The 55,966-nt window shown below is 63.9% G+C and carries 56 protein-coding genes and 1 tRNA gene (2 of these 57 cut by a window edge); 15 read left to right on the forward strand and 42 right to left on the reverse strand.

The genetic code is table 11. From position 1 onward, the window contains the following. From I3J27_RS20730 to I3J27_RS20750, 5 genes are all read right to left on the reverse strand, one after another. Positions 1–54: the start of a copper chaperone PCu(A)C gene (locus I3J27_RS20730; protein ID WP_270160299.1), read on the reverse strand. 468 nt of this gene lie to the left of the window's left edge; only the first 54 of its 522 coding nucleotides appear in the window; it begins with the start codon at positions 52–54; the stop codon falls past the left edge of the window. A gap of 29 nt (positions 55–83) precedes the next feature. Then, positions 84–581 carry a TlpA family protein disulfide reductase gene (locus tag I3J27_RS20735; protein WP_270172850.1) on the reverse strand — a complete coding sequence of 166 codons (498 nt, stop codon included), beginning with the start codon at positions 579–581 and terminating at the stop codon, positions 84–86. Continuing rightward, positions 578–1,789, reverse strand: a complete 1,212-nt coding sequence (locus tag I3J27_RS20740) for a sialidase family protein (protein WP_270160300.1) — start codon at positions 1,787–1,789, stop codon at positions 578–580. Before I3J27_RS20740 ends, I3J27_RS20735 begins: the two co-directional genes overlap by 4 nt. Positions 1,790–1,815: 26 nt before the next feature. Then, positions 1,816–4,224: a TonB-dependent receptor family protein gene (locus I3J27_RS20745; RefSeq protein WP_270160301.1), complete on the reverse strand. Its 2,409-nt coding sequence runs from the start codon at positions 4,222–4,224 to the stop codon at positions 1,816–1,818. Positions 4,225–4,308: 84 nt separating this feature from the next. Continuing rightward, positions 4,309–4,674, reverse strand: coding sequence for a DUF2946 domain-containing protein (locus I3J27_RS20750; RefSeq protein ID WP_270160302.1), 366 nt, complete (start codon positions 4,672–4,674; stop codon positions 4,309–4,311). A gap of 481 nt (positions 4,675–5,155) precedes the next feature. Here I3J27_RS20750 and I3J27_RS20755 point away from each other — a divergent pair, with 481 nt between their 5' ends. The 4 genes from I3J27_RS20755 to I3J27_RS20770 all read left to right on the forward strand — a co-directional run bounded on the left by I3J27_RS20755 (position 5,156) and on the right by I3J27_RS20770 (position 9,271). Next, positions 5,156–5,560 carry a globin gene (locus I3J27_RS20755; protein ID WP_270160303.1) on the forward strand — a complete coding sequence of 135 codons (405 nt, stop codon included), beginning with the start codon at positions 5,156–5,158 and terminating at the stop codon, positions 5,558–5,560. A gap of 138 nt (positions 5,561–5,698) precedes the next feature. After that, positions 5,699–6,721, forward strand: a complete 1,023-nt coding sequence (locus tag I3J27_RS20760) for a sugar ABC transporter substrate-binding protein (protein ID WP_092180990.1) — start codon at positions 5,699–5,701, stop codon at positions 6,719–6,721. Between the two features lie 6 nt (positions 6,722–6,727). After that, a complete protein-coding gene (locus I3J27_RS20765; RefSeq protein ID WP_270160304.1) occupies positions 6,728–8,230 on the forward strand; it encodes a sugar ABC transporter ATP-binding protein in 1,503 nt (500 codons plus the stop codon). A gap of 12 nt (positions 8,231–8,242) precedes the next feature. Then, entirely contained in the window at positions 8,243–9,271 is a 1,029-nt protein-coding gene (locus I3J27_RS20770) for an ABC transporter permease (protein ID WP_270160305.1), read from the forward strand. 378 nt (positions 9,272–9,649) lie between these two features. Here the strand turns inward: I3J27_RS20770 and I3J27_RS20775 are convergent, their stop codons facing one another. Genes I3J27_RS20775 through I3J27_RS20785 form a run of 3 tightly spaced genes read right to left on the reverse strand, consistent with a single transcriptional unit; the run spans position 9,650 to position 11,651 of the window. After that, a complete protein-coding gene (locus I3J27_RS20775; protein ID WP_270160306.1) occupies positions 9,650–10,354 on the reverse strand; it encodes an L-2-amino-thiazoline-4-carboxylic acid hydrolase in 705 nt (234 codons plus the stop codon). 39 nt (positions 10,355–10,393) lie between these two features. Beyond that, the gene (locus I3J27_RS20780) at positions 10,394–10,780 is read right to left on the reverse strand and encodes a RidA family protein (protein ID WP_270160307.1); all 387 of its coding nucleotides are present in this window, start codon (positions 10,778–10,780) and stop codon (positions 10,394–10,396) included. A 1-nt stretch (position 10,781) separates the two neighbouring features. Next, positions 10,782–11,651: a VOC family protein gene (locus I3J27_RS20785; RefSeq protein WP_270160308.1), complete on the reverse strand. Its 870-nt coding sequence runs from the start codon at positions 11,649–11,651 to the stop codon at positions 10,782–10,784. A 129-nt stretch (positions 11,652–11,780) separates the two neighbouring features. Between I3J27_RS20785 and I3J27_RS20790 the strand changes: the two genes are divergently transcribed. Continuing rightward, a complete protein-coding gene (locus I3J27_RS20790) occupies positions 11,781–12,395 on the forward strand; it encodes a LysR family transcriptional regulator (protein WP_270172851.1) in 615 nt (204 codons plus the stop codon). Positions 12,396–12,510: 115 nt separating this feature from the next. Here the strand turns inward: I3J27_RS20790 and I3J27_RS20795 are convergent, their stop codons facing one another. Then, the gene (locus I3J27_RS20795) at positions 12,511–13,536 is read right to left on the reverse strand and encodes an amidohydrolase family protein (RefSeq protein ID WP_270160309.1); all 1,026 of its coding nucleotides are present in this window, start codon (positions 13,534–13,536) and stop codon (positions 12,511–12,513) included. A gap of 60 nt (positions 13,537–13,596) precedes the next feature. After that, on the reverse strand, positions 13,597–15,297 hold the full coding sequence (locus tag I3J27_RS20800; protein ID WP_270160310.1) for an aspartate:alanine exchanger family transporter: 1,701 nt from the start codon (positions 15,295–15,297) through the stop codon (positions 13,597–13,599). 278 nt (positions 15,298–15,575) lie between these two features. Between I3J27_RS20800 and I3J27_RS20805 the strand changes: the two genes are divergently transcribed. Together I3J27_RS20805 and bfr are read left to right on the forward strand one after the other, a co-directional pair. Continuing rightward, positions 15,576–17,279 (forward strand): aspartate:alanine exchanger family transporter, encoded by a 1,704-nt coding sequence (locus I3J27_RS20805; protein WP_270160311.1) that lies wholly within the window; start codon positions 15,576–15,578, stop codon positions 17,277–17,279. Positions 17,280–17,351: 72 nt separating this feature from the next. Continuing rightward, complete coding sequence (gene bfr / locus I3J27_RS20810) at positions 17,352–17,834, forward strand: bacterioferritin (protein WP_270160312.1); 483 nt, start codon at positions 17,352–17,354, stop codon at positions 17,832–17,834. 111 nt (positions 17,835–17,945) lie between these two features. On the opposite strand, the gene I3J27_RS20815 is transcribed toward bfr, so the two are convergent. The 31 genes from I3J27_RS20815 to I3J27_RS20965 all read right to left on the reverse strand — a co-directional run bounded on the left by I3J27_RS20815 (position 17,946) and on the right by I3J27_RS20965 (position 48,680). Then, entirely contained in the window at positions 17,946–18,998 is a 1,053-nt protein-coding gene (locus tag I3J27_RS20815) for an ABC transporter ATP-binding protein (protein ID WP_270160313.1), read from the reverse strand. Further along, on the reverse strand, positions 18,991–19,971 hold the full coding sequence (locus I3J27_RS20820; RefSeq protein WP_270160314.1) for an ABC transporter ATP-binding protein: 981 nt from the start codon (positions 19,969–19,971) through the stop codon (positions 18,991–18,993). The genes I3J27_RS20815 and I3J27_RS20820 overlap by 8 nt, the downstream gene beginning before the upstream one ends. Continuing rightward, entirely contained in the window at positions 19,968–20,789 is an 822-nt protein-coding gene (locus I3J27_RS20825) for an ABC transporter permease (RefSeq protein WP_270160315.1), read from the reverse strand. The genes I3J27_RS20820 and I3J27_RS20825 overlap by 4 nt, the downstream gene beginning before the upstream one ends. Next, positions 20,786–21,709: an ABC transporter permease gene (locus tag I3J27_RS20830; protein WP_270172852.1), complete on the reverse strand. Its 924-nt coding sequence runs from the start codon at positions 21,707–21,709 to the stop codon at positions 20,786–20,788. The genes I3J27_RS20825 and I3J27_RS20830 overlap by 4 nt, the downstream gene beginning before the upstream one ends. 60 nt (positions 21,710–21,769) lie before the next feature. Next, on the reverse strand, positions 21,770–23,359 hold the full coding sequence (locus tag I3J27_RS20835) for an ABC transporter substrate-binding protein (protein WP_270160316.1): 1,590 nt from the start codon (positions 23,357–23,359) through the stop codon (positions 21,770–21,772). Between the two features lie 188 nt (positions 23,360–23,547). Then, positions 23,548–24,840: an S-methyl-5-thioribose kinase gene (gene mtnK, locus I3J27_RS20840; RefSeq protein ID WP_270160317.1), complete on the reverse strand. Its 1,293-nt coding sequence runs from the start codon at positions 24,838–24,840 to the stop codon at positions 23,548–23,550. Between the two features lie 29 nt (positions 24,841–24,869). Beyond that, the gene (locus tag I3J27_RS20845) at positions 24,870–25,217 is read right to left on the reverse strand and encodes a hypothetical protein (protein WP_270160318.1); all 348 of its coding nucleotides are present in this window, start codon (positions 25,215–25,217) and stop codon (positions 24,870–24,872) included. Positions 25,218–25,254: 37 nt separating this feature from the next. Beyond that, a complete protein-coding gene (locus tag I3J27_RS20850) occupies positions 25,255–25,530 on the reverse strand; it encodes a DUF1467 family protein (RefSeq protein ID WP_270160319.1) in 276 nt (91 codons plus the stop codon). Positions 25,531–25,539: 9 nt separating this feature from the next. Then, positions 25,540–25,944, reverse strand: coding sequence for a methylmalonyl-CoA epimerase (gene mce / locus I3J27_RS20855; protein ID WP_270160320.1), 405 nt, complete (start codon positions 25,942–25,944; stop codon positions 25,540–25,542). A gap of 66 nt (positions 25,945–26,010) precedes the next feature. Then, positions 26,011–27,681 carry a ribonuclease J gene (locus tag I3J27_RS20860; RefSeq protein WP_270160321.1) on the reverse strand — a complete coding sequence of 557 codons (1,671 nt, stop codon included), beginning with the start codon at positions 27,679–27,681 and terminating at the stop codon, positions 26,011–26,013. Then, on the reverse strand, positions 27,681–28,487 hold the full coding sequence (locus I3J27_RS20865; protein WP_270160322.1) for a biotin--[acetyl-CoA-carboxylase] ligase: 807 nt from the start codon (positions 28,485–28,487) through the stop codon (positions 27,681–27,683). The genes I3J27_RS20860 and I3J27_RS20865 overlap by 1 nt, the downstream gene beginning before the upstream one ends. A gap of 1 nt (position 28,488) precedes the next feature. After that, positions 28,489–29,925, reverse strand: a complete 1,437-nt coding sequence (gene nuoN, locus I3J27_RS20870) for an NADH-quinone oxidoreductase subunit NuoN (RefSeq protein WP_270160323.1) — start codon at positions 29,923–29,925, stop codon at positions 28,489–28,491. 22 nt (positions 29,926–29,947) lie between these two features. Beyond that, positions 29,948–31,456 carry an NADH-quinone oxidoreductase subunit M gene (locus I3J27_RS20875; protein WP_270160324.1) on the reverse strand — a complete coding sequence of 503 codons (1,509 nt, stop codon included), beginning with the start codon at positions 31,454–31,456 and terminating at the stop codon, positions 29,948–29,950. After that, positions 31,457–33,562 carry an NADH-quinone oxidoreductase subunit L gene (gene nuoL, locus I3J27_RS20880; RefSeq protein WP_270160325.1) on the reverse strand — a complete coding sequence of 702 codons (2,106 nt, stop codon included), beginning with the start codon at positions 33,560–33,562 and terminating at the stop codon, positions 31,457–31,459. Between the two features lie 8 nt (positions 33,563–33,570). Continuing rightward, positions 33,571–33,879 (reverse strand): NADH-quinone oxidoreductase subunit NuoK, encoded by a 309-nt coding sequence (gene nuoK, locus I3J27_RS20885; RefSeq protein WP_008547737.1) that lies wholly within the window; start codon positions 33,877–33,879, stop codon positions 33,571–33,573. Continuing rightward, positions 33,876–34,514 carry an NADH-quinone oxidoreductase subunit J gene (locus I3J27_RS20890; RefSeq protein WP_270160326.1) on the reverse strand — a complete coding sequence of 213 codons (639 nt, stop codon included), beginning with the start codon at positions 34,512–34,514 and terminating at the stop codon, positions 33,876–33,878. Before I3J27_RS20890 ends, nuoK begins: the two co-directional genes overlap by 4 nt. Positions 34,515–34,523: 9 nt before the next feature. Beyond that, positions 34,524–35,012 carry an NADH-quinone oxidoreductase subunit NuoI gene (gene nuoI, locus I3J27_RS20895; protein ID WP_027529879.1) on the reverse strand — a complete coding sequence of 163 codons (489 nt, stop codon included), beginning with the start codon at positions 35,010–35,012 and terminating at the stop codon, positions 34,524–34,526. A gap of 14 nt (positions 35,013–35,026) precedes the next feature. After that, positions 35,027–36,094, reverse strand: coding sequence for an NADH-quinone oxidoreductase subunit NuoH (nuoH, locus tag I3J27_RS20900; RefSeq protein WP_270160327.1), 1,068 nt, complete (start codon positions 36,092–36,094; stop codon positions 35,027–35,029). Between the two features lie 10 nt (positions 36,095–36,104). Then, the gene (nuoG, locus tag I3J27_RS20905) at positions 36,105–38,180 is read right to left on the reverse strand and encodes an NADH-quinone oxidoreductase subunit NuoG (RefSeq protein ID WP_270160328.1); all 2,076 of its coding nucleotides are present in this window, start codon (positions 38,178–38,180) and stop codon (positions 36,105–36,107) included. 5 nt (positions 38,181–38,185) lie between these two features. Further along, complete coding sequence (gene nuoF / locus I3J27_RS20910; protein ID WP_270160329.1) at positions 38,186–39,511, reverse strand: NADH-quinone oxidoreductase subunit NuoF; 1,326 nt, start codon at positions 39,509–39,511, stop codon at positions 38,186–38,188. A gap of 15 nt (positions 39,512–39,526) precedes the next feature. Then, on the reverse strand, positions 39,527–39,733 hold the full coding sequence (locus I3J27_RS20915; RefSeq protein WP_270160330.1) for a hypothetical protein: 207 nt from the start codon (positions 39,731–39,733) through the stop codon (positions 39,527–39,529). Next, the gene (gene nuoE, locus I3J27_RS20920; protein ID WP_270160331.1) at positions 39,733–40,344 is read right to left on the reverse strand and encodes an NADH-quinone oxidoreductase subunit NuoE; all 612 of its coding nucleotides are present in this window, start codon (positions 40,342–40,344) and stop codon (positions 39,733–39,735) included. Before nuoE ends, I3J27_RS20915 begins: the two co-directional genes overlap by 1 nt. 12 nt (positions 40,345–40,356) lie before the next feature. After that, positions 40,357–41,334: an FkbM family methyltransferase gene (locus I3J27_RS20925; protein ID WP_270160332.1), complete on the reverse strand. Its 978-nt coding sequence runs from the start codon at positions 41,332–41,334 to the stop codon at positions 40,357–40,359. After that, on the reverse strand, positions 41,334–42,530 hold the full coding sequence (locus I3J27_RS20930; RefSeq protein WP_270160333.1) for an NADH-quinone oxidoreductase subunit D: 1,197 nt from the start codon (positions 42,528–42,530) through the stop codon (positions 41,334–41,336). The genes I3J27_RS20925 and I3J27_RS20930 overlap by 1 nt, the downstream gene beginning before the upstream one ends. Before the next feature lie 2 nt (positions 42,531–42,532). Then, a complete protein-coding gene (locus I3J27_RS20935; RefSeq protein WP_270160334.1) occupies positions 42,533–43,144 on the reverse strand; it encodes an NADH-quinone oxidoreductase subunit C in 612 nt (203 codons plus the stop codon). Positions 43,145–43,155: 11 nt separating this feature from the next. Then, on the reverse strand, positions 43,156–43,743 hold the full coding sequence (locus tag I3J27_RS20940; RefSeq protein WP_270160335.1) for a NuoB/complex I 20 kDa subunit family protein: 588 nt from the start codon (positions 43,741–43,743) through the stop codon (positions 43,156–43,158). Then, positions 43,734–44,099 carry an NADH-quinone oxidoreductase subunit A gene (locus tag I3J27_RS20945; protein WP_008136158.1) on the reverse strand — a complete coding sequence of 122 codons (366 nt, stop codon included), beginning with the start codon at positions 44,097–44,099 and terminating at the stop codon, positions 43,734–43,736. Before I3J27_RS20945 ends, I3J27_RS20940 begins: the two co-directional genes overlap by 10 nt. Before the next feature lie 247 nt (positions 44,100–44,346). After that, the gene (locus tag I3J27_RS20950; protein WP_270160336.1) at positions 44,347–44,580 is read right to left on the reverse strand and encodes a hypothetical protein; all 234 of its coding nucleotides are present in this window, start codon (positions 44,578–44,580) and stop codon (positions 44,347–44,349) included. Then, a complete protein-coding gene (locus tag I3J27_RS20955) occupies positions 44,577–45,713 on the reverse strand; it encodes a PepSY-associated TM helix domain-containing protein (RefSeq protein WP_270160337.1) in 1,137 nt (378 codons plus the stop codon). The genes I3J27_RS20950 and I3J27_RS20955 overlap by 4 nt, the downstream gene beginning before the upstream one ends. A 22-nt stretch (positions 45,714–45,735) precedes the next feature. Continuing rightward, a complete protein-coding gene (locus I3J27_RS20960; RefSeq protein ID WP_270172853.1) occupies positions 45,736–47,988 on the reverse strand; it encodes a TonB-dependent siderophore receptor in 2,253 nt (750 codons plus the stop codon). A gap of 176 nt (positions 47,989–48,164) precedes the next feature. After that, positions 48,165–48,680 carry a MarR family winged helix-turn-helix transcriptional regulator gene (locus I3J27_RS20965; RefSeq protein ID WP_270160338.1) on the reverse strand — a complete coding sequence of 172 codons (516 nt, stop codon included), beginning with the start codon at positions 48,678–48,680 and terminating at the stop codon, positions 48,165–48,167. A gap of 182 nt (positions 48,681–48,862) precedes the next feature. Between I3J27_RS20965 and I3J27_RS20970 the strand changes: the two genes are divergently transcribed. The 7 genes from I3J27_RS20970 to I3J27_RS21000 all read left to right on the forward strand — a co-directional run bounded on the left by I3J27_RS20970 (position 48,863) and on the right by I3J27_RS21000 (position 54,669). Further along, complete coding sequence (locus I3J27_RS20970; RefSeq protein ID WP_270160339.1) at positions 48,863–50,053, forward strand: aromatic ring-hydroxylating dioxygenase subunit alpha; 1,191 nt, start codon at positions 48,863–48,865, stop codon at positions 50,051–50,053. A gap of 61 nt (positions 50,054–50,114) precedes the next feature. Then, positions 50,115–51,407, forward strand: a complete 1,293-nt coding sequence (locus I3J27_RS20975; RefSeq protein ID WP_306416986.1) for a spinster family MFS transporter — start codon at positions 50,115–50,117, stop codon at positions 51,405–51,407. Between the two features lie 143 nt (positions 51,408–51,550). Beyond that, positions 51,551–51,754 carry a hypothetical protein gene (locus I3J27_RS20980; protein WP_270160341.1) on the forward strand — a complete coding sequence of 68 codons (204 nt, stop codon included), beginning with the start codon at positions 51,551–51,553 and terminating at the stop codon, positions 51,752–51,754. Positions 51,755–51,915: 161 nt separating this feature from the next. Further along, positions 51,916–51,992, forward strand: a tRNA-Asp gene (locus tag I3J27_RS20985). A gap of 205 nt (positions 51,993–52,197) precedes the next feature. Beyond that, entirely contained in the window at positions 52,198–52,512 is a 315-nt protein-coding gene (locus tag I3J27_RS20990) for an HU family DNA-binding protein (protein ID WP_270160342.1), read from the forward strand. A gap of 86 nt (positions 52,513–52,598) precedes the next feature. Next, entirely contained in the window at positions 52,599–53,849 is a 1,251-nt protein-coding gene (pepT, locus tag I3J27_RS20995; RefSeq protein ID WP_270160343.1) for a peptidase T, read from the forward strand. A gap of 7 nt (positions 53,850–53,856) precedes the next feature. Continuing rightward, complete coding sequence (locus I3J27_RS21000) at positions 53,857–54,669, forward strand: alpha/beta fold hydrolase (protein WP_270160344.1); 813 nt, start codon at positions 53,857–53,859, stop codon at positions 54,667–54,669. A gap of 21 nt (positions 54,670–54,690) precedes the next feature. On the opposite strand, the gene I3J27_RS21005 is transcribed toward I3J27_RS21000, so the two are convergent. After that, positions 54,691–55,581, reverse strand: coding sequence for a hypothetical protein (locus I3J27_RS21005; RefSeq protein WP_270160345.1), 891 nt, complete (start codon positions 55,579–55,581; stop codon positions 54,691–54,693). Between the two features lie 355 nt (positions 55,582–55,936). Between I3J27_RS21005 and I3J27_RS21010 the strand changes: the two genes are divergently transcribed. Then, positions 55,937–55,966, forward strand: the 5' end (the start) of a protein-coding gene (locus I3J27_RS21010; RefSeq protein WP_306416987.1) for a hypothetical protein. The gene runs 336 nt beyond the window's last position; only the first 30 of its 366 coding nucleotides appear in the window; its start codon is at positions 55,937–55,939; its stop codon lies beyond the right edge, outside the window.

A 55,966-nucleotide genomic window follows, 5' to 3' on the forward strand; every position in this document is an offset into this window, starting at 1 on the left:
GCAGAGTGCGAGAGCGAACGCTGCAAGCAGCACATCTTTCAACATGGTCTTCATATCGGTCTTCCCGTTTTGCAGATTGAACTTCAATGTGTGGAGAGTTGTTGCGCCGTCCATTTTTCGAGATCGACCATCTCGGCCGAACCTTCGATCGTCGTGATGGTCCCGTCCCGGGAGATCAGCATTGTCCGGGGAATGTCGCCCTGCCAGGTGGGATCGATCTCGAATCTCAAACGCTCGACAAAACCGTCGTTGAAGATGAAATTCTCGGTCGACGACAGCCCCGCTTTGTCGAGCATCGCTTGCGTCGCGGCCGGCAGGTTCGGCACGAGGTCCGCGCTGATCGTGACGACGTCGATGCCCGGGTGGTCTTTGGCAAACTGGCCAAGCTGCGGCAACTCGACCTTGCAGGGCCCGCAGGTCACGCCCCAGAAATGCACCAGCGTCGGGCGACCCACATGCCCCCTAAGCACGCTTTGCCACGTGCCACGCTCGAACGGCTTCGGAGCCGGCTGCGCTCCGAGCCCGGCCGCCGATGCGATCAGGATACCCAGACCCAGTAAACCGGCAATTCGACGTCTCATGGCTGGTCCTCGATTGCTGTGAACCGATAGCCATCCGCTTTCGTCATCCATGACAGGTAGGTCTGGCGACCGTTGGAAACGAGCAAGGGGTGATCGGAGGTGTCGGTCGTGCTCGATATCGTCTTCGGCGGCGACCAGGTCTCGCCGTCGTCGCGAGAGATCGTCATCTGGACCGAGGTCTTCTCGCCATCGAACTCCTTCCAGACCATGACCGTTCCCGCTTGGCCCGCGAGCACGAAGGGGCGCGCCGGATTGCGGCCCGGCCGCCCCAGCGGCATGGGTTCGGAGAACGTACGGCCTTCGTCTCGCGAATGCGCGTAGAACAATCCTTTCCGCGCCTTCCCGTTCGTGTACCAGGCGACGTGATAGGTCCCGCTCGGCGCAACCGTGAGGCTCGGCCCGTGGTGTGGGCAGGCGTTGATCTGCCAGTCGTCGTTGCTGACGCGGTGGATTTCACCTGGCGTCGAGATGTCGGTGAAGGTCATGACCGCGTGATCGCGCACGCCGCCGTCAAAAATGTTCCTGAAGATCACGGCCGGCCGCCCCGGCGCCGCGAATGCCAATCCCAACCGGCAGCATTCGCAGGTGCCCTCGCGCGCCAGCCGGGCCTCGGCGTAGGTGGCGCCGCCATCGCGCGACGAGGCAAAGAACAGCCCTGCTCCCTCGTACTTCCGCCCCGTCTCCTTTGCGGGGACGCGATTGCGCTTGTCGAGCCACGCCGTAAAGACCGTTCCGTCCTGATCGAGCGCCAGCGCCTCGAACCGCTGGCTCTCGTTGTTCGCGGTGATGGGCTTGAGCTCCGCGAAGCTCTTCCCGCCGTCGGCCGAGCGCGTGTAGAGCACCTGTCCGTTGAAGGCCTCATCCCTGAAAATCGAGAAGGCGAGCGCAATGCCGCCCTTGCGATCGACCACGATCTTCGGCCGGGCATCCGGTCCCCAATCAAGGTTCAGCCGCATCGTCGGGACCTGGACGGGGACCGAGAAACTGCGCCCCGCATCCTGCGAACTCGCAACCGAGACCTGCCCTCCCGCCATCCAGGCGAGCCACAGCGTTCCGTCCGGCCCGAATGCGGGCGTCGCCGTGGTTGCGCAGCGCAGCGTCGGCTCATCGCACGCCGCTTCCGACGCATGCTGACCGTGCATCTGTCCGAGCGCCGCGCCCTGCAAGAGCGCGAGAGCGACTATCCCGAGCAAGCCGGTTCGGACCATGGCCCTACTCCCTTCGAGAGCCCGGATCATTTGAATGCCACCTTCATACCCGCAACGAACAAGCGCGGCGAGCCCGCGTAGATCGATCCCGTCGTGTTTGCGAGGACGCTCGCAGGATTTTGAATGCCGGCCGCCGTCACCGTGTTGGCGATGTTGTTGGCCGACGCAACGTAGGTGCGGTCGAATACGTTCCTGACTTCGAGGAACAGGTTCAGGGACCTGAAGGTGTCAGACACCAGATCGGTCTTGTAGTGAACGTTCACATTGACCAGCTCATAGCCCGGCGCTTTCAGCAGATTTGCATTGTCCATGTAGAACGAATCCTTCCACTGGACCTCGACGAAGCCTCCGAGACCCGCCAGCGGCCCGGCAAACTCGTCGTAGCCGATCCTGGCCGTCAGCTCGTTGGGCGAGATGCCGGGGATCTTGTTGCCGGCCCGGTTGAAGCTGAACACCGCGCCATTGGTGATGTTCTCGATATATTCGGTGTAGACCTCGTCGAGATAGGTGTACGCCGCCATGAACCGCCAGCCCGGATGGAACTTCCAGTCGGCCGCAAGCTCGATGCCGCGGTGTTCTGAGCGCGGCGCGTTGAACGTATAGCTCGTGTTCGGTGAACCGGCAGGCGTTGCTTGCGATACGAGCTCGTCGCGGAAAAACTCATAGAACCCGGTCGCGCTGACCTTGAGTGTGTTGTTCGGTGTCCAATCGAAGCCGAGATCGTAGCCCAGATTTTTCTGCGCCTGGAGCTGGGTATTGTTACCCGACTGCCCGTTCGCCGTGACGAACAGGTTTGAAACCTGCGGGGTGCCGTACCCTGTAGCAACCCGCCCCCGGACCAGCCATTCGCTGTTGACAGTATAGAGCAAGGCCAGTTCGGGCGCCGTGTTCTGGAATTGCCTGTCAGCAGCCGTGATCTTCAGAGGATCCAGGACGCCCGTCGGACCGGAGTAGCTGTAGGCCGTGTTTGTTCCCTTCAGCACGGTCTGCTCCCAGCCGATGCCGGCGACCGCAAGCAACGCCGGTGTCAGCTTCAGCTCTTCCCGTGCGCGGACACCGTAGTTCGACGTTTCGCTGTAGAGGTTGTTCGTGATCCTGCCGAGCGTCGCGTTGCCTCCCGGCATCACGTTCCGCGTGTCGCTCGACGCGGTCAGGGTGTTGTAGAAGCCGCCGAGGAACGTGGTCGATTCCAGGCCGAGAATCTCGCCCCGCTTGGTGACGTCGCTCATGAAGTTGTAGGAGGGAAAATCGCCGATCGCGCTGGTCGTGCCGGTCGGCTGGCTGATGTTCCTGTCGTCGAAGACGAACTGGTTGCGCCAGGTCGTGGTGTTGTCGAAATCGTGCTCCCAGCGGCCGCCGACGATGGTACGGCGGTCGTTGCGGCCGAGCCCGGCCTGCACGGCTGTCTCTGTGTCGGTGCCTGCGGTCGCATTGAAGCCGTTGTTGAACAGCCTGACCGTGCCGCATCCGGCCGCGGCGGTGACGCCGGTCGCGCAGCCCTGCTGGAAGGGATTTTGATAGTACTGGCTCAGCGACTGCCGGATCGGCAGCCGCGCGCTCAGATCGTTGTTGATGATCTTGACCGTGAAGCGATCGTCCGGCGTCGCCTTGAGAGTGCCGAGAAAGTTGACGGTCTGGGTGTTGAACCAGCTGTTGCCGATATAGCCGTCGCCCCGCGTGTCGCTTGCAAACAGCGAGCCCTCGAAATTGCCGACCTTCTTGCCGGCAGCGAGGTAGTTGTTGAGATAGCCGTAACTGCCGCCATCGAGGCCATATTCGACGCCGTCGATGGTGCCGCCCGGCCGTGTCCGGAAATTGAGCGCGCCGCCGGTGGCATAATTGCCGTAGAGCGCGGACGAAGGTCCGCGGATCACGTCGATGGCACCATAGGCGTGGGGGTCGATCAGGTCACTCCGCGACAGGCCGTCCGGCTGCGTCACTGGGAAACCGTCGTCGAAGATCACGAGATTGCGGATGCCAAAACCGTTCCGGGCGTTGGATCCGCGAATCGAGATGCCGAAATCACGCGGGCCATTCCCCTGCTTGATCGAAATGCCCGGACTGTCCCGCAGGACATCGCTGACCGAGAACGACGGGCGGTTGTCGAACTGGCTGCGATCGATGGTCGTCGCGGTCTGGCCTGCCGGCGCCTGATTGAGACCATCGCGCGCCGCGCCGGCCGTCTGGGCCCTGTTCTGGGGCGATGCGCCGACGCTCGGGGTCGGCGCAACGGGCCTCGCCGCGCGGCCGGCGGAAGCGGAGCGCTGGCGCGAAGGCCGCGTCATTGGTTTGGGCCGGGCGGCCTGCGGCGCCTCAACGGTCACCGCGGGAAGCACGGTGTTGCTGCTTTGGGCAAAGACTCCGCTCGACGACGCAAGCAATGCGGCCTGAACCGCAACGATGCTCACGCCACGGCGGGCATGACAACGTAACATGGGCATTCCTGACGCCGGCTTTCTCTCCGGCCATTCGACAGCATCAATCGCAAGCGGACGGTCCGCAGCGACAGTTGAGGGTCGTCAGGAATTTTGGGGAGGCGCGCGCGCCTGGGCGCTCGTGCCCTTAAAGGCGGAGATCGTCGACCGATCCGCCGCGTGCCACACCACGCGCGCGGCGTGGCGGAAGGGAATGGCGAATGCCGCGTCCGGCGGCGAATCGAGCGACACACTGGCCTGCGCCAGGCAACAGAGCGCGCACGCAGCGCCATGCGCGGTCGGCGTGCCGGTCTGGCCGCCCTGCTCGCTCGCACTATGGCAAATAACGGCGGCAGCCAGCGGATCGGCCACAGCCTGGCCGGCCGCCAAACAGGCGGCGATCGGCGCCAGCACCTGCATCGCCAGGGCGAGCAGGACAACAGGCAGGAATTTTTGCAGCCGCGCGTGCATCCGCCGAGCCATTCGTTCGCCTGCTAACTAAACACCGCGCCGGGCCCAAGTCGAGGTCAGTCCCGCCGCGTCTTTGGTCCAGCACAAATTTCTCGAAAACCGTGGTCGGAGAGACCGTACCCGAGCCGGGGATCCGGCCTTTGAGGCAGGTCAATCCGCCCTCCCATCCACAGATTTCTTATATTTGTCATATGCTTACAAGGTCAGAAGCCCGAACATTTCGTCAATTGCTCGAATTTTGAACATTCGTTGCCGAAAATGATGACAAGTGAGAAAAGTTGATCTAGCATCCCTCTTGCTCAGGCAGGCCGCGAGGTCGAAGTCTGGTGGTCCAAGTCTCGGGAGGAGCCCCTGGCGCGCAAAACGCAGCGTCGCCCCGTCAATCAAGAGCAAATCTTAGAATCGGGGATAATAGGGTCGACACAATTTTCGAGCGGGGCTAGGGCCCCGCTCTTTTTTTGTCTGCATGGCGCCTTCGCAGATGAGCGCTTCGTCTAATCCGATCGAAAACAGCTTCGAACGCGCGGCCTCGCGCTGCGCGGATCTCACGCCGCACGTCTATCGACGTCTGTTCGAGCAGCATCCCGAAACGCAGGCGATGTTCCGCTCGCAGGGGAGCGAGCTCGTCATGGGATCGATGCTCGCGCAGACGATCGAGGCCATTCTCGACTTCGCGGGGACGCGGAGCGGACATTTCCGGCTGATCGCCTGCGAGGTCGCCTCGCACGATGCCTATGGGACTTCGCGCGAGCTCTTCGTCGCCTTCTTTGCCGTCATCAGGGATACGTTGCGCGACCTGCTCGGCGACGAATGGTCGCCGGACATCGCGCGCGCCTGGGACCGGCTGCTCGTCGAGATCGAAGCATTCGCCGCCCTTCAGGCCTGACGCTTTGCGCTGCACCAACAGCCTGCGGCGGCCTGATGTTGATTGCAGATTGAGTGGCATCAACTCTTGTGAGACACTTTCGAGCATCGGTCGCGCAAGCAATGACGCGCCGACGATAAAATTTTATGGGAGCGAGCGATGTCCGGGACCAAAGATTTCTCGACGACGAGGCGCGATCTTCTTCAGGCGGCAGCGACCGCCGGCGCCGCGACTGCCATCCTCGGCAGCATGGGCATAAACCCTGCACTTGCAGCCGAGGTCGGACGCAGCGAGAAGCCGCTGAAGGCGGCGTTCTCCAACGCGGGCCTTCAGGCCACCTGGTGCGCGCAGGGCAAGCAGGCCGCGGAATTCTGGGGCAAGCTGTTCAACGTCGAAGTCACCTGGTTTGACGGCCAGCTCGACGCGGTGAAGCAGCGCGCGGCGATCGACAACATGGCCTCGCAGAAGTGGGACTTCGTCGCGATCCAGGCCTTTGGCATCGGCACCCTCACCCAGCCCGTGCAGAAGATGATCGACGCCGGCACGCCCGTGATCGACATGGACACGCTGATCGCGCCGCTCGACCAGATCAACGTCCACTCCTTCCTCGCCCCCGACAACGAGTTCATGGGCGCTTCGGTGACGCAGGCCCTGTGCAACGCCATGGGCGGCAAGGGCAAGATCATCATGACGCAGGGCGCGCTCGGCCACACCGGGGCACAGGGACGGGCGAAGGGCTTCACCAACGTCGTCAAGCAATTCCCGGGAATCGAGGTGCTCGACACCCAGCCGGCCGACTGGGACGTCTCCAAGACCGCGCGGCTCTGGGAAACCTACCTCACCAAGTACCCGCAGATCGACGCGGCGTTCTTCCACAATGATGACATGGCGCTTGCGGCGGCCAACATCATGAAGGCGCGGGGCCGCACCAACATCCTGATCGGCGGCGTCGATGCCATGCCGCCGGCGATCCAGGCGGTGAGCGAGGGCCGCATGTTCGCGACCGTCCGCAATCCCTCCTGCCGCATCCATGGCGGCGCGATCATCGCGGGCGTCTCCGCCGTGGTCGGCGGCGAGAAGAGCGGACAAGGCATTCCCAAGAACGTCGTCACCGACGGCCCGGTCGTGACCAAGGCCAACGCCGCCGGGATGCAATGGATGCAGGATCACTTCCTGATCTAGTCCTTCATGTCTGAGGTTCATTCGCCCATCCTTGAACTGCAAGGCATCACGAAGAGCTTCGGCGGCGTCGAAGCGCTTCGTGGTGTCGATTTCGCGCTTCTCCCCGGCGAGATCCACGGTCTCGTCGGCGAGAACGGCGCCGGAAAAAGCACGCTGATGAAGATCATCGCCGGCGTGCACAGCGAATTCTCCGGCCGCTTCCTGATCGACGGGAAGGAGACGCATTTCCGTTCGGCCCGCGATGCACACGCGGCGGGCATCGCCATGGTGCATCAGGAGCTCAGCGTCGCGCCCGATCTCACGGTCGCCGAGAACGTGTTCCTGGGCAACCAGCCGACCAACGCCCTCGGCCTCGTGCAATGGCGGCGGATGGCGCGCGAGGCCGGCGAGCAGCTCGCCCGCTTCGGCATCGACGTCGACCCGATGAGCAGGCTCGGGGACCTTCCGATCGGGCTGCAGCAGCTGATCGAGATCGCGCGCGTGCTGTTCTCCGGCGCCCGCATCGTCATCCTGGACGAGCCGACCTCGGCCCTCTCCCCGCCCGAGGTCGAACGACTGTTCGCGACGCTCAAGCGCCTGCGCGAGCAAGGCACGGCCATCGTCTTCATCTCGCATTTCATCGAGGACATTCTTCGCGTGTCGGACACGGTGACGGTGTTCCGTAACGGGCGGAAGGTCGCCGAGACAGCAAGTGCTGCGACCAGCAAGGGCGCGCTGATCGAGGCCATGATCGGCCGCGGCGGCGAAGCGCTCGAGCACAGCTACACCGATGATCTGATGCTGCCGCAGCCGAGCGACAGTTCGGTGGTCCTGAAGGTCGATCAGCTCACGCTGGCGCGCAGCTTGAAGGACATCTGCTTCGAGGCGCGCGCCGGCGAGGTGCTCGGCATCTACGGCTTCATGGGCTGCGGCCAGCAGGAGCTGTCGCGCATCCTGTTCGGCAAGCTGAAACCTGATAGCGGCACGCTCATCGTCGATGGCGCACCAAAGACCTTCGCGAGCACGGCGGCGGCGCGGCGCGCCGGGGTGGCGCTGGTGCCGGAGAGCCGGCGCGACATGCTGTTTCACCAGGAGCCGGTCTACAAGAACATCTCGATCAGCATTCTCGACCGCATCTCGGCGTTGCTGCTCAAGCCGGCGCAGGAGCGCGAGATCGCCCAGCGCCAGGTTGAGCAGTTGCAGATTAGGCCGCCGGTGGTCGGCCTCGACCTCGGCATGCTCTCCGGCGGCAACCAGCAGAAGGTCGCGCTGGCGAAATGGCTGACCTACCCGCCCAAGCTGCTCGTGCTGTGCGAGCCGACGCGCGGCATGGATGTCGGCGCCAAGAACGACGTCATCAACATCGTCCGCGACCTCCGCGCCAAGGGGCTTGCGATCATCGTGCTGTCGACCGAGCCGGAAACGGTGCTGTCGCTGGCCGACCGCATCCTCGTGCTCAAGCGCGGCACCTTGGTGCGGGAATTCAGGAACGAGCCGGTCAGCAAGGACCGCCTGCTGGAAGCGGCGTGACGGAGAAACACCATGGCGAGCAGTGAAACGGTTCCGGCGGCGGGTGCGCGGGCACGGGGGCTTGCCCCCTTCCTGCGCTCGCAGATGCGCAATATCGCGCCGTTCCTGACGCTGATCTTCCTGTCCGCCTTCTTCGCCTTCGCAAGCCCTTCCTTCGCCACGCTCGACAATCTCGGCAACATCCTGACCCAGGTGTCGGTCACGGGCATCATCGCCGTCGGCCTCACCTTCGTGATCCTCTGCGCCGAGATCGACCTCTCGATCGCCAGCATCGCCAACGTCACCGGCATCGCCGTCGCCTACTTCACGCTCCAGGAATCCTACGTCAACATCGCCAACATCCCCCTGCCCGGTGCGGTCGCGATTCTGCTGTCGATCCTGCTCTGCGGCCTGCTCGGCCTCGTCAATGCGCTGGGGCTGACAATGATCGGCATCCCCTCCTTCATCATGACGCTGGCGATGATGCAGATCGCGGCCGGCATCTCGGCGCTGCTGGTACGCGGCCAGATCGCCTACAAGGTCCCGAGCCTGATCACCACGCTCGGCTCGGGCTCGATCGGCGGCATCCCCTGGATCGTCATCGTCGCCGCCATCATGCTGCTCGGCGGCCATCTGGTGCTGACCTACACGCGCTTCGGCCGCTACGTCTACATGGTCGGCGGCAACCGCGAGGCCGCCGAATATGCCGGCCTCAACGTCAAGCTCATCTTGGGTGCGGTGATGGTGATCTCGGCGGTATCCTCGGGCATCGGCGGCATGCTGGGCGTCGCCCATTTCGGCAGCGCGCAGCAGAACGAGTTCGACACGTACCTCCTCGACTCCATCGCCGCCGTCGTCGTCGGCGGCACCAGCCTGTTCGGCGGCCGCGGCGGCATCGGCAACACCATCGTCGGCCTGTTCGTGCTCGGTGTCCTCAACAACGGCCTCGACCACGTCAACATCGACAGCTTCCTGAAGATCCTGATCCGCGGCCTGATCCTGCTCGCGGCGCTGGTGATCAACGTCTACGCGCAGCGCTTACGGGAAAAAGCGGCGGAGTAGACTCTTCCAAAACAAAAACTGCGAAAACAACCCCATGCACAGTAGAAACTGTGAGGAAGTTCAGCGGCTTGCCAAGCCCGTTGTGGCGTGATGGCGACGGTACCGACGTTTTGACTCGTCGGGCAAAACAGGAGCATGATGTCATCGTGGCGGCGCGCGCATCCGTGCAGTTCTCCCAAGACCGCTGAACCATGACCCGTCATCCTGAGGTGCGTAGTGTGCGATGCGGATGCATCGCATGCGGAGCCTCGAAGGATGAACGGTCGGGGTGCCAGCCGGGCCGTCGCCCTTCGAGGGCCGCTGAAGAAGCGGCCACCTCAGGGTGAAGGTGATAGAGCGAAAGTCGCCGCACAGAATGGATCATCGCAACGTGGCGGACTAACTCTCGGCTTTCGTATCCAACGGCAGCCGCGAGAATCGGAAATTGCAGTGGCTCGCGCCGCCCGCCAGCGTCTGTGTTCGTTCGAGGCGGATGCCGCGCCTTGCATAGGCGTCGAAATCGAGCCCGCAAATGTTCGGCAGGATGTCCTTGTCTCCGTGGCGAGCCGCGAATTTGCAGAAGCCGCAAGCCTTGTAGTCGATGCCGAATTCAAAGCTGTCCCCCGTATCAGGCTCGACGAAGTCGTAGACGAAATCCTCCGGAAACTCGTTCTGATGGGCTTCTGTCGCACTTTTCGTCGCCTGCTCACGCAGCAAGGTCTGGTTCTCTGACGACATGAATTGGCGCCCCGAGGCAAGACGTTCGGCTTCGGGCACGGCGAGCAATTGCGCCTTGTACGTTTCCCGCTCGATCTCGCCGATCACGGACAGCCGCACGCCGCGTCGCCGCAGCACACGGCTGATGGCCATGAAGCCCATGAGGCGCATGAAGAAATCGCTCATGCGGCTTGCCGCGCCTCCGACATAGGGCATCTGGGTGAGCACGATCTCGAATTCGTCCATCACCTCCTGCCTGATCCCGGCAACATCGGATAGACGCGTACGTTCGCACAACAACGCTTCGGCGAGGTTGAGGCGATGGCGCATGGCGGCTTCCATGGCACCGCGATGCTGCCCGTAGAAGGGATGGATGGTCTCAGCCATGGGATATCACTGCTCCCTTCGGACTAGTTTGGATCCGCTTCATTCCGCGGCGATCGCCTCGATCTCCAGCAGCCATTTGCTGTCGACGGTTTCAGCGATCATGACCGTCAGCGCGGGTTCGTGTCCCGCGAGCATCTTGCGGCGAACGACACGATTGGCCACGACCTGATCGAGGTCGGTCAGGAACGTCGTGACCTTGACCAGATGCGTGACGCCGAGTCCGGCGGCGGCGAGCACCGCGATGACGTTCTGCCAGGCCTGCTCGCATTGCGCTTCGAAACCCTCAGGCACGCTGCCGTCGGATGTCTCGGGCACCTGTCCGCTGATGAACAGCAGGCGGCGATGCTGACTGAGTTCAAGTCCCATGCTGTAACCACCGGCGGGAGCATGAACAGATGGAGGATTATGAGTGACGATTTGGGCCATGTCAGATTGTCTCCTGCTCGACAAATTCCAGCGCCAGGCCATGCGAGGCCGCGGACGGAACCAGCAACACGGGGCCGGATATCTCGAAATCGACGCCGTTGGCCGTCAACGACCGCCGCGTCGCATCGAGATCGGCGACCGCAAGACGCGCGGCGCAAAAGCGCGGTGAGGCATTGCCGGCCAAGCCCGGCAACCGCCGTGATAGTTCCGCAGGGCCGAGCACAGCAATCCGATCGCCGGTCTTGCCGACGGTGAGCCGCCCGGGCGCAAGCTCGGCTTCGCTGTTCATGAGGCGCTCGAGAAATTCGCGATGCCTCGCCGGCTCCGGCGCCGACATCACGATCTCGATCACGCGTGTGGCCCCGTTGGGGTGGCGCTGATAGTCGGGCTTCCAGAACAATTCCGGCGGGTGACGCTGCTGGCAGGTGAAGAAAGCGATCCCGGGCATGGCCGGGTCGGTGGCGAAGGCCAGTGAAAATTCGACGCGTGCCTTGCGTCCGTCCGGAAGCATCGCGTCGCGGCCAAAATCAAAAGGCGCATAGGCCCCGATATGATCGGTGCTGAAATGCGCCGCATCGGCGTGGGCGTCGGTGCTGTGCAAGGCCAGCATCGACATTCCTTCGCCCCTGGCGACAAAATCCTGGTTGTGGGCGGCGAAGCTGAAGCGGCCCGGAGCGGCGGGCGGCACGGCTGCCGCGTCGGTGACGGCGAGCAGCTCCAGAAAATTGTCGGCGAACATCGCCAGACGATTACTGGTTCCAAACGGATGCACGCCGGTCGGCGTGAGGGTGAAGCCGAGCTTTTGCCAATCCGGCGCAGCCTGCGTCAGATCGCGGACACAAATGACGAGATGATCGAGGCGGCGGGGCATGGTCTCTCCGGTTTGCAGCCGATCGACGTTAACCGGCTGGATCGCACCGGCGCAAAGCATTGTTGCTGCGGTTCAGCGCAAGAAAATCTATTGCAAGGCCACAGCCCATCGGTGTCAAACTGTCGCGCGATGACCTATGCCCTTCCACCACTCAACGCGCTTCGCGCGTTCGAAGCCGCCGCACGGCATCTCAGCTTCAAGCTTGCCGCGCACGAGTTGCACGTGACGCCCGCCGCCGTGGGGCAGCAGGTGAAAGCGCTGGAGGCGCGCCTCGGCGCGCAGCTGTTCGAGCGGCTGCACAAGCAGCTCATCCTGACCGCGGCTGGCCAAGCCTATCTGCCCGGGATATCCGAAGGTTTTCGTCACATCGCGGAGGCGACCTCGCAATTGAAACCAACAGGTGCGGTGCTGCTGCAATTGGGGGTCCATGGCAGCTTCGACCTGCGCCGCCTCGAATTGGCGGAGTTTCGCAGCACCCATGCGGAGATCGGTTTGCGGGTGCTGCAGCCCGCCGGCCTGCACGAGTTGGTCGAGGGCAAGGTCGACCTGCTGATCGCGCGCGGCCTTGGCCGCCATCCGGGCTATCGCTGTGACCGGGTCAATGAGGGATCTGGTCTCGGTGATTGGCTGATTGCGCCCGAGGGCACCGCGGATTGCCCCGAGGTCGTCGGTTTTCGCGCGTGGCTGCGCGCCCTGCCCGTGGAGAACTCGCGCGCAAACCGGCGCCCCCGTCTGGTCGGATGACCTGCAAAAGGACGCGCCCTCCATGCTCGGCGGCCAGTTCCGTCCATCTGGCCGCGAAGCAGGACTGGCAATTGCTCATACCCCTGACATAGACCGTGCGCCTGAGCGGCTGAGCTCAGTGGAGATTCGCCTTCTCCCAGGCCCGCGTATCTTTCTTGGCCTGATCGAACAGCCGCTCATGATTCTCGAGCCGGACCATCCGGCTGGCCTCCGGAGTCAGAAGTTTCCAGATCGGATCGTATTTGTGGAAGACGTCAGTCATCTGCTCGATTTTCCGCGGCGCGACGCAGTCCGTACCGAAGAGGAATCGATGCGGATGGTCGTTGATTGCCGTGGCGACGCGATTCATGCTTTCTGGCGATTCCACCGCGTATTTGGCGGTTTCGTCCCACGAAATGTCGAAGTAGACATGATCGAGCTTGGGATCCTTGAGCGCGCGCACGATGAGCTCCGCTTGATTCTCTATCGGCCGGACCACGCGGCCCAGTCCGATATGCGCCCAAATGATCTTTGTCTTCGGATGACGCTCGAACAACTCCCTCGTCTGCCGGGCGAGGAAGGGCGGCTGGTCGCTCTTGGGGAAGGGTTTGTCGATGTCGGTATGGATCATGGCAATCATGCCGACCTCGCCGGCGAAATCGAGAATGCGGCCCAGCGCCGGATTGCCGAGCGTTGCCTTTTCGCCCGCGATCTTTGAGGACACAAACTCCTTGTAAACCGAGAACTCTCCGATGCCGCAAAAGACGCCAGGGAATGTCCTGAGCACGCGGCGGATATGTTCGACGCCGTACATGTCGGCGGGATTAAACCCGGTGATCATCGGATCAAAGCGCGCCTGCTCCTCCGGCGAGAGCGACATGTAGGCCATGGCGATGCAGGCGTCCGTGAACGAGTAGTAATAGAGCGGCGCATCCGCTTGCATATAGTAGGTTGGCGCAAAGTCGCCCATCTCGGCATGAGACCAATGTTGCTGAAGCGGAAGGCCAAACAAGGTCGTCCGCTTGATCGTCGTGCCCATCATCTTAAGGAGTTCGCGGATATCTGGCCCGTCCTGGACGTAGTTCGTGAAGTGAATGTGTGTGTCGCTGAACTCATACTGTGCCGGCTGCGCCTCCGGCGCCTGTTTCTTCAACGCTACCATGGTCGTGTCTCCGTTTCGGATCTGGTGGTTGATGTGTCTCAGTCTTCCGAAGTCCCCAGCCTATGTCGCGAGTGCCATTGACAAGTAGCCGCCCACGGTAAGCAGTACGCCGGCGACCGCATAGCCGACCGGGAAGCCGACCCACGGCACCGAGCTTTCGATTTCCTTGGCGGCTTCTCGCGCTGGACCGGAATGCGTGCGCGCACCGGCGACGCCGCCCATCAGCACCGCCGCGTTGATATTCATCAGGTGATAGCCGATGGCCCACACCAGGATGGGGGGAACCGTCGTGCAGATGAAGCCCGCAAACAGGATCTTGAGCGTCAGCGCGCCGGTGAGCTGCGAGAGCAGGGCTGCGCCGGCATTGACGCCAACCATGCTGATGAAGAGGACCAGTCCGAGGTCCTCGATGATGTTGCGCGCGGCGTTCGGCGTGTTGCCGATGAAACGTACGCGGGAAGCGATGGACGAAACGATGACGCCGGACACCAGCAAGCCGGCACCGGCACCCAGCGTGACCATCGAGCCGGCCACTGGAAATCCGAGCAGGCCGATCAGGAAGCCGAGGATCATACCGATCCCCCACATCAAGAGGTCCGTGGCCGTGCTCGGACGCGCGACCTTGCCCATCAGCGCCGCAGCGTGGTCGACGGCGGACTTCACGCCGCTCACGAACAGCACGTCAAAGCTCTGCAGCTTGGTGTGGAGGCCGACGGGAATGGGCACGCCGCCACGCTCGACGCCGCGGAGCGCGATCTGCCCGGCAAAGTCGGCCGTACGGAACTCCAGCAACTCCTTGCCTACCACATCCTTGTTGGTGACCAGGATTTCTGCCGTGTCGATCGGAATATTGAGGATCTTGGCGTCCGGCACTTCCGGGCCGACAAGCCCTATGTTTTCGGTGATGGCGTCGAGCCGGCCGCCAATCGCAAGCACGTCGCCCTTCTGGAATTTGAGCTCATCCGGAGCTCCGAGCGCGTGATCGCTGCGCCCGATATTGAGAACCTTGTATTGCGGGTATTTCTTGGCGAACTGGCGCACGGACCAGCCCACGATGCCGTCATTGGTGAGCTTGTAGGCGCGGAGCGCGAGGGGGCGATAGCCGGTCAGGCCGGCATCGTCGACGTTCGGAACGCCGAATTCATCTTCGTATTTCTTCGCGGCGGCCCTGGCGTCGACACCCCACCAGCGCGGCAGGTATTTGCAGATGAGGATGATGCCGACGGTGCCCCAGATGTAGGTGAGCCCATAGGAGACCGCGATCATGCTGCTGACCTGCTCCGCCGTCTCGCCGGGTTTGAGATGAACGGCGCCCTGGCGCACGGCTTCCTCGGCCGAGCCAAGCGCAGCCGACATCGTCATCGAGCCCGCGAGAAGGCCGCCGGCCGTACCCGTCGGCATGTCCCAGAGCTTGGTAAACCCCACGGCACCCAGCATGCCGAGGCTGGAACAGAAGATCGCGAGGAAAACGAACTTGAGCCCGTCACCCTTCAGGCTGTTGACAAAGGAGGGCCCCGTCCGCAGTCCGACGCCATACATGAAGAGGTAGTAGAACAGCGACTTCGCAAAATCGTCGAACTTCATCTTGACGCCATACGACGCCGCCCATGCCGAGATCGCGGCGCCAACCACGATCGCGGACGCAACCATGCCGAGGCTGTAACCCTTGACACTGACGTTGCCGAGGATCACGGCCCCCGCCACGACAACGAACAACAGGATATAGGGATGTGCGGCCAGCCAGTTCAAAACTTGTCCCACGGCCCGTCTCCTCTTGATCGCAATCGCAGCTCTCGGCACGTAGCTCCTTGGCGGCATCCTTCCCACGCGTGGTGCCGCGCGGACCCGGTTGACTTTTCGAGGGGCTGAGCCGGCAGCATTGATCTTGATCAAGACTCCGCCAGGTCGATTGCAGAACGTGAGGCCATGACTAGGGATTGTTGCTGCAGCGCAGCAAGAGCAGGCAACATACCCGGCGGAATTGAGCTTGCTAGAGCATCTCCGGACACGTTCGAGGACGCCACGCTGGCTGGGCAACGATGGAAACATTTGCCGACTTGCTTCGAAGTCATCCAGAGCTTGCGCTCTTCCTGAGCGTCATATTCGGGCATCTGATTGGGAGATTTCATTTCAAGGGAGTTGGCTTTGGAAACGTTGTCGGCACGCTCCTCGCCGGCATAATCATTGGAATCTTCGCCAAGCCCCTCGTGCCCGACCTGCTTCGCTGGTCCTTTTTCTATCTTTTTCTGTTCGCCATCGGCTATTCGGTCGGTCCGCAGTTCTTCGGCAGCCTGAAGAGGAATTCGCTGCCGCAGGTTGCACTGGCAGTCGTCGTCGCGGCGACTGGCCTTGCGACAACCATAGCTATGAGCGTCCTTTTCGACTTTGACGAGGGGACCACGCTGGGCCTGCTTACGGGGGGTTTGACGACTTCGGCCGCACTTGGGACCGGGATCAGCGCGATCAACAGTCTGCCTATTCCAGCTGACCTGAAGGCGACGCTGGCCGCAAATGCTCCACTGGCAGATGCCATTACTTACGGCTTTGGCGATGTCGGAGTGATCTTGTTCCTGACCGTCGTTGGTCCACGGCTTATGCGCATCGACCTGAAGAGTGAAGCCGAGGCGCTCGAGGCAAAGCTGGCAGCCTTCGGACGTGACGATCAAGTACTTTCGGGCAGGTTTTTTGGAGTTCGAGCCTATCGGGTTGTCAAACCGGGCGATGCCGTTCTTACCGTTCGCACACTGGAGGACCGCTTTTCGTCCGGTCGGCTCGCTGTGCAGCGTGTCAAACGCGAAGACAAATTGCTGCAGGTTCAGTCGCAACTGGCGCTACATCCAGGCGATGCAATCGTTATCGCCGCCCGCATCGGGGTCTTCAGTGATATCGTGGACCACATCGGTCCGGAAATCACAGACGATCCGGAGCTGCTATCCGTGCCCCAGACAAGCGCATCGATCGTCGTCACGCGTCGCGCGGGGCACGGCAAGAGCCTCGCCGATCTCGGCGCCGCGACATTCGCACGCGGCATCTATCTTGAATCTTTGCGGCGGGGCCACGAATTGCTGCCGCGCGAAGCCTGGACAGTCATTGAACGCGGCGACGTTCTGCGGATAGTGGGAACGCCGGAGGATGTCGAGCGGGCGGCAGCTCACATTGGCTTTATGGAGCGCGATCTCGACAAGACTGATCTTGCATTCATCGCCGGAGGCATTTCGCTGGGTATCCTTATGGGGTTGCCCAAACTGGTTCTTTACGGAGTGCCCGTCGGCCTTGGCTTGGCAGGCGCGATCCTGCTGGTGGGGTTGGTCGCTGGTTGGGCACGGGGCCGCTACCCTGTGTTCGGTGCAATTCCTCAACCGGCTCAGCGGCTGCTCGCCGATCTTGGCCTCATCGTTTTCATCGCCGGCATCGGCCTGACTTCCGGCCCTCACGCTATGGAGGCACTGCACCGACACGGTGTCGGCCACTTCGCCAGCATTTTCCTTGCCGGAATGGTCGTCACACTCGTTCCACCGCTGGTTGGGCTTGCGTTCGCAAGGTTGGTGAAAATGAACCCGATCATGATACTCGGCGGTATCGCTGGTGCCCAAACTTGTCCACCGGCGCTTACGGCGCTGCGCGAGGTAAGTGGCAGCAACGTCGCCGCTCTCGCATATACAGTACCTTACGCTCTCGGCTATATCATCATCACGATGTGGGGAGCTGTCGTCGTCGCCATCATGCATGCTATTCGAGCATGAATGCCCACGCGGTCCAACGCGCTATAAGTCAAAGCTAGGCGGCGACCCATTCCGACTGGGGAGGAGCAGCGCATGAAAGGCAACAAGAAGGTCATCGACTATCTCAACAAGGCACTGAAGCACGAACTCACCGCCGTGAACCAATATTGGCTGCACTACCGTTTGCTCGATAATTGGGGCTACAAGGAGTTGGCCAAGGCGTGGCGCAAGGAATCGATCGAAGAGATGGTGCACGCCGACAAGCTCATCGAGCGCATCATTTTCCTTGATGGGGCGCCAAATATGCAGACACTGGAATCCCTGATCATCGGAGGGAACGTCAAGGCAGTACTTCAAAACGATCTACAGGCCGAGCTATCCGCCCATTCGCTCTACGCCGAAGCCGCGACACATTGCCATTCGGTCAAGGACTATGTATCGCGCGACTTGTTTGAAGAACTCATCCACGACGAGGAAGAGCATATCGACTTTCTGGAAACGCAGCTTGATCTGGTCGTCAGGATCGGTCCCGATTTATATGCCCAGCGCCATATTGGAGAGCTCGAAGACGACTGAATGCGAAATCTTAGTCTGCTGTTGCGTTTCTTCGATCGCTGACGAAGCCTCGGTAGGTGCAGGTCAAACCTCCCGCTTATGATTACGCGGCCGAGCCTTCCGGCGATCGCCCTAGTGATGTTCGCCCTCAGCCGAGGCCAAAGCCGTCTGACCGGCGATCTCGTCAGCCCGCCAGCACCGCACCGCATGCCCGTCGGCGCGCGTCTCAAGCGACGGCCCAGGCTCGTGCCGGCACACGTCTTCCGCGTAGCGGCAGCGCGGGCTGAAGGCGCATCCGTTCGGCGGATTGAGCGGATTTGGAAGATCGCCCCCTGTCGTCGCCAGCGGAGCATGGCGCAAGGGATCGGGGATGGCGGCGATCAGGGCCTGCGTATAGGGGTGCGCAGGCCGTTCGAAGATCTCGCGCCAGTCGCCATTCTCGACGATGCGGCCGAGATACATCACGGCCACCCTGTCGCTCATGTGCTCGACGACGCCGAGGTCGTGGCTGATCATGATGTAGGACAGGCCGAGCGTGTCCTTCAGCTCCAGCAGCAGATTGATGATCTGGGCGCGGATCGAGACGTCGAGCGCCGAGACCGGCTCGTCGCAGATGACAATTTTCGGATTGAGAATCAGCGCCCGCGCAATGCCGATGCGCTGGCGCTGGCCGCCGGAGAATTCATGCGGATAGCGATCGGCCTGCTCGGGCCGCAGGCCGACATGCCGCAGCATGGTCGCGACGCGGTCCTCGATCTCGCTTTTCGCGGTCACGCCATGGACGCGCAGGGGATCTTCAAGCGTGCGGCGAACGGTCTGGCGCGGATTGAGCGAGGCGTAGGGATCCTGGAACACGATCTGCACAATGCGGGCCAGCGACTTGCGGTCGCCGGATTGCCTTGATGTCACGACCTGCCCGTCCAGCACGATGCGGCCGCGCGTCGGCGTCAGGAGACCGAGGATCGACAGAGCGACTGTCGACTTGCCCGAGCCGGACTCGCCGACGAGGCCGAGGCATTCGCCGCGCTTCAGCTTGAGATCGACGCCGTCGACGGCACGGAGCAGCCGCCGGTTGCGACCCAACAGGCCGCCGCCCATCGGGAAATGAACCGCGAGATCCTCGACGCTGAGAATGAGATCGTCACCCGGCCTTTCTGCACCCGATTTTTCCCTGGGCTCATGCATGGTGATGACACCTCACCAGACCGCCCGCCCCCAGGAAATCCGCCGTCGGCGCGACGGTCCGGCAGATATCGGTCGCCTGCGTGCAACGCGGATTGAACCGGCAGCCCTCCGGGAAATTCGTGATCGCCGGGACCACGCCCGCGATCTCCTTGAGCCTGCTGCGGCCGAGCGCAGCACGGCTGCCCAGCCGCGGCAGGGAGGCGACCAGGCCTTGCGTATAGGGATGCGAGGGGGTGCGGAAAATATCGGCCGAGCCGCGCTCCTCGACGATGCGGCCGGCATACATGACGGCGACGCGGCGGCAGACATTTGCGACCAGGCCAAGATCGTGGCTGATCATCAGGATCGCCGTTCCCCGCTCGGCGCATAAATTACGCATCAGCTCGATGATCTCGGCCTGCACCGTGACGTCGAGCGCGGTGGTCGGCTCGTCCGCGATCAGCAGATCCGGACCGCAGGCTAGCGCGATGGCGATCATCACGCGCTGGCGCATGCCGCCGGAGAGCTGGTGCGGATAGTCGTTGACGCGCCGCTCCGGCGCGGGGACACGGACGTTCGCCAAGGCCTCGACCGCCAGCCGGTCGGCCTCCCGCCAGCTCTTGCCCTTGTGCAGTACGAACATCTCGGCGATCTGCCGGCCCACCGGCGAGACCGGGTTCAGCGCCGTCATCGGCTCCTGGAAGATCATGGCGATGCGATCGCCGCGCAGATCCCGCTGTTTGGCCGCGGAGAGATGCTGAATCTGTTGCCCGTCGAACCGGATGATTCCGCCGCCGATCGACAGCGGCGGCCGCAACAGGCCGATCAAAGCGAGCGCCGTGATGCTCTTGCCGCAACCGGATTCGCCGACGAGGCCGAAGGTCTCGCCGCGATCGATGCGGAATGAAATCCCCTCGGCCGCCGCAACGCGCCGCGATCCGTCGTCGAGATCGATGCGCAAATCCTCGACTTCGATCAGCGGTGTGCCGGTCATGCGCGGCGGCTCCGCGATTGTGGATCGAGAATGTCGCGCAGGCCATCGCCGAGCAGGTTGAGGCCGAGCACCGTCAGGAAGATGGCGAGGCCCGGAAACACCGAGAGCCACGGCGCCGTCGTGATCTGGTCGCGGGCGTCCGACAGCATGCTGCCCCAGCTTGGAAACGGCGGGCGGACGCCGAGGCCGAGAAACGACAAGGCGGCTTCGGACAGCACCGCGCTGCCCATGCCGAGCGTGCCGATCACGACGATCGGCCCGAGCATGTTCGGCAGCAGCTGCGTGATCATGATGCGCAGATCGCCGTAGCCGAGCACGGTCGCCGCCTGCACATAGCCCTGGCTGCGCAGCGATAACGCCGAGGCCCGCGCGATCCGGCACGTGAAGGACCAGTTGGTCAGCCCGAGCGCGATCAGCAGGCTGGTCAGGCCCGGCCCGAGCACCGCCATGATCGCGAGCGCGAAGATCAGCGACGGGATCGCGAGCATCAGATTGGTGAGCCCGTTGACAAAATCGTCCCACCAGCCGCCCCAATAGCCGGCGCTGAGGCCCAGCGCCACGCCGATGACGCTGTTGATGAGCTGGGAGATGATGCCGACCGTCAGCGAGATGCGGGCGCCGTAGACGACGCGGGAATAGATGTCGCGGCCCTGGTCGTCGGTGCCGAACCACCAGGTCCAGCTCGGCGGCTCCTCCGCGTTCATGAGGTTGGCGTCGAGGACGGGATCGGTGTGCGCCAGCCAGGGCGCGAGCAGGCCGACCAGGATCGCGAGCGCGAACAGCACGCCGCCGATGATGAGATTGGCGCGCAGCTTCATGCGTATCTGATCCTGGGATCGATCACGCCGTAGAGCACGTCGATCAGCAGATTGATCGCGAGAAAGGCCAGCACCACCACGAGAATGGAGCCCTGGACGGCGGGAATGTCGCGCTGCAGGACGCTGTCGACCAGCAGCGAGCCGATGCCCGGCCAGGAGAACAGTTTCTCGACAACGACCGCCTGCCCCATCAGGCCGCCGAACTGCAGCCCGACGGTGGTGAGAATGATGACGAGCGCGTTGCGCATGACGTGCCACTTCACCACGCGGGTCTCGCTCATGCCCTTGGAGCGCGCGGTGCGGACGAAATCGGCGGTCATGATCTCGAGGACGGCGGCCCGCGTGGTGCGGGCAAACAGCGCCATCGGCGAGACGCCGAGTGTCACGGCCGGCAGCAGCAGATATTTCAGGCCGCCATCGCCATAGCCGAAGCTCGGTAGCCAGCCGAGCTTCAACGCGAACAGATACATCAGCACCAGCCCGAGCCAGAACTTGGCGATGGAAAGGCCCGAGACAGCCACGACCATGGCGAGCGTGTCGACGATGCCGCCCGGCCGCAATGCGGCGATGAAGCCGAGCGGCACGCCGATCGCGACGGAAAACGCCATGGCCGCAAAGATCAGCTGCAGCGTCGGCCACGCCCGCTTGGCGATCATGGCCGTCACGGGCTCGCGGGTCCGGAACGAGGTCCCGAAATCACCTGTTACGAGCTTGGCGATATAGGCGCCGAAACGCACATAGACGGGCTGGTCGAGGCCGAGCTGCTTCTTCAGGCGCAGCTCGACCTGAGGATCGGCATCGTCGCTCATGCTCGTGACGATGCTGCCGGGAACGACGCTGAACAGCACGAACACCAGCAGCACGACGGCGAGCACGGTCGGAATGGTTTGCAGCAGACGACGGAACAGGAACGAAAGCATCGGCACTTTTCCTCTCTCCCTCCATCGCTGGTCGCGATGGAGGGAGCGCGAGAGCGCGTGTCACTTCGCGGGCGAGGTCTCGTCGACCCAGAGGTCCTCGACGTTCTGGTGAGTCAGCTCCGTCGCGTTCAGCTGAACGCCCTTGAGCCACGGCTGCACCGCCATGACCGCCTTGTTGTAGTTGAAGAACCAGACCGGCGCCTCCTCATAGAGCAGCGCATTGGCCTTCTGCAGCAGCTCGATGCGCTTGGCGGGATCGTCGGCCTGCCCGGCCTCATCGACGATCTTGTCGAAGTCGGCATTCTTGAAGTTCATGTAATTGCAGGCCGGCTGCGGCGTCGACGAGTGGAAGCATTTGAGCGCGGCCTGCGGATCCGGGCCGCTCGCCTGGGAATAGACGAAGGCCTGGTAGTCGCCGGTGCGGACCACCTCCGCCAGCACTGCCGTCTCGACCTGCTTGACCTTCGCCTTGATGCCGACCTTGTCCAGCATGGGGATGACGGCCGAGACGATCGGCAAGCCCCAGCTTTCGTTCTGGCTGGTGGTCCATTCGAATTCGAAGCCTTGGGGATAGCCGGCCTCGGTCAGCAGCTGCTTGGCCTTGGCGGGATCGTACGGATAAGGCTTCATCGCCTTGTCGTAGGCGGGCGAAGTCAGCGGCAGCCAGCTGGTGGCGCGATAGGCCTTGCCCTTGACCAGCTTGTTGATGATCAGATCGGTGTCGATCGCGTAGTTGATCGCCTGCCGGACGCGCTTGTCGGCGAACGGCTTGAACGAGGGATTCATCCCCATATAGCGCGTGAAGACCTCGGCGACCTCGACGATGGTGCCCTTGAGGGCGGCGTCGGACTGGTAGGCGACGTATTGCGCGGGCCCGAGCACCGAAGTGTCGATCTCCTTGTTGCGGAACGCGACGTCGCGCGCAGCGGCCTCGCCCATGATCGACACGACGATCTTGTCGGCATAGGGCTTGCCGGGCTTGTAGAACCGGTCCCACCGCTCCAGCACGATACGCGATCCCGGCACGTGCTCGACGAATTTGAACGGCCCGAGGCCGATCGGCTTCTGGATGAAGCTGTCCTTGGCGCCCTCGTCGGCGGGATAGATCGAGGTCAGCGCGGTGAAGAAGTAGAAGCCCGGCTCGACCTTCTCGGTCAGCTTCATCTCGAGGGTGAAGTCGTCGATCTTCTTCAGGCCGGAGATCTCCTTGGCCTGGCCTTTCTCGACCGCGGCCGCGCCCTCGATCACGCGGACGAAGCGGGCGCCGGGATAGGCCTTGGTGCCGTCCATGATGCGGTTGTAGGACCAGATGATGTCGTCCGCCGTCATCTTGCGGCCGTTGTGGAAATAGGCGTCGTCACGCAGCTTGAAGGTGTGAACGAGCCCTCCGCCGGAGACCACATCCTCCTTGGCAAGCTCCAGCACCGGCTTGCCCTCCGCCGAATTCCAGATGTAGAGCGAGCGATGCAGGGCCTTGGCGTAGATCTCGTCCTGGGCACGCTGTGTGGTGTGAATGTCGAGGCTCGTGAAGCTCGAGCCATAGGGCGCGGTCATGCGGATGGTTCCGCCCTTGCGCGGGGTCTGGGCCTCCACCGTTCCGGCGAGCGCCAGCGCCAAACCAGCAACGATCGCCACAATCCTGAGCACCATGTTCCCTCCGACAATGCAGGCGTGTCCCGACCAAGCGAGTTGATCATTCACCGCGTGTCGAATGCAAGCACCTTGAATGGGGTGACGTATGCGAGCCGGGGCTACGCCTCTCCCGCAGGCAGAGGTCGGATCGCATCCAAAGATGCGATCCGGGTGAGGGATTACGGTCTCACCGCCTATTGCGGCCCCTAGCCGGCCGAAAGCTCCGGCTGCCAGTCGCGCAGTTTCCGCGCTGCACCCGTGACATCGGTGATGGCCGGAAATGCCCCCGTCTCCACCATCATCGCCCGTGCGAGCCGCACGGCGCGGGCTTCGCTGATGGCGCGCTTCCGCGCATCCTCGATCAGCTCGAAGTCGATGTTGTGCGCGAGGCCGAAGATGCGGCGGATGGTCTTTGCAGCCGCGAAGCCGACGGTGTCGGCGAACAAACGCTGCATATAGGCTTGCCGCTCGGCCTCCAGCCGCGTGGCGCCGTTCTCACCGGCGAAGAGCGAGGCGGGATAGGCATCGCCCGCGGCTCCCGCACGCCAGAGGTCGAGGAATTTGCGGGCGAACTCGCTCCAGACCTGCTCGACTGTCTCCAGCACCCAGATCTCGAAGGCCTGCCGCTCGCCCGGGACACGCTCGTGGCCGGCGGAGGCAAAATAGGCCATCAAGAGGTTCGCCAGCACGGCGCCGACGTCGAATCCCATCGGGCCGTAGAACGCGAATTCGGGGTCGATCACCCGCGTCTGGCGCTCCGTCACCATGATCGATCCGGTGTGGAGGTCGCCGTGGAGCTGTGCCTCCGGACTTGCCATGAATTTCAGCTTCAGCCGGGAGATCGCGACATGCAGCTCCATGTCGTCGCGCAGCTCTGCGGCCAAGCCGTCGAGATAGGGCGCGGTCCAGCGGTTCTGCTCGGCGATGCGGTAGGGATCGGTGAAGATCAGATCCTCGGTGATCTTGCAGAGCGCATGGTTGCCGGCGAAGGCGGCGATGGCCTCCTTCTTGTCGGCGGCAGAGAGCGCGAGGTCGGAGGTGAAGAACAGGGTCTGCGCCATGAAGGTGGTGATGTCGTCCACAAAGCGCGGATATTGCGTTCCTGCGACCATGCCCTTGCGCATGATGATGTGGGGCTCGAGCAGCTCCATCACCGTCAGCGCCAGCGCCTCGTTGTGATGCAGCAACGCCGGCACGAGGCCGGGCGCGAGCTCGGCCTGCTTCGACAGGGCGAGATATTCGTAATGGGCCCGCGACAGCGGCAGCGGCCAGCTCTCGCCGACGAGGCGGACGTAAGGTAGCGCCTGCTTGACGGCGATGCCGCCGCTTGCCCCCTTGACGATGAAGACGAGATTGAGATTGCCGTCGCCAACCTCGGTGATCTCCCAGGCGGCCGGCTCGCCGCCGAGAAGCGCCTTGAGGTCCGGAAGGCCTGCGAGATAATCCCGCAAGGCCGCCTCGTGAAGAATTCGATAGTCCCCTGCCCGGTCCCCGGTCATACGATCCCATCCCATGTAGGGCCGGATCGTTACTCCCGCTCCAGGAAGCTCGAGCCGATCTCGGCCTTTCTTTTGATGGGATCGTAATCACAATAGACGAGGTCCGCCACCAGCGTGTAGCTGGCGCTGACATTGTATTTGTCCAGCTTGACCGAGTTCAGGCCGATGACCGAGGTGCTCTTGCCGCCGTTCCATTTGAACGGCGTCGAGCTCTTGGCCTGCTCGCAGGCCGCGACAGCCTCGTTGAAGACATAGCCCTCGACGAACGCCTTCAGCGTCCGCACCTGCACCGCCATCTTCCACTCGAAATAGCCGATGGCACCGAGACCGGCGACGATCAGCACCAAAAGCGCGACGACGATCCTCTGAAAAGTCATTCGTTCCCCCCGAAACAATATGGACAGCAAAAAAGGTCTAGAACGGCATGCCCATCAATTTCGACAGGCGCTCGATCGAGAGATAGCCGGCCTGATAGGCGAGCATGCCGAGGCCGTAGATGATCGCCGAGATGATCGTGGTCCAGATCAGCTTGCCGCCCATCCGCGTCAGGATCGGCGCGCCGGGGTCGGTGCCGGGCGCGCCGACGCCGTCCTCATGCTGGCTGCGCACGCCGAACGGCAGCGTCAGGAACAGCGCGATCCACCAGATGACGAAGTAGATCGCGAGTGCGGTTGAGATCTGGATGGCCATGGGGCGGCCCTATGCCTGCTCGATTTCGACCAGCGCGCCGGAAAAATCCTTCGGGTGCAGGAACAGCACCGGCTTGCCGTGGGCGCCGATCTTCGGCGTGCCGTCGCCGAGCACCCTTGCCCCCTCCTTCACCAGCGTGTCGCGCGAGGCGATGATGTCAACGACCTCGTAGCAGACATGGTGGATGCCGCCGTCGGCATTGCGCTCGAGGAATTTTGCGATCGGCGAGGCTTCCCCGAGCGGCTCGATGAACTCGATCTTGGTGTTGGGGAGCGTCGCGAACACGGTGATGACGCCATGCTCGGGAAGCGGGACGGCCTCCGAGATCTGCGCTCCGAATGCGGCGCCATAGATCTTCGCAGACTTGACGGCGTCCTTGGTCGCGATCGCGACATGGTTGAGCCGGCCCAGCATGTGTCTTCTCCCTTGGCGCATGATCCGGAAAAGTGTGAGCGGTTTCCCGAAAAGATCATGCGCAAACTAAACTGTCAGGACGTGTACCAGACAGGGGGGCTTTTTGCCCCAATGTTCGTTGATGACGGCCCGGACGGCGCGTCGCACCGACTCGGCCAAAGCGTCGGGATCCCTGCGGCGCGCCTTCGGCAGGCCTTCGACGGTGGAGACCACGGCATCGAACACGATGTCGTCGAAGGGCTCGCCGGCCCGGTTCTTCTCGGGAATGCCGACCAGATCGACCTCGGGATCGTCGGCGAGCTCGCCCTGCGCGGTCATGGCGATGGCGACGAAGGCGCAGCCGGAGAAGGCCATGCGGCGCCGCTCGACCACGGCGCGGGACTTGGAATCCTCCAGGATGTTGCCGTCCTTGTAGAGACGGCCCGACGGCACCTCGCCGACGATGCCGGGATCGCCGGGGCCGAGCTTGACCAGGTCGCCATTGCGGACGACCAGCACGCGGGGCACGCCGGCGGCGCGCGCGAGCTTGGCGTGCTCATGCAGGTGCAGGGCCTCGCCATGAACGGGGATCAGGAGCTGCGGCCGGGTCCAGGCGATCATGTCGCGCAGCTCGTCGCGGCGGGGATGGCCGGAGACGTGGACCAGATGGTCGCGGTCGGTGATGATCTCGACGCCTTGAAGCACCAGATTGTTGATAATCGAGCCGACCGCCTTCTCGTTGCCCGGGATGGTGCGCGAGGAGAAGATGACGCTGTCGCCGCGGTTGAGGGTGATCTCGGGATGGTCGTCATTGGCGATGCGCGCCAGCGCGGCGCGCGGCTCGCCCTGGCTGCCGGTACAAAGCGCCAGCACCTTGTCCTGCGGCAGATGGCCATAGACCTCGGGCGAGCGGAAATTCTGCACGCCGTCGAGATAGCCGGTCTCGCGCGCGACCTGCACGACGCGCTCCATGGCGCGGCCGACCACGACGACCTCGCGATCGGCGGCCCTGGCCGCGGCCGCGACGGCCTTGAGGCGCGCGACGTTGGAGGCAAAGGTCGTCACTGCGACCCGCCCCTTGGCGGCCTTGACCAGCTCGACAATGGTTTTGGCGACCTCGGCTTCCGAGGGCGAGCGGCCGTCACGCACCGCGTTGGTGGAATCGCCGATCAGGGCGATCAGGCCCGCATCGCCCAATTCGCGCAGCCGCTTTTCGTCAGTGGGACGACCGATGATCGGTGTCGGGTCGATCTTCCAATCGCCGGTGTGCAGCACGGTCCCGACGTCGGTGTGGATCGCCAGAGCGTGCGACTCCGGTATCGAATGCGCGACGGGGATGAACTCGACGTTGAACGGGCCGATATCGACGCGCCCGCCCGAAGGCACCACGGTCACCGGAATCTTCGGGGCGTTGCGTTCGGCGGCGCACTTGGCCTCGAACAGCGCGGCGCTGAACTGGGTCGCGTAGATCGGGCATTTCAGTTTCGGCCAGAGGTCGATGATGGCACCGAAATGGTCCTCATGGGCGTGGGTCAGCACCAGGCCCATCAGGTTCTTGCGTTCCTTCTCCAGGAAGCTGATGTCGGGCATGATCAGGTCGATGCCCGGCAGATGCTCCTCATCGCCGAAGGAGACGCCGAGATCGACCGCCAGCCAGGACCGCTGCTGGCGGTTGCCGAGACCGTAGATCGACAGGTTCATGCCGATCTCGCCGACACCGCCGAGTGGCGCAAACACCAGTTCGTCGGGCTTCGCCATCACGCAGCTCCCACCGAGCGGACCGGGCCAAAGAACACCTCGCCGGCCGCCACCGGCAGGCGCCGGCCGTCCTCGGTACGGACGATCAGGCAGCCGGTGTCGTCGAGGGTGTCAAAAATGCCTTCCAGCGTCATCGTTCCCGTGTTGATCGCGACCCGCTCGCCGAGGCCAGCGGCGCGCTCCAGCCAGAGTTTTCGGATCTCGGCAAAGCCGCGGCCATTGTCCCAGATACCGCGGAACTCGACCCACGCGTCCGACAGCGCCAAGAACAGTTCCTCCGCGCTGATCTGGACGCCGAGCGCGGCGAGCGAAACAGCGGGCGTGGGCGTGCCTTCCGGAGCTGCCACGACGTTGGTCCCAATGCCGACGACCACCGCCAGACGGTCGCCGACCGCCTCGGCTTCGAGCCCGATGCCGACGAGCTTCTTGCCGCCAGCGAGCACGTCGTTCGGCCATTTCAGCGCGTAGCGGGGACGGCCCTCGCCGAGGCGGAGCGCAGCCTCCAGGCTGACCTTCTCCAGCGCCGCCTCCTCCGCCAGCCCGGCCGCAAAGCCGAGCGTGGCAGCGACGGCGGGCGCGACGTCCAGGACCTCGAGGATGCTGGCGGCGAGATTGCCCTTCGGCGCGATCCAGGGGCGCTGGCGCCGGCCGCGGCCGGCGGTCTGCTCGGATGTGACGAACCACATCGGGCCGCGTTCGCCGGCTCTTGCGTGTTCGATCGCCTCGGTATTGGTCGAGCCGGTCCGTTCGAAAGCCGCGAGCTTGTAGCCCGCCGATTGTGCGCGAGGACCGAGCGCGAACCCCATCCTAGAACAGCGACTTGGCGGCGGCGGAGGCGACGCTCACCACCGGGCCCGCGAACAGCGCGAACAGGATGGTGAACAGGCCCGAAACCGCCAGCACCGTCTTCACCTCGACGCGCATCGGATCGACCTGACCGGCCGGCTCGTCGAAATACATCGTCTTGACGATGGCGAGATAGTAGTAGGCGCCGACCACGCTGGAGAGCACGCCGACCACGGCGAGCGTGAACAAATTCGCCTTGATGGCGGCGACGAAGACGTACCATTTGGCGAAGAAGCCGGCGAGCGGCGGAATGCCCGCGAGCGAGAACAGCAGCATCGCGAACATGAAGGCAAGCAGCGGATTGGTGCGCGACAGGCCGGCGAAATCGCTGATCTTCTCCAAAGCCAGGCCGTTGCGCTTCATGGCGAGGATGACCGAGAACGAGCCGAGCGTCATCGCGACATAGATCACGATGTACATCAGCACGCCCTGCGCACCCTCGACCGTGCCGGAGGCAAGACCGACCAGGGCAAAGCCCATATGGCCGATCGAGGAATAGGCCATCAGGCGCTTGATGTTGCTCTGGCCGATCGCTGCGAACGACCCCAGCGCCATCGAAGCGATCGCCACGAACACCAGGATCTGCTGCCATTGCGAGACGATGCCGGGGAACGCGGTCAGCGTGACGCGGGTGAACACGGCGAGCGCGGCCACCTTCGGCGCCGAGGCGAAGAAGGCGGTGACCGGCGTCGGGGCGCCCTCATACACGTCCGGCGTCCACATGTGGAACGGCACGGCCGAGACCTTGAAGCAGAGGCCGGCAAGCAGGAAGACCAGGCCAAAGACGAGGCCGACATTCGACACCGTCGCGGCCGCGGCGATGCCGGTGAAGCTGACGGTGCCGGTGAAGCCGTAAATCAAAGAGGAGCCGTACAGCAGCATGCCCGAGGACAGCGCGCCGAGCACGAAGTACTTCAGGCCGGCCTCGGTCGACTTGGCGTTGTCGCGGTTCGAGGCCGCCACGACGTAGAGCGCGAGCGACATCAATTCGAGGCCGAGATAGAGCGAGATCAGGTCGCCGGCCGAGATCAGCACCATCATGCCGAGCGTCGAGAGCAGCACCAGGATGGCGTATTCGAAGATGCGGCGCGACGGGTCGGACAGGAACTCGGTCGACAGCACCAGCGTCACCGCCGAGCCGATCAGGGCCAGGATCTTCATGAAGCGGGCGAAGTCGTCGACGATGAAGCTGCCGCCGAAGGTCACCTGCTTGCCCGCGGGCAGCATGTATTCGAGCACGCCGACCACGACCAGGAGCAGGACCGCGAGCGAGGTCACCGCCTTGGTCGTCTCCTGCCCGCGATAGGCCCCGAGCATCAGAAGCGCCATCGCGCCGACCGCGAGCACGATCTCGGGCAGCACCGGCGCCAGTTGATAACCTGCAGTCTCAAAGCTCATGGCGATATCCTGACCTGCCCGATCACTGGAGCAGTGCGGCGGCCTTCACGGCCGTCACAGCGGTGTTGTAGTTGTTGACGAGTTGCTGGACCGAGGCGGCCGACATGTCGAGCACCGGCTTCGGATAGACGCCGAATAGGATCGTCAGCGCGATCAGCGGGAACAGCGTCACGCACTCGCGCAAGGTGAGATCCTTCATGCTCATCAGCGACGGCTTGACCAGCGCCCCGAACACGACCTTGCGGTAGAGCCACAGCGCGTAGCCCGCCGACAGGATCACGCCGAAGGTGGCGAAGAACGCGGTCGGGATCGAGACCTTGAAGGTGCCGAGCAGCGTCATGAACTCGCCGACGAAGCCCGAGGTGCCGGGCAGACCGACATTGGCCATGGTGAAGACCATGAAGGTCAGCGCGTAGAGCGGCATCCGGTTGACGAGGCCGCCATAGGCCGCGATCTCGCGGGTGTGCATGCGGTCGTAGACGATGCCGACGCAGAGGAACAGCGCGCCGGAGACGATGCCGTGCGAGATCATCTGGAACACGCCGCCGGCGACGCCCTGCATGGTGCCGGCGAAGATGCCCATGGTGACGAAGCCCATATGCGCGACCGAGGAGTACGCGATCAGCTTCTTCATGTCCTCCTGCATCAACGCCACCAGCGAGGTGTAGATGATGGCGATCGCCGAGAGCGTGAACACGAACGGCGCGAAATCGTGCGAGGCCAGCGGGAACATCGGCAGCGAGAAACGCAGGAAGCCGTAGCCGCCCATCTTCAGCAGGATCGCGGCCAGAACCACCGAGCCCGCCGTCGGCGCCTCGACATGCGCGTCGGGCAGCCAGGTGTGCACCGGCCACATCGGCATCTTCACCGCGAAGGAGGCGAAGAAGGCCAGCCACGCCCAGGTCTGCAACGAGCGCGGCACCGCGGTGTGCATCAGGGTCGGGATGTCGGTGGTGCCGCCGTTCCAGTACAGCGCCATGATGGCGAGCAGCATCAGGACCGAGCCGAGCAGCGTGTAGAGGAAGAACTTGAACGACGCGTAGACCCGGCGCGGACCGCCCCAGACGCCGATGATCAGGAACATCGGGATCAGGCCACCCTCGAAGAACAGATAGAACAGCACGAGATCGAGCGCCGAGAAGGTGCCGATCATCAGCGTTTCCAGGATCAGGAACGCCATCATGTATTCGCGGACGCGGTTCGTGATCGCCTTCCAGCTCGCGATGATGCAGAACGGCATGATCGCGGTGGTCAGAATCACCAGCGGCAGCGAGATGCCGTCGACGCCCATGTGGTAGGTGATGCCGGTGGCGAGCCAGTTCGCCTTCTCGACGAACTGGAAATCGGCATTCGCAGGGTCGAAGCGCATCACCAGGATCACCGACACCGCGAAGGTGATCAGCGTGGTCCAGAGTGCGATCCAGCGCGCATTGCGCCGGGCGGCCTCGTCGTCACCGCGGCTGAGATAGACGATCAGCGCGCCGACCAGCGGCAGGAACGTCGTGACCGAAAGGATGGGCCAGGTTGTCATTTACTGGCCTCCAAAGCCGAACATGAACCAGGTGATCAGGCCGGCGGCACCGATCAGCATGGCGAAGGCGTAGTGATAGAGATAGCCGGTCTGGATCTTCACGACGTTGCGGGTGACGTCCAGCACGCGCGCCGAGACGCCGTCGGGACCGAAACCGTCGATGATGAAGCCGTCGCCCTTCTTCCAGAGCTGATAGCCGATCCACTTCGCCGGACGGACGAAGATGAGGTCATAGAGCTCGTCGAAGTACCATTTGTTGAGCAGGAACTGGTACAGCATCGGCTGCTCTTTAGCGAGCTGCACAGGGATGTACGGCCGGCGGATGTAGAACAGGTACGAGACGAGGAAGCCCAGCACCATCATCACCGTCGGCAGGAAGGCGATGGTCTCGGGGATGTGGTGCATCTCCTCGATGATATGCGGGTTCATCTTCACGGACTCGCGGAAGAACTCCTCCACGCCGTGACCAGCGAACAGCTCCTTGAACGGGAATCCTGCAATGATCGAGCCGACCGCGAGCACGCCGATCGGGACCAGTATCCAGAGCGGGGCCTCATGTGCGGCTTCGTAGTGATGCTCGTCATGCGGCTCGCCATGGAAGGTCTTGAAGATCAGGCGCCAGGAGTAGAACGAGGTCAGGCCGGCGGCGACGACCGTCATCAGGAAGCCGTACATCGCGAACGGATTGTGCGAGGCGTAGGCGGATTCGATGATGGCGTCCTTGGAGAAATAGCCCGCGGTGAGCGGGAAACCGGTCAGAGCCAGCGTGCCGACCACCATCACCGCGTAGGTGTAGGGAATCTTCTTCCACAGGCCGCCCATGTTGCGGATGTCCTGCTCGTGGTGCATCGCGTAGATCACCGAGCCGGAGCCCAAGAACAGCAGCGCCTTGAAGAAGGCGTGCGTGAACAGATGGAACATGCCGACCGAATAGGCCCCTGCCCCCATCGCCACGAACATGTAGCCGAGCTGCGAACAGGTCGAGTAGGCGACGATGCGCTTGATGTCGTTCTGGACGAGACCGATGGTCGCGGCAAAGAACGCGGTGGTGGCGCCGAAGAACATCACGACGGCCTGCGCGTTCGGCGCGAGCTCGAACAGCGGCGACAGGCGCGCCACCATGAAGACGCCGGCGGTGACCATGGTCGCGGCGTGGATCAGCGCCGACACCGGCGTCGGGCCTTCCATCGCGTCCGGCAACCAGGTGTGCAGCAGGAACTGCGCCGATTTGCCCATCGCGCCCATGAACAGCAGCAGGCAGGTCAGGGTCAGCGCGTCGGCGTGCCAGCCGAAGAAGTCGATGGTCTTGCCGGTGAGGCCGGGTGCGGCGTGGAAGATCGTCTCGAAATCGGTCGAGCCGGCCAGCACGAAGATCGCGAAGATGCCGAGCGCGAAGCCGAAATCGCCGACGCGGTTGACGATGAAGGCCTTGATGGCGGCCGCGTTCGCCGACGGCTTCTGGTACCAGAAGCCGATCAGCAGGTAGCTGGCGAGACCCACGCCCTCCCAGCCGAAGAACAGCTGCACGAGGTTGTCCGCGGTCACCAGCATCAGCATCGCGAAGGTGAACAGCGAGAGATAGCCGAAGAAGCGCGGCCGGTTCGGATCCTCGTCCATGTAGCCGATGGAATAGAGGTGAACGAGCGAGGACACGGTCGTCACCACCACCAGCATCACGGCGGTGAGCGTGTCGACGCGCAAGGTCCACCAGACCTGGAGCTCGCCGGAGAAGATCCAGGGCAGAAGCTGGATCCTGTAGTCATGGTGCATGAAGCCGACGTCGACCAGCGTCATCCAGGACAGCGCGGCTGAGACGAACAGCAGCGCCGTGGTGATCAGCTCGGCGCCGCGCGAGCCCGCCGCCGGCGGCTCGGTCGGGCCGTGGCCGTGGTCGTCGTGACCGTCGCCGGGTTCGTGGTGGCTCTCATGGATGACCGAGGCATCCTCGTTGATCGTGTCGGACGCATGCGCGTGAGCACCATGGCCGTGGTCGCCATGATGCTCGACCTCGTCGCCCGAGGGGTTGCGGCCATGCGCGCCGACGAGCGCAATCAGGCCGGCCAGAATGGCGCCCAGGAGCGGCAGGAAAACAATTGCCTGAACCATGACTGAGCTCAGCCCTTCATCAGATTGACGTCCTCAACCGCGATCGAGCCGCGGTTGCGGAAATAGACCACCAGGATGGCGAGACCGATCGCGGCTTCAGCGGCCGCAACGGTCAGCACCAGCAGCGCGAAGACCTGGCCGACGATGTCGCCGAGGAAGGTCGAGAATGCCACGAGGTTGATGTTGACCGAGAGCAGGATCAGCTCGATCGACATCAAGATGACGATGATGTTCTTGCGGTTCAGGAAGATGCCGAGGATGCCGAGCGTGAACAGGATCGCGCCGACCGCCAGATAGTGTCCGAGCCCGATCGTCATTTCACCCACTCCGCCGCGTCGGCATCCGAGAGCCCCTGCCCCGGCGCCACCTTGCGCATCGCCATCGCCATTTCGGGCGTGCGCGCGTTCTGAACGTTGATGTCCTGCCGCTTCACGCTCGCCTTGTGGCGCAGCGTCAGCACGATGGCGCCGATCATGGCGACCAGCAGCACCATGCCCGAGAGCTGGAAGTAGTGGATGTACTTCGTATAGAGCACCAGCCCCAGCGCTTCGGTGTTCGAGACGTTGGTCGGGATCGCCGCCGTGATCGTCTTGGCGACGCCGGGGTTGATGACCCAGAAACCGACGGTGAGCAGCAGCTCGAACAGGAAGATGCCGCCGATCACGAGGCCCACCGGCAAATACTCAATGAAGCCCTCGCGCAGCTCGAGGAAGTCGACGTCGAGCATCATGATCACGAACAGGAACAGCACCGCGACGGCGCCGACATAGACGACGATCAGGATCATCGCCAGGAATTCGGCACCCATCAGCACGAACAGGCCGGAGGCGTTGACGAAGGCCAGGATCAGGTACAGCACGGAGTGCACGGGATTGCGCGAGACAATCACCATCACCGCCGAGGCGACGCAGACGCCGGCGAAGAGATAGAAGAACAGCGCGGGAAGGATCATGCTCTCATCTCACCGGTAAGGCGCGTCGAGCTCGATCGCCTTCGCGATCTCGCGTTCCCAGCGGTCGCCATTGGCGAGCAGCTTGGCCTTGTCATAGAACAGTTCCTCGCGGGTCTCGGTCGCGAACTCGAAGTTCGGACCTTCGACGATGGCATCGACCGGACAGGCCTCCTGGCAGAGGCCGCAATAGATGCACTTCACCATGTCGATGTCGTAGCGCACGGTGCGGCGGGTGCCGTCGTTGCGGCGCGGGCCGGCTTCGATGGTGATGGCCTGCGCCGGGCAAATGGCCTCGCACAGCTTGCAGGCGATGCAGCGTTCCTCGCCGTTCGGATAGCGGCGCAGCGCATGCTCGCCGCGGAAGCGCGGCGAGATCGGGCCCTTCTCGAACGGATAGTTCAGCGTCGGCTTCGGCTGGAAGAAATAGCGCATGGCGAGGAAGAACGCCGAGACGAATTCCGACAGCAGAAGCGAGCGTGCAGTGGCGTTGATGTTGATACCCATGACGGCCCTCACTTCGGCGCGATGCCGGCGAAATGCAGCACGCCGGCCACCACGATCACCATCGCCAGCGACAGCGGCAGGAACACCTTCCAGCCGAGACGCATCAGTTGGTCGTAGCGGTAGCGCGGCACGATCGCCTTTGCCATCGCGAACAGGAAGAACATGAAGAAGACTTTGAGCGAGAACCAGATGATCCCCGGCACCCAGTTGAAGGGCGGCAGGTCCACCGGCGGCAGCCAGCCTCCGAGGAACAGGATCGTGGCCATCGCGCACATCGTGACGATCGCGACGTACTCGCCGAGCATGAACAGCAGATACGGCGTCGAGCCGTACTCGACCATGAAGCCGGCGACGAGCTCGGACTCCGCCTCGACGAGGTCGAAGGGCGGACGGTTGGTTTCCGCCAGCGCCGAGACGTAGAAGATCACGAACATCGGGAACAGCGGCCAGACGTACCAGTTCAGGATGGTGAGCTGCGGCAGCCCGATCAGGCTGGCGAGGCCGCGCGCATGCTGGGCCTCGACCACGGCCGACAGGTTCAGCGTGCCGGCGCAGAGCAGCACCGTGATGATGACGAAGCCGATCGAGACTTCATAGGACACCATCTGCGCCGCCGAGCGCAGTGCGGCCAGGAACGGGTACTTCGAGTTCGACGACCAGCCGGCCATGATGATGCCGTAGATCGACAGCGACGAGATCGCGAAGATGAAGAGAATGCCGACATTGATGTCGGAGATCACCCAGCCGAGATTGGTCGGGATCACCGCCCAGGCGGCGAGCGCGAGCACGCACGACACCAGGGGAGCAAGGAGAAACACGCCTTTGTTGGCGCCGGCCGGAATGATCGGCTCCTTCAGCACGAACTTCAAAAGGTCCGCGAAGGATTGCAGCAGGCCCCACGGGCCAACCACGTTCGGACCGCGGCGGATCTGCACCGCCGCCCAGATCTTGCGGTCGGCGAGCAGGATGTAGGCGATCGCGACCAGGAGGACGACGAGCACCAGGACGCTCTCCGCGACCATGATGATCAGCGGCCAGAGGAAACCGGTCCAGAATGCGCTTTCGAAGAATTCCATCAGATCACGCTCACTCCGCTGCGGTCAGCATGTGCCCGGAGGCAAGGCGCGAACATTCCGCCATCACGGCGGACGCACGCGCGATTGGGTTGGTCAGGTAGAAGTCCTCGATCGCCGCCTTGAACGGCGCCTTCTCGGGCGAGCCGCCCTTCCCCGCCAGCTTCCTGATCTGGTCGGCCGAGCCGGCCTCGATCTGGTCGAGGCGGATCAGATGCGGCACGGCCTTGAAGATCGCCTGGCGCAGGGCGGCAAGCGAGTCGTAGCCGAGCTTCTTGCCGAGCGCTTCCGACAGCGCGCGGACGATCGCCCAGTCCTCGCGGGCTTCGCCCGGCGGGAACGCGGCGCGGCCGGTCATCTGCACGCGGCCTTCGGTGTTGACGTAGATCGCGGATTTCTCGGTGTAGGCGGCCGCCGGCAGGATCACGTCGGCGCGATGCGCGCCGCGGTCGCCATGGGTGCCGATATAGACGACGAAGGTGCCGTCCGGCGCGTTGATCTCGTCGGCGCCGAGCAGGAACAGCAGGTCCAGCGTGCCGAACGTCGTCATCTGAGCCGCGTTCAGCCCACCCTGACCTGCGACAAAGCCGATATCGAGCGCACCGACGCGCGAGGCGGTCTCGTGCAGCACGCCAAAGCCGTTCCAGCCGTCCTTGAGCGCGCCGACGTCGAGCGCGAGCTTGGCACTGGCTGCGAGGATGGCCGCGCCGTCGTGGCGCGAGGTCGCGCCCGCGCCGACCAGGATGAGCGGATTCTTGGCGTTCTTCAGCACATCCATGAAGGAGTGCTTGCCAGCCGCGAGCTCGCCGAGCGTGTCGGTGCCCGCGCCGAGATGATCGTAGTCGTAGGTCAGGTCGACCTTGGCGCCGATCACGCCGACCTTGAAGCCGCCGGCGCGCCAGCGCTTGCGGATGCGGGCGTTGAACACCGCCGCCTCTTTGCGCGGATTGGCACCGATGATGAGCAGCGCATCGGCCTGCTCCACGCCAACGAGCGTCGGATTGAAAATATACGAGCCGCGCCCAAGCGCGGGATCGAAGGCGTCGCCGCCCTGCACGGCCAGATTGCTCGAGCCGTACTTGGACAGCAGATCCTTCAGCGCGAACATCTCCTCGACGCCGGCGAGGTCGCCGGCGATCGCGCCGATGCGCTTGCCGTCGGTGCGCGCCGCTTTCGCGGCGATCGCGGCAAAGGCCTCGGGCCAGCTCGCCGCACGCAGCTTGCCGGCTTCGCGGATATAGGGCCGGTCGAGGCGCTGGGTGCGCAGGCCGTCGACGACGTGGCGGGTCTTGTCCGAGATCCACTCCTCGTTCACGGCCTCGTTGATGCGCGGCAGCACGCGCATCACTTCACGGCCGCGGGTGTCGACGCGGATCGCCGAGCCCACGCCGTCCATCACGTCGATCGACTGGGTCTTGCCGAGCTCCCAGGGACGCGCCGCGAAGGCATAGGGCTTCGATGTCAGCGCGCCGACCGGGCAGATGTCGACGAGGTTGCCCTGCAATTCGGACGTCAGCGCGTGCTCGAGATAGGTCGTGATCTCCATGTCCTCGCCGCGGCCGGTGGCGCCCATCTCGGGGGCGCCAGCGACTTCCGCCGAGAAGCGGACGCAGCGCGTGCACTGGATGCAGCGGTTCATCGAGGTCTTGACCAGCGCGCCGAGATATTTGTCCTCGACCGCGCGCTTGTTCTCGGCGAAGCGGCTGGTGTCGACACCATAGCCCATCGCCTGGTCCTGAAGGTCGCACTCGCCGCCCTGGTCGCAGATCGGGCAGTCCAGCGGATGGTTGATGAGAAGGAATTCCATCACGCCTTCGCGTGCCTTCTTCACCATCGGCGAACGCGTCGAGATTTCCGGCGGCTCGCCCTTGGGACCCGGACGGCAGTCGCGCACGCCCCAGGCACAGCTCGCGACCGGCTTCGGGCCACCCTTCACCTCGACGAGGCACATCCGGCAATTGCCGGCGATCGACAGCCGCTCGTGATAGCAGAAGCGCGGAATCTCGGCGCCGGCCGCTTCGCACGCCTGGAGCAGCGTGTATTCGGCGGGGACATCGATCTCTTTGCCGTCGATGATGAGCTTGGTCATGTCTCTTACTCCGCCGCGACCATGTTCACGGGATCGCGGACGCCGATATCGTCAATGTCGGCCCTGTGCGAATACTGGTCGATGCGCGCTTCGATCTCGTGACGGAAATGCGCGATCAGGCCCTGGATCGGCCAGGCGGCTGCGTCGCCGAGCGCGCAGATGGTGTGGCCTTCGACCTGCTTTGTCACTTCCAGCAGCATGTCGATCTCGCGCTTGTGGGCGCGGCCCTCCGCCATGCGGGTGAGGACGCGCCACATCCACCCCGTGCCCTCGCGGCACGGCGTGCACTGGCCGCAGCTCTCGTGCTTGTAGAAATAGGAGATGCGGGCGATGGCGCGGATCAGATCGGTCGACTTGTCCATCACGATCACGGCTGCGGTGCCGAGGCCCGAGCGCAGCTTGCTCAGACTGTCGAAATCCATCGGCGTGTCGATGATCTGTTCGGCCGGCACCATGCGCACCGAGGAGCCGCCGGGGATCACGGCCTTGAGGTTGTCCCAGCCGCCGCGGATGCCGCCGCAATGCTTGTCGATCAGCTCACGGAACGGAATGCCCATGGCTTCTTCGACGTTGCAGGGCCGCTCGACATGGCCGGAGATGCAGAAGAGCTTGGTGCCGACATTGTTCGGACGGCCGATGCCGGCGAACCACGCCGCTCCGCGGCGCAGGATGTCCGGCGCAACCGCGATGGACTCGACGTTGTTGACGGTGGTCGGGCAGCCGAACAGGCCGACATTGGCCGGGAACGGCGGCTTCAGGCGCGGCTGGCCCTTCTTGCCTTCGAGGCTTTCGAGCAGCGCAGTTTCCTCGCCGCAGATGTAGGCGCCGGCGCCGTGCGCGACATAGATGTCGAACGGCCAGCCGTTGACGTTGTCCTTGCCGACCAGCTTGGCCTCATAGGCCTGGTCGATCGCGGCCTGGAGATGCTCGCGCTCGCGGATGAACTCGCCGCGGACATAGATGTAGCAGGCATGCGCGTTCATCGCGCAGCTGGCGATCAGGCACCCTTCGATCAACAGATGCGGATCGTGCCGCATGATCTCGCGATCCTTGCAGGTGCCGGGCTCGGATTCGTCGGCGTTGACGACGAGATAGCTCGGCCGGCCGTCGGTCGATTCCTTCGGCATGAAGGACCATTTGAGACCGGTCGGGAAGCCGGCGCCGCCGCGGCCGCGGAGCCCTGAGGCCTTCATCTCGTTGATGATCCAGTCGCGGCCCTTGTCGATGATGGTCTTGGTGCCATCCCAGGCGCCGCGACGCCGCGCGCCCTCGAGCCCCCAATCGTGGAGGCCGTAGAGGTTCTTGAAGATGCGGTCCTTGTCCTCGAGCATATCAGTGCTTTCCGATCAACGATTGGACTGCTTGTAGGCAAGTCCGGCGGCGCAGACACCGAAGGTCAGCGCCCAGAGCAGGCTGGATTCCAGCGACGCGTTCAGGCTGAAACGCTGCAGCAGGAAAATGAATGTGGCCGCCACGGCGGCATGCATCGCGATGAAGCCCCAGTTCTTCACGGCACCGCTCCCCTGCATGGCCTGCGACGAGAGATCACGCATCAGGTGATCTCCTTCAGCGTGGTCGGTCCGGTGCTCGGCGCCGAGAACTGGCGGCCGTTCTGCGGACCGGGCTTGGGCGGATTGCCCGAGGCAAAACCGTCGAGCACCTTGCCGAAGCTCTCCTTGGTCAGGTCCTCATAGGTGTCCTTGCCGATCAGCACCATCGGCGCGTTCACGCAGGCCCCGAGGCACTCCACCTCTTCCCAGCTGAAATTGCCGTCCTTGGAGAGATGGAAGGGCTCGTGATGGATGCGGTGCTCGCAGACGTGAATCAGATCCTCGGCACCGCGCAGGCGGCACGGCGTGGTGCCGCAGACCTGGACGTGAGCCTTCTTGCCCACGGGTGCGAGCTGGAACATCGTGTAGAAGGTCGCGACTTCCAGCACGCGGATATAGGGCATGTCGAGCATGTCGGCGATGACGCGGATCGCGGCTTCCGAGACCCAGCCGTCGTGCTGTTCCTGCGCACGCCAGAGGATCGCGATGACCGCGGAGGCTTGCCGGCCGGCCGGATATTTCGCGATCTGCTGCTTGGCGAACGCGAGGTTCTCCTCCGTGAACGCAAAGCTCGCGGGCTGGACTTCCTTCGGTGCTAATCGGCGGACGGACATATCTTCAATCTCTCACTGCATACGGCGCGAAGTCTTGGCATTCAGGTTCTTGGCATTCAGGGCTTCGATCCTGTCCTGCCAGAATGCGCTTGCGGTGCCGAAAACGTTGTAGCCGACATGGGTCGAAACCTTGATGCGGTCGAGGATCGACAGCTCGGTCACGGTCTCCATCCGATTGCTGCGCGGATCGAACACGATCAGCTTCAGCGGGGTCTGTTCGAGGATGTAGCGCGAGACCGCATGCGAGCGATCGCTGCCGTGCTCCTCGCACATGATGACGCTGTCGGCCTGGAGCAGCCGGGCGCCGCCCTTGATCGCCTCGATCTCGACACCCTCGACGTCGAGCTTGATCAGATATTTGCCGCTGGCAGAGACCTTGCCGTCGTCGATGAGGTTGTCGAGCGCGATCACAGGCACGTCCTCACCGCCCGCTGAGGGATCGCCGGCGATGCTGAAGGCTTCGTGCTTGGTGCCCGACAGCCGCGCGGTGCCGCGGGTGGCGCCGATGGCGCACTTCATGGCCTCGAAGCGGTTGCCATTGACGCGGGCGTTGTTGGCGAGCTTCGGGTAGTTCTGCCCGGACGGCTCGATCGCGATCGCCTTGTGCGAGCCGAACGGTCTGCTCGACACCAGCACCGACCAGTAGCCGTAATTGGCCCCGCAATCGAGCAGCGTGTAGTCGACGTCGATGGAATCGGCGAACAGCAGCTCCAGCTCGTCCTCGTAATTGTAGGAGCGGTTGAGCAGCTTGCTCCAGTAGCCGTCGCCGTAAGGGAATTCGAACACGGCGTCGGGGTTGAGCTTGATCGCGATGTTGCGCTTGGGCAGCGTCTTCGCCAGCAGATTGGCGCAGGCGATGTAGCCCATATGCGAGAAGTGCGAGGAGATCTTCGATCCCGTCACCAGCGCCAAGGCAGCCGTCCGCTCCCACAGGTTGGCCCCTTCAAGGGCCCCCGAGGCGCGGTCAAACTGGATTGGCGCCTGCGCCATCACCGATCGACCTCTCCGAACACGATGTCGAGCGAGCCGAGGATCGCCGAGACGTCGGCGAGCAGATGGCCGCGGCAGATGTGGTCCATGGCCTGGAGATGCGCAAAGCCCGGCGCGCGGATCTTGCACTTGTAGGGCTTGTTGGTGCCGTCGGAGATCAGATAGACGCCGAACTCGCCCTTGGGCGCCTCGACCGCGGCGTAGATCTCGCCGGCGGGCACGTGGACGCCTTCGGTGTAGAGCTTGAAGTGGTGGATCAGCGCTTCCATCGAGCGCTTCATCTCGCCGCGGCGCGGCGGCGCGACCTTGTTGTCCTCGACGACGACGGGGCCCTTCCCATCGGCCGCATTCAGCTTCTGGATGCACTGTTTCATGATGCGAATGGACTGGCGCATCTCTTCCATGCGGATCAGATAACGGTCGTAGCAGTCGCCGTTCTTGCCGATCGGAATGTCGAAATCCATCTCGGCGTAGCACTCGTAGGGCTGCGACTTGCGCAAATCCCAGGCCGCGCCCGAGCCGCGCACCATCACGCCCGAAAAGCCCCACTCCCAGGCTTCCTTCAGCGACACCACGCCGATGTCGACGTTGCGCTGCTTGAAGATGCGGTTGGCGGTGAGCAGCCGGTCGAGATCGTCCACCACCTTCAGGAACGGATCGCACCAGGCATCGATGTCGTCGACCAGCTTCTGCGGCAGGTCCTGATGCACGCCGCCGACGCGGAAGTAGGCTGCATGCATACGGCTGCCGGAGGCGCGCTCGTAGAATACCATCAGCTTCTCGCGCTCTTCGAAACCCCACAGCGGCGGGGTCAGCGCGCCGACGTCCATCGCCTGCGTGGTGACGTTGAGAAGATGCGAGAGAATGCGGCCGATCTCGCAATAGAGCACGCGGATGAGCTGGCCGCGGCGCGGCACCTCGATGCCGAGCAGCTTCTCTGCGGCGAGACAGAAGGCATGCTCCTGGTTCATCGGCGCGACGTAGTCGAGCCGGTCGAAATACGGGATCGCCTGGAGATAGGTCTTCTGCTCGATCAGCTTTTCGGTGCCGCGATGAAGCAGGCCGATATGCGGGTCGACGCGGGCGACGACTTCGCCGTCAAGCTCCAGCACCAGACGCAACACGCCGTGCGCCGCAGGATGCTGCGGGCCGAAATTGATGGTGAAATTGCGAAGCTGTTCGGGTTGCTCGTTCATGATCAGACCTTCGGTCCCGCCTTCTCGTCACCGGGAAGCGGATAGTCCGCCCCTTCCCACGGCGAGAGGAAATCGAACTTGCGGAATTCCTGGTTGAGGCGCACCGGCTCGTACACCACCCGCTTCTCCTGATCGTCGTAGCGGACCTCGACGAAACCGGTGGTCGGGAAATCCTTGCGCAGCGGATGGCCTTCGAAACCGTAATCGGTGAGGATGCGGCGCATGTCGGGATGGCCGACGAAGAACACGCCGTAGAGGTCGTAGGCCTCGCGCTCGAACCAGTCGGCGCCCGGGAACACCTCGATCAGCGACGGCACCTGCGTGGTCTCGTCGGCCTGGGCCTTGAGCCGGATCCGCGTGTTCAGCGTCGGTGACAGGAAGTGATAGATGACGTCGAAACGCTTCTCGCGATCGGGATAGTCCGCCGCCGTGATGTCGGTGAAGTTGACGAAACGGCATTTCGGATCGTCGCGGAGGTACGTCACCACCTCGACGATCTTGCCGGCCTCGACATCGACCGTGAGCTGGTTGAAGGCCACGGAGTGACCGAGCGCGGCGCCCGGAAGCGCGCTAACGATCGTCTGCCCCAGGGCGTCGAGCTTGGCGTCGTCCATGACGTAAAACCTTAGCGTTCGATGGTGCCGGTGCGGCGGATCTTCTTCTGCAGCAGCAGCACGCCGTAGAGCAGCGCTTCCGCCGTGGGCGGGCAGCCCGGCACGTAGATGTCGATCGGCACGATGCGGTCGCAGCCACGCACGACCGAGTAGGAATAGTGATAGTAGCCGCCGCCGTTGGCGCAGGAGCCCATCGAGATGACGTAGCGCGGCTCGGGCATCTGGTCGTAGACCTTGCGCAAAGCCGGCGCCATCTTGTTGGTCAGGGTGCCCGCGACGATCATCACGTCGGACTGGCGCGGCGAGGCACGCGGGGCGAAGCCGAAGCGCTCGACGTCGTAGCGCGGCATCGACACCTGCATCATCTCGACTGCGCAGCAGGCGAGACCGAAGGTCATCCACATCAGCGAGCCGGTGCGGGCCCAGGTGATGAGGTCGTCGGTCGCGGCCACGAAGAAGCCCTTGTCGGACAGCTCGGAATTGACCTCGAGGAAGAACGGATCATTGGCCCCGACCGGCTTGCCGGTCGACGGGTCCAGGATGCCCTTGGGGGCCGGTGCGAGAACCGGACCGGCGGACGATGCAGGGTTCAATCCCATTCGAGTGCTCCCTTCTTCCATTCATAGGCGAACCCGACCGTCAGCACGGCGAGGAACACCACCATGGACCAGAAGCCGGTCGCGCCAAGCTTGCCGAACGCCACCGCCCAGGGAAACAGGAACGCCACCTCGAGGTCGAAGATGATGAAGAGGATGGCGACCAGATAGAAGCGAACGTCGAACTTCATGCGGGCGTCGTCGAAGGCGTTGAAACCGCACTCATACGCCGACAGCTTTTCCGGATCCGGCTGCTGGAACGCGACGATGAAGGGCGCGATCAGCAGCACCAGGCCAATGAGGCCCGCTACCCCTATAAAGACGACGAGTGGTAGATAGTTCTGTAGAATACCGCTCATTGACGAGCCCTTTTTCCCGCAGCCTCGGGACAGCCACGGATTCGTCCAGTTTGGAATTGTTCTGAGCCTTAGCGCAGTGCACCAATGGGCGCAAGACACGCTCTTTTCAGGCCCTTTGCCGCTCCCAGACCAGCGAAAAATCCCGGAATCACCCCGCGGCTGGTATGGAGCAGATCGCCGGACCCAGCAAGGGCGGCCACAGTTTTGCAGCAGCAGCTCTGGAATTGCGGCGCGCCGGCCGCGGCAGCTATTTGCCGCGTAACATCCGGTCAAAATGCTCGGGTTTTTGCGTGCGGCAGCGCACCCAAACCCAGGCAATGACCAGTACCGGGGCCCCGACCGTCACCCAGGCGACATACTGACCGAGCGTTCCCCAGAGCAGCGCCGCTAACAGGCCCGTGATCGTCGCAACCACCAGCAGGATAGGTGCAGCAAAGACACGTATCCACAGGCGCGAGCGGTCAGAGGAGCCATGCGTCACGACGGGACCGGGGCTCGTCTGGCGAATGCGTCGGCCTTGGCGGGCGCGCGCTTGCGCCGCCGCGCCAGCCAGAGATAGAGGCCGCTGCCGATCACAACGATGGTGAGCAGGTCGAGCGCGGCCCAGATCACCTTGAGCGGCATCCCGCCATAGTCGCCGAAATGCAGCGGCTGCGAGATCAGAAGCGCCTGAAGATAGAGCGGCAGCGCCCGGCTGTCGGCGACCTCCCCGGTTTCGCCGTCAAGCAGCACCGGCTTGAGCAGCCGCGCAGTCAAAGCCGTGTCGCCGCGCATGAAGGCGGCGAAGTGATGCGAGGAGCTGAAGGGCGTGCCCGGAAAGGCGATGAAGGCGACCTCCATGCCCGGCGCCGCCTGTCTCGCGCGCGCGACGACGTCATCGAGCGAGGCGAGATGCGAGGGCGGCGGCTTGCCGGCATAGGGCGCGACCATGCTGGCAAGCTCGGTGGCCTTCCACTGGTTGAGCATCAGTTCGGCCCAGGTGTTGACGACGCCGGTGACGCCAACCACCAGCGCCCAGGCGACCGTCACGACGCCGATCAGATTGTGCCAGTCGAGCCAGCGCACGCGGCGCGAGGCGCGGTCGCGAATGGTGGCAAAGCGCAACCGCCGGGTGAACGGCCAGTACAGCACCACGCCGGAGACGATGGCGATGGCGAACAACAGCCCCATCCCGCCGAGAAACAGCTTTCCAGGCTGGCCGACGAACATGTCGGTATGCAGCTTGAGCATGATCAGCATCGGGCCGATGCCGACCGGTCCGAGCAGCTTGGTCGAGACCGCGTCGAAGGCGCGCACGGTGGTATTGTCAGGCAGCCCGTCGACGGCGCTGTTGGTGAAGGCGGTCACGATCCCGGGCTCGTCCTTGTCCCAGGAGATATATTGCATCACGCGGCCGGGATCCGCGGCGAGCGCGGCGTCGGCGACGGCTTGCGTCGTCGCACGCGCCGCGCCCGCGTGAGCTTCGGGCTGGGGGGCATAGCCCAGGAGCTCATCGATCTCGTGATGGAAGATCAGCGGCAGGCCGGTGAGGCAGAGCAGCAGCAGGAAGACGGTCGAGATCAGGCTGGTCCAGGTGTGGACCACGGACCAGAGCCTGACCGTGCGCGCCTTCACGATGGCGTCCCCTCGCCTGTCCTCACCATTTGTACGAGACGCTGGCGGCGACGCGCCTGCGGTCGCCGTAGAAGCAGGATGAGGTCGACGCGCAGCTCGCGACATAGATCTTGTCGGTGAAATTGATCACGTTGATCGCCGTGCGCCAGTTCTGCCATTCGTAATGGACCGCGAGATCGCCGAGCACCACTGCGGGAACCTCGAGGGTGTTAGCGGTGTCGGCCCAGGACGAGCCGATATAACGCACGCCGCCGCCGAAACCGAACCCTTCGAGCGGCCCATCCTTGAAGGTGTAGTCCGCCCAGCCCGACACCAGCATCTCGGGCGTGTTGGTCGGCGTCTTGCCGACCAGCGCCGGATTGAGATCCTTGCTGGTGAAGAGATGATACGCCGTGAAGGCGCCAATGAACTTCAATTCCTTCGTGGCATTGGCCACTGCTTCGAGCTCGATACCGCGGGAGGTCACCTCGCCGGTCTGGTTCTGCAGCGTGGTGATGACCGGATCGGTGGTGGCCACGTTCTGCCGCTTCAGGTCGAACACCGAGGCGGTGAAGTAGCCGTCGAATCCCTTTGGCGCGACCTTCACGCCGATCTCGGCCTGCTGGCCGGTCTCCGGCAGAAACAACTGGTTCTGCGCGTTGAGCCCGATGATCGGATTGTAGCTTGTCGAATAGGAGACGTAGGGCGCGATACCGTTGTCGAAATTGTAGATCAGCCCAGCGCGCCCGCTGAACCTGCTGTCGTCGCGGCTGGCGACCGTGGCGCCCGTGTCGCGCGCGGCCTGCGTCGTCTCGACCCAATCGTTGCGACCGCTCAGCACCAGCGTGAAGTTGCCGAGCTTCATCTGGTCCTGGACGTAGGTCCCGGCCTGCTTCTGCGTTATCCGGGCGTTGCGAAACGGGGCGCCAGTGATCGGAATGTTGGTCCCGTAGGCGGGATTGAACACGTTGATCGACGGGACTGTACCGAAGTTGAAGGCCTGATAGTCGTCGATCTGGTAGCCCTTCAGATCGACGCCAAACAGCATCGTGTGCCTGACAGGACCGGTGTTGAAGCGGTACTCCAGCTGGTTGTCGAGATTGGCCTGATTGGCAGTGTTCTTCGCATACCAATTGTAGCGAGCCAAACTGGCCGTGTTGATGTCGGACCAGCCGTTGCCGACATAGCCGCGATAAGTCACGTCGACATGCGCGAACCGCGCATTCTGCCGGAACGTCAGATCGTCGGTGAGATTGCGTTCGAACTGGTAGCCGAGCATCTCCTGCTCGCGGGTGAACTTGTCGACGTTGGGATCGCCGGCGAAAAAGCTGGTCGGGATCTTGCCGAGCGGCCCGTTGGTCACCGTGCCCTGGTAGGGCAGGAAGTTGATGCCGCGCGTGTCCTGCTTCGAAGCCGACGCGAGCACCGTAAAGGTCGTGTCGGCATCCGGCTTCCAAGTGAACGATGGCGCGATGAAGTAGTTGTTGTCGGGCGTGAAGTTGACCTGGGTGTTGCCGTTCTGGACCTGGCCGACGACGCGATAGAACAGCTTGCCGTCCTGCGGCTGCGTCGCGACCGGTCCGCCGACGTCGAAGCCGACATAGGCGTTGCCGAAATTGTTGACGCCGGTCTCGATGTAGCGGATCGGCTCGGTCGGCGGCATCTTGCTGATGACGTTGACGATACCGCTCGGGCTCGATCCGCCATAGAGCACTGCCGACGGACCGCGCAGCACCTCGACTCGCTCCATGTTCGAGGGCTGGAGCTTCCAGCTCGCATAGGACGTGTAGAAGAGCTGCATGCCGTCGAGAAACAGTCCGATGTCGTCGGACTTGAAGCCGCGGATCAGCCACCAGTCGTTGCGCGTATCCGCGCCGAACGTTCCGGCGCGCACGCCGGCTGTGTAGCGCAGGACTTCGTCGAGCTTGTTCGGCTTCTGGTCACGGATCTGCTCGGCGCCGATCACCGACACCGATTGCGGCGTCTGCATGATCGGCGTGTTGGTCTTGGTGCCTGACGAGCTGCGGCCGGCGACGTAGCCATTCACCGGACCACGCGGCGTCTCGACGAAGCCGACATTGCGCTGCTGAACCGGTCTGCGGCTGGCGGCGGTCTGCGCCGACGGCCGCGGCGCGCGGCGCGGCGCCGCTGCGGCTGCACGCCGCCGTGCTTCCGGCGCAGTGACGGTGACCGACGGCAGGTTCTGCGCACCACTGTGCGCGGAAGATTGTGCAAGCGACGCCTGCGGCATCAAAACCCAAGCGGACGCGGTCGCCAACACGGCCGACCGCAGCATTCCCAGACTGTTCAACGCGCACCCCAAAGCTGCATTTTTTGATGCGTCATGCCGCCTGTCCCGGAACGGCATGCGCTTGCGACGACGCTTATGTGAGGGAGCGCGAATTCGCTAATTGAAAACTTCTTAGAAAGACTCTTAGAAGCGATCCAATATTTCCGGAGATTGCTGAGGGATCAGCGCGGAACTTTCTCGGCTTCGAGCATTTTCTCGGCGGTCGCCGTGAGACGGTCGATCTGCGCCAGCAGCGTCTCGAACTCGTCCTTGCTCAATTGTTCCAGCAAGCGCCGATTGCGCTCCTGCGCGCCTTCGACGATCGCATCATGCGCGGCGAGGCCCGCCGGGGTCAGAGCGACCAGCACCTCGCGGCTGTCCTTCGGGTTCGCCGATTTCACGATCAGCTTGCGCGAGACCAGTTCCGCGAGCGCGCGGCTGATCTGGCCCTTGTCCTGGCCGACGGCTTCGGCGAGCCGCGCCACGCTCATCGGCGGCCGGCGGCCGAGCGAGGCGACGAGACCGAACTCGACCGAGTTCAGTCCGGCAAGGCGCTTGTAGCGCAGGATCGCGCCGCGCTTGAGCAGGTTGGCGAGCACCATCAGTCGCGACGACAGCATCACGGTGATCGGCGCCGGCGAGTGGCTTCCGTCCGCATCGGGCGACGCGTGCCCGTCCCTGCTCGATGTCTGGCTCATGGTCCACCTCTGCCAAGAAAGCCGGGGCATGCCAAGTCTGGTAGCGCAACCTCCCCCATCTGATCCGAATGCGACTAAGACGCATTCCGGAATATCGTTGACATTGTCATCTATCTGCTTTTGACTGACCCGACACGCGAAGATGACCGGCCATCCAAGGCCTGCGGCGCGGGAGGAACAGCATGACCATGACCCAGCGGGATCGCGATCTCGGCACCGCCTATGCAATGAAGCCGGCGAGCACGCGCACCGAGCTCACCTCGGTCGTGCGCGGCACGCCGATGGGCGAGCTGCTGCGCCGCTACTGGCATCCGGTCGGGCTTGTCAGCGACGCCAGTGACACGCCGAAGAAGGTGCGCGCGCTCGGCGAAGATCTGGTGCTGTTCCGCGACAGGCACGGCCGCGTCGGCCTGCTGCACGCGCGCTGCTGCCATCGCGGCACCACGCTCTACTATGGCAAGGTCGAGGAGGACGGCATCCGCTGCTGCTATCACGGCTGGAAGTTCGACACCGAGGGCCATTGCCTGGAGCAGCCCTGCGAGCCCGACGGCGGCCAGTTCAAGGACAAGGTGCGCCAGCCCTGGTATCCGGTCGAGGAGCGCTACGGGCTGATCTTCGCCTATATGGGCCCGGCCGAGAAACGCCCGGTGCTGCCGGCTTACGAGTGCCTGGAAAACATGGACGACGGCGAGTTCGTCGAGGCCGACGATTCATCGATCGGCGGCGGCGGGCCTGCGGTGATCCCCTGCAACTGGCTCCAGCATTTCGAGAACGTGGTCGACCCCTACCACGTGCCGGTGCTGCACGGCTCGTTCTCGGGGCCGCAATTCACCGACATGATGGCCTCGATGCCGGAGGTGAAATTCGACAAGACGCCGCGCGGCATCGCCGTGCGCTCGATCCGCAGGCAGGGCGACGGCCGTGTGTTCTATCGCGTCACCGAGGCCGCCCTCCCCACTTTGCGTGTCGTGCCGAACCCGCGCGTGGCGCAGTTTGCCCGCGTCGAGTCGATCGGCTGGACCCTGCCGATCGACGACACGTCTTTCCGCATCTACGTCGCCGGCCGCGTCAAGAACACAGGCGACATCGGGCGCATGCGCTCGAAATTCAACGGAAAATTCTGGTGGGACATGACGGAGGAAGAGCACCAGCAATTCCCGGGCGATTACGAGGCCCAGGTCGGCCAGGGCCCGCAGACCATCCACTCCGAGGAGCATTTCGGCCAGAGCGACCGCGGCATCCTGATGATCCGGCGCATGCTGGGCGAGCAACTGGAAGCGATGGAAGCGGGTCGCGATCCGATCGGCGTCTCGTTCGATCAAGGCGCGCCGCCGGTCGAATTCGAAGCGGGGAACTACATCCGCGAAGGCTGACCTGTCAGCCCCACGAAGAGCTGGACCGACAACGATAACAAAGACAAATTGGGGGGATGCGATGGTCGATGTGACGTCACAGATGTCGGTGCAAACGGCCACCGCGGCAAAGCCCTCGCCGCGGCGCTATTACGTGCTCGGCCTGCTCACGATCATCTACGCGCTGAACTTCCTCGACCGCACGATCTTCAACGTCCTGATCGAGCCGATCAAGAAGGAGTTTGCACTCAGCGATACCATGATGGGCTTGCTCGCGGGCTTCGGCTTCGCGCTGTTCTATTCCCTGCTCGGCATTCCCATCGCGCGCGTCGCCGACCGGCTCAACCGGCGCAACATCGTCGCCGCCGCATTCGCGTTCTGGAGCGCGATGACGGCGCTGTGCGGCGCGGCCTCGAGCGTGACCTCGCTGGCGCTGGCGCGCATCGGTGTCGGCATCGGCGAATCCGCAGGCTCGCCCGCCTCGCAGTCGATCGTCGCCGATCTCTTCGCCAAGAACGAGCGCCCGCGCGCGCTCGGTATCTACGCCATCGGCACCTATCTCGGCGTCTTCCTCGGCTATTTCGTCGGCGGCTACGTCAACCAGCACTATGGCTGGCGGATGGCGTTCTATGTCGCCGGCCTGCCCGGCATCCTGCTCGCATTGGTCCTGTGGCTGACGATAACAGAGCCGAAGCGCGGCGCGATGCAGGAGAGCTTCGTGCCCGAGCCGCTGGGGCCGACGCTGCGCTTCCTCGCCTCGCAGCGCAGCTTCGTCATCGTGCTGATCGGCTTCTGCCTCACCACCTACACGAACTACGCGACCGCGGCCTGGATCCCGCCGTTCCTCTCGCGCGTGCACCACCTGTCGAGCGCTGAGATCGGCACCTATGCGGGCACCTTCAAGGGGCTCGCGGGCATGGCCGGCACCCTGCTCGGCGGCTTCGTGGTGGCGCAAATCGGCCGCCGCGACGACCGCTGGAAGCTGTGGGCGCCCGCGATCACCTCGGGCCTTGCCGGCCCGGTGTTCGCGCTCTGCATGCTGACGCAGGACTTTGCGATGATGGTCGCCATGCTGGCGCTGACCTCGTTCCTGGTCGGCTTCCATCTCGGGCCGATCTTCGCGATCGCGCAGACGGTCGCCAAGCCGAGCATGCGGGCGCTCGCCTCCGCGCTGATCGCGCTCACCGCCACCTGCTTCGGCCAGGGCGTCGGCCCGCTCGCCGTGGGCGTCGTCAACGACGCCCTGAAGGGCGCTTACGGCGCGGACGCCGTGCGCTATTCCCTGCTCTCGGCGGCGGTCACCACCGTCCTCGGCGCCCTGCTGTTCGTCTGGGCGGCCCGCACGATCCGGGACGATATCGGCCGGGCGGCCTGAGCCCCGTCCTGCGGGGCAAGCCCGGCGCAACCAACCGGGCGTAGAGATGAAACCATTTTGCGGAACCCGCGAAACCATCCGGAAACAGACGGTCCTTACAACAAGAGCCCATAGACGGCGGCAAAGCCCGTCGGGAGGCTCATATGAACCACTCCATTCACTCTGTTGATCGTGCGACCCACCTGAAGATCGTAGTGGTGGCGCTGGTGGCCGGTATTGCCGTGGCCGCCTTCGGGATCGCAGCCCGCACCAATGCCGATTACAGCCAGACCGCCCAATCCACCCACGTGATCAAGGCCGGCAAGCCGGTCGTGGTGACCAGCGCGGGTGCGTCCCAGATTCGCTGAGGCGCACTCTTCCGGGCTGGACCGATGGCCGCCTCCGGGCGGCCATTTTCGTTTTCCAGAGCAATGCTTAGCCGAGATTGACCGGCGCAGCGCAACGTCCTTGACTTCACCCAGTCCCGCCTTTAATTCCCCCCTCGTTCCGCGCGCGTTCAGCGAACCACGCGGGAGTAGCTCAGTTGGTTAGAGCGCCGGCCTGTCACGCCGGAGGTCGCGGGTTCGAGCCCCGTCTCTCGCGCCATTTTTGGCAATCCTTTCATAGCCTTAGCCCGAACTTCTCGACGCCTTTCGTGCTTGCGCGGGCGATCGGCGGCCTTCGTCCGGCAGAGCCCGCGCCATAGTCAGCCCGCGCCCGAATCGTCTAGGCCTTCCGGTCTTAGAGAATCCCCACGTTCTCTCAGCTTTTCAGGGGGTTCCCTGCCATTGAACATTGGAGGAGGCCAGACATGGCTAAGAAGGATTCGGCCAAGAAGGCAGCCGCGGCCGCGACCATCACGCTCAAGCACCTCGCCGCAGATATTGCGGAGAGCCAGGACCTGTCGAAGAAGCGCGCCGAGGCCGTTCTCACCGACATGGTCGACCTGATCACCAAGCACCTGAAGAAGGGCGATCGCGTCCGCATCGTCGGGCTCGGCATCCTCCAGGTCCGCAAGCGCGCCGCCCGCACCGGCCGCAACCCGGCCACCGGCGAGCCGATCCACATCAAGGCCAGCAAGAAGGTCACCTTCCACCCGGTCAAGGAACTGAAAGAGGCGATCTAAACAAGCTTAAGCCTGATCCGGCCGCATCAAGGCCTGCTTTTCTGATATACCGCCTCTCTCCCCTGACCCCGGCGGTTTGACCAGAAATGTCCTCCCTCACCTTTTCGCACACCGTGACCGAGCGCTTCCTGCGCTACGTCACCATCGACACCCAGTCCGATCCGGAATCCCCCAGCTCGCCCTCGACCGAGAAGCAGAAGGACCTCGGCCGCGTGCTTGCCGCCGAGCTCAGGGACATCGGCGTGGCGGACGCCCATCTCGACGATTACGGCTACGTCTACGGAACGATCCCGGCCAACACCGACAAGAAGGTGCCGGTGATCTGCTTCTGCTCGCACATGGACACCTCGCCCGACGTGACCGGCAAGGCCGTCAAGCCGCAGGTCGTGACGAACTATCGCGGCGGCGACATCGTGCTGCCGGGCGATACCAGCCAGGTGATCCGCTTCACGGAGCATCCAGCGCTGAAGAACCAGATCGGCAACGACATCATCACCACCGACGGCACCACGCTGCTGGGCGCCGACAACAAGGCCGGCGTCGCCGAGATCATGGATGCCGCGTATTTCTTCATCAACAACCCCGACGTGAAGCACGGCACCATCAAGATCCTGTTCACGCCGGACGAAGAGATTGGCCGCGGCGTCGACAATGTCGATCTGAAGAAGCTCGGGGCCGACTTCGGCTACACCATGGACGGCGAAAGCGCGGGCTGCGTCGAGGACGAGACCTTCTCGGCCGACGGCGCCACCATCACCATCACCGGCGTCAGCGCCCATCCCGGCTATGCCAAGGGCAAGATGGAGCACGCGGTCAAGATCGCGGCCGCCATCGTCGAGCGTCTGCCCAGAGAAGGCTGCTCGCCGGAGACGACTTCGGGCAAGCAGGGCTTCCTGCATCCGATCGGTATCGAGGGCGCGCTGGAGCAGGCAACACTCTCTTTCATCGTCCGCGACTTCACCGAGGAAGGCTTGAGGGAGAAAGAGGACCTGCTCGAGGGCATCGTCAAGGATGTGATGAAGGACTATCCGCGCTCGACCTACAAGTTCGAAGTCAGGGAGCAGTACCGCAACATGAAGCAGGTGATCGACCGTCACCCGCACGTGCTCGAATACGCCATCGAGGCGATCCGCCGCGCCGGCCTGCGCCCGATGCGCACCGCGATCCGCGGCGGCACCGACGGCTCGCGCCTGTCCTTCATGGGCCTGCCCTGCCCCAATATTTTTGCGGGCGAGCACGCGTTCCACTCGCGCCTGGAATGGGTCAGCCGGCAGGACATGGAAAAGGCGGTGCAGACCATCGTGCATCTCGCGATGATCTGGGAGGAGAAGGCCTAGCGCGATCATGCAATACATCGCGTCCGGTCGCGCCAGGCTTGCGACAGAAGTTTCAGGCGACGGCTCGGCTGTCGTCTTCCTTCATGCCAATGTGTGCGACCGGCGCATGTGGCGCGCCCAATTGGATGGAATGGCTGCCACCCACAGGGCGGTCGCGTACGACCGACGCGGCTTTGGCGAAACGCGCGCCGAGCCGGAGGACTTTTCTGCGCTCGCAGATCTCGTCGCAGTGCTGGAGGCGACCGCGGACGGCAAGCCCGCGATCCTCGTTGGCTGCTCCCTCGGCGGCCGCATCGCGCTCGATGCCGCATTGCGGCACCCGTCGCGTGTCCGCGCGCTCGTTCTGATCGCTCCCAATGTCGCGGGCGCGCCCGACCCGGTCTATTCTCCCGAGATCGAGACATTGATGATGCAGTCGAAGGAGGCGGAGGCCTCCGGCGACCTCGGACGGCTGAACGCGATGAAAGCCAGGCTCTGGCTGGACGGACCGCTGGCGGCCGAAGGTCGCGTGACCGGCCCCGCGCGTGACCTGCTGCTGGATATGAACAGCATCGCGCTTCGTTCACCGCCGTTCGGATCGGACGTGGACATCAAGCCGTTCTTCCACCGTCTCCACGAAATCTCGGTGCCAACGCTGGTCATATGGGGCGGTCTCGATTTTCCCTACGTTCAGGACCGCTGTCGCCAGCTCGTCGCTTCGGTCCCGGGAGCGCAAGGTCACGAAATGCCCGATGTGGCCCATCTCCCGAACCTGGAACGCCCGGCGGAGATCTCGACGCTGATCGCCGAGTTCGTCCGCCGATGTGCCTCAAACAGATAGCTGAGCCCACGCCTGATCGGACTACGGCACCGGCATCGCGCGCCGGCCGCGATGGAAGCGGTCCGAACTTGTCATCCAGTCCGGCAGAGGCTCGCCGTCGCGGTGCCGGCCGCCTGCAGCAGCGGCAGCCCAGGCCACCACCGCTCCAATCAGGGTTGCGGCTGCAACCGAGAAGGCGAGGATGATCGAGCTGCGTCGCGCGCGGTTGATCGCCGTGCGGGAGTCCGCAATCACGGCATCGACCCGACGCTCGGAGTCCGGCGCCGGCAATCCGGTCAGCGCTGCGACCTGTTGCACCAGATAGGCGCGATCGTCAGTGCTGACGCCGCTGTGGCTCGACGACGTCATCAGGATGCGCCCGGCTTCCGCGCGGGTTTCCCTCAGGTCGGTGGGAGGTCGCCTCGGCGCGCGGAACAGCTTGTCCAGTTCATAGCTCAGCATCGGTTCTGCCGCAGTCGCTGCGCCGGTCGAAGTCCGGGCCGGCGAGCGATCGATCGCAGCCGCACCGAGAAGCGCGAGGAAGGCGCCGCCGATCAGCACGGCCAACGCCCATGACATCAGACCATGGAGACCGTCCCGACGCTCGCCCTCGTCGTCCATGCCCGCAGGCGAGACGGCAGGCCGCCTGATGCGACCCGCAATGTAGCCGCCGAGGCTGAAACTCGCGGCGGCCTGAAGGATCAAATACAATCCCGAAAGCAGTGCCAGTGCCGCTGATGCGTCGCGCCATGTCGGCGAGGTTGAGCTGACGCCGAGCCCAATGGCGACGCCAAAGCTTATCAAGATGAAGGACAACGCCGCGGCAGCGAATGCGCCTGCGACGATCGAACTCCATTGAACGCCCCAGCGGTCCTCGCCCGCCTGCACCCGACTTTCAATGACGTCTTCCTGCACGAGAGCTTCGATGGCCATGTTCAGCTCTCTCAACGCAGGCCGAACAACGACAAGATCGCCATGATCACGACGATCAAGCCGACGAGATAGATCAGTCCGTTCATAGTCCGTCCTCCTCAATGTTCTCCTGCGCGCTAATGAGGCAGACGGCGGAACGTTCCTATTTCGGCGGCCGAACGGAACGAACCCGCAGGATGCGAATTGTCTCCCCAAGTCCCAAGGGTGAAGATTGTGAGCACGAAGGCCTCAGCCGGTTAGCCCGGGCTGGGGCCTTTTCGTGTCCGACTGCGACGTTGAGTTCCCCACACGTAACACTATTGCGGGTCGACACTGTTCCCGCCGCCATGCTACCGCAGGCGGATCAGGAGACCTCGTGACTTCGATCCGCCACCCCAGCAGAATT

The organism is Bradyrhizobium xenonodulans (assembly GCF_027594865.1).
GTDB lineage: Bacteria > Pseudomonadota > Alphaproteobacteria > Rhizobiales > Xanthobacteraceae > Bradyrhizobium > Bradyrhizobium xenonodulans.

Coding starts and splice junctions, on each gene's coding strand:
- I3J27_RS20780 (WP_270160307.1), bottom strand. CDS start 10,780: ATGGCCCAAATCGTCACTCATAATCCTCCATCTGTTCATGCTCCCGCC.
- I3J27_RS20825 (WP_270160315.1), bottom strand. CDS start 20,789: ATGAAGCTGCGCGCCAATCTCATCATCGGCGGCGTGCTGTTCGCGCTC.
- I3J27_RS20835 (WP_270160316.1), bottom strand. CDS start 23,359: ATGGTGCTCAGGATTGTGGCGATCGTTGCTGGTTTGGCGCTGGCGCTC.
- I3J27_RS20925 (WP_270160332.1), bottom strand. CDS start 41,334: ATGGCGCAGGCGCCAATCCAGTTTGACCGCGCCTCGGGGGCCCTTGAA.
- I3J27_RS20820 (WP_270160314.1), bottom strand. CDS start 19,971: ATGACCGGCACACCGCTGATCGAAGTCGAGGATTTGCGCATCGATCTC.
- nuoE (WP_270160331.1), bottom strand. CDS start 40,344: ATGTCCGTCCGCCGATTAGCACCGAAGGAAGTCCAGCCCGCGAGCTTT.
- I3J27_RS20915 (WP_270160330.1), bottom strand. CDS start 39,733: ATGCGTGATCTCTCGTCGCAGGCCATGCAGGGGAGCGGTGCCGTGAAG.
- I3J27_RS20815 (WP_270160313.1), bottom strand. CDS start 18,998: ATGCATGAGCCCAGGGAAAAATCGGGTGCAGAAAGGCCGGGTGACGAT.
- nuoG (WP_270160328.1), bottom strand. CDS start 38,180: ATGACCAAGCTCATCATCGACGGCAAAGAGATCGATGTCCCCGCCGAA.
- pepT (WP_270160343.1), top strand. CDS start 52,599: ATGTCCTCCCTCACCTTTTCGCACACCGTGACCGAGCGCTTCCTGCGC.
- I3J27_RS20990 (WP_270160342.1), top strand. CDS start 52,198: ATGGCTAAGAAGGATTCGGCCAAGAAGGCAGCCGCGGCCGCGACCATC.
- I3J27_RS20770 (WP_270160305.1), top strand. CDS start 8,243: ATGGCGAGCAGTGAAACGGTTCCGGCGGCGGGTGCGCGGGCACGGGGG.
- I3J27_RS20790 (WP_270172851.1), top strand. CDS start 11,781: ATGACCTATGCCCTTCCACCACTCAACGCGCTTCGCGCGTTCGAAGCC.
- bfr (WP_270160312.1), top strand. CDS start 17,352: ATGAAAGGCAACAAGAAGGTCATCGACTATCTCAACAAGGCACTGAAG.
- I3J27_RS20755 (WP_270160303.1), top strand. CDS start 5,156: ATGAGCGCTTCGTCTAATCCGATCGAAAACAGCTTCGAACGCGCGGCC.
- I3J27_RS20865 (WP_270160322.1), bottom strand. CDS start 28,487: ATGGGGTTCGCGCTCGGTCCTCGCGCACAATCGGCGGGCTACAAGCTC.
- I3J27_RS20980 (WP_270160341.1), top strand. CDS start 51,551: ATGAACCACTCCATTCACTCTGTTGATCGTGCGACCCACCTGAAGATC.
- nuoF (WP_270160329.1), bottom strand. CDS start 39,511: ATGCTCGAGGACAAGGACCGCATCTTCAAGAACCTCTACGGCCTCCAC.
- nuoN (WP_270160323.1), bottom strand. CDS start 29,925: ATGAGCTTTGAGACTGCAGGTTATCAACTGGCGCCGGTGCTGCCCGAG.
- I3J27_RS20785 (WP_270160308.1), bottom strand. CDS start 11,651: ATGCCCCGCCGCCTCGATCATCTCGTCATTTGTGTCCGCGATCTGACG.
- I3J27_RS20850 (WP_270160319.1), bottom strand. CDS start 25,530: ATGGCCATCCAGATCTCAACCGCACTCGCGATCTACTTCGTCATCTGG.
- I3J27_RS20745 (WP_270160301.1), bottom strand. CDS start 4,224: ATGTTACGTTGTCATGCCCGCCGTGGCGTGAGCATCGTTGCGGTTCAG.
- I3J27_RS20930 (WP_270160333.1), bottom strand. CDS start 42,530: ATGAACGAGCAACCCGAACAGCTTCGCAATTTCACCATCAATTTCGGC.
- I3J27_RS20830 (WP_270172852.1), bottom strand. CDS start 21,709: ATGCTTTCGTTCCTGTTCCGTCGTCTGCTGCAAACCATTCCGACCGTG.
- I3J27_RS21005 (WP_270160345.1), bottom strand. CDS start 55,581: ATGGCCATCGAAGCTCTCGTGCAGGAAGACGTCATTGAAAGTCGGGTG.
- I3J27_RS20940 (WP_270160335.1), bottom strand. CDS start 43,743: ATGGGATTGAACCCTGCATCGTCCGCCGGTCCGGTTCTCGCACCGGCC.
- I3J27_RS20735 (WP_270172850.1), bottom strand. CDS start 581: ATGAGACGTCGAATTGCCGGTTTACTGGGTCTGGGTATCCTGATCGCA.
- I3J27_RS20960 (WP_270172853.1), bottom strand. CDS start 47,988: ATGCTGCGGTCGGCCGTGTTGGCGACCGCGTCCGCTTGGGTTTTGATG.
- I3J27_RS20795 (WP_270160309.1), bottom strand. CDS start 13,536: ATGGTAGCGTTGAAGAAACAGGCGCCGGAGGCGCAGCCGGCACAGTAT.
- I3J27_RS20765 (WP_270160304.1), top strand. CDS start 6,728: ATGTCTGAGGTTCATTCGCCCATCCTTGAACTGCAAGGCATCACGAAG.
- I3J27_RS20805 (WP_270160311.1), top strand. CDS start 15,576: ATGGAAACATTTGCCGACTTGCTTCGAAGTCATCCAGAGCTTGCGCTC.
- I3J27_RS20860 (WP_270160321.1), bottom strand. CDS start 27,681: ATGGCGAAGCCCGACGAACTGGTGTTTGCGCCACTCGGCGGTGTCGGC.
- I3J27_RS20975 (WP_306416986.1), top strand. CDS start 50,115: ATGGTCGATGTGACGTCACAGATGTCGGTGCAAACGGCCACCGCGGCA.
- nuoL (WP_270160325.1), bottom strand. CDS start 33,562: ATGGTTCAGGCAATTGTTTTCCTGCCGCTCCTGGGCGCCATTCTGGCC.
- I3J27_RS20890 (WP_270160326.1), bottom strand. CDS start 34,514: ATGATCCTTCCCGCGCTGTTCTTCTATCTCTTCGCCGGCGTCTGCGTC.
- I3J27_RS20875 (WP_270160324.1), bottom strand. CDS start 31,456: ATGACAACCTGGCCCATCCTTTCGGTCACGACGTTCCTGCCGCTGGTC.
- I3J27_RS20935 (WP_270160334.1), bottom strand. CDS start 43,144: ATGGACGACGCCAAGCTCGACGCCCTGGGGCAGACGATCGTTAGCGCG.
- mce (WP_270160320.1), bottom strand. CDS start 25,944: ATGCTGGGCCGGCTCAACCATGTCGCGATCGCGACCAAGGACGCCGTC.
- I3J27_RS20845 (WP_270160318.1), bottom strand. CDS start 25,217: ATGACTTTTCAGAGGATCGTCGTCGCGCTTTTGGTGCTGATCGTCGCC.
- I3J27_RS20750 (WP_270160302.1), bottom strand. CDS start 4,674: ATGCACGCGCGGCTGCAAAAATTCCTGCCTGTTGTCCTGCTCGCCCTG.
- nuoK (WP_008547737.1), bottom strand. CDS start 33,879: ATGACGATCGGGCTCGGACACTATCTGGCGGTCGGCGCGATCCTGTTC.
- I3J27_RS20740 (WP_270160300.1), bottom strand. CDS start 1,789: ATGGTCCGAACCGGCTTGCTCGGGATAGTCGCTCTCGCGCTCTTGCAG.
- I3J27_RS20760 (WP_092180990.1), top strand. CDS start 5,699: ATGTCCGGGACCAAAGATTTCTCGACGACGAGGCGCGATCTTCTTCAG.
- nuoH (WP_270160327.1), bottom strand. CDS start 36,094: ATGGAATTCTTCGAAAGCGCATTCTGGACCGGTTTCCTCTGGCCGCTG.
- I3J27_RS20970 (WP_270160339.1), top strand. CDS start 48,863: ATGACCATGACCCAGCGGGATCGCGATCTCGGCACCGCCTATGCAATG.
- I3J27_RS20775 (WP_270160306.1), bottom strand. CDS start 10,354: ATGGCTGAGACCATCCATCCCTTCTACGGGCAGCATCGCGGTGCCATG.
- I3J27_RS21000 (WP_270160344.1), top strand. CDS start 53,857: ATGCAATACATCGCGTCCGGTCGCGCCAGGCTTGCGACAGAAGTTTCA.
- I3J27_RS20945 (WP_008136158.1), bottom strand. CDS start 44,099: ATGAGCGGTATTCTACAGAACTATCTACCACTCGTCGTCTTTATAGGG.
- I3J27_RS20965 (WP_270160338.1), bottom strand. CDS start 48,680: ATGAGCCAGACATCGAGCAGGGACGGGCACGCGTCGCCCGATGCGGAC.
- mtnK (WP_270160317.1), bottom strand. CDS start 24,840: ATGACCGGGGACCGGGCAGGGGACTATCGAATTCTTCACGAGGCGGCC.